Genomic DNA, 54,792 nt, shown 5'->3' with positions numbered 1-54,792 from the left:
ACACCGTCAAAGACTTGGAATCAAGCCAAGCCTTCCTCGTTCCATGAGGCTGCAAATAATATTCATGGACCAACCCACGAATCTCATCCCTTGTATAACCCTTCGTAATTGATGACATGGCTGGCTCTTTTAATCAAAAGACACGAATGACTCACAACCAGCCTGACGTAGAGGGAGCGCGGGAAAACGGTGCACAAATCCCCGAAATCATGTGCTTTGAAAAGCAGGCCGACTGGGGCGGACAGTGGAACAGCAGCTGGCGCACGGGCCTCGACGGCCACGGTGAACCCGTCCACTCCAGCATGTACCGGCACCTCTGGTCCAACGGCCCCAAGGAATGCCTGGAATTTTCCGACTACTCCTTTGACGAACACTTTGGCCGCCCCATCTCCTCCTTCCCGCCGCGTGAAGTCCTTTTTGACTACATCAAAGGACGCGTTGAGAAATCCGATGTCCGCAAGTACGTGCAGTTCAACACCGTGGCCCGCCACACGAGCTGGAACCCGGCCACGGAGGAGTTCACGCTCACCGTCGAGGACCTTGCCACGGGCGACACCACGAACCACATCTTTGACAAACTGGTGGTTTCCACCGGCCACTTCTCCATCCCGGCAGTCCCCGAGTTCGAGGGCATCAACACGTTCCCCGGCGAAGTCCTGCACGCCCATGACTTCCGTGGCGCCGAGCGTTTTTCAGGCAAGAACATGCTCATGATCGGCAGCAGTTACTCGGCCGAGGACATAGGCATGCAGGCTCACAAAATGGGTGCAGCCTCCGTCACGTTTAGCTATCGCAGCGCACCCATGGGCTTTGACTGGCCAGAGAACACGGTGGAACGTCCGCTGGTCACCCGCTTCGATGGCACTACGGCGCACTTCAGTGACGGCACCCAGGGCGACTTTGACGCCGTCGTGCTGTGCACCGGATACCAGCACAAGTACCCCTTCCTGCCCAGCGAACTGTCGCTGAAGTCCAAGAACGTGCTCTACCCGGGGAATCTATACAAGGGCATTGTGTGGCAGCAGAACACGAACCTGTTCTACCTTGGCGCCCAGGACCAGTACTACACGTTCAACATGTTTGACGCGCAGGCATGGTTTGCCCGTGATGTCATGACAGGGAAAATCGAGCTGCCACAGCTGGCTGATCGGGAGGCCGACGTCGCACTGTGGCTTGAGCGCCAGGCTGCGCTGCCCGACCACAACGCCGAGGCGGATTTCCAGTCCGACTACCTGCGCGAGCTCATTGCCGCCACCGACTATCCGCCGTTTGATCTGGACGCCGTTTCACAGCTGTTCAAGGACTGGATGCACCACAAGGAAACGGATATCCTCGGCTACCGCGACATGGCCCACCGCTCGGTTGTCACCGGCACCATGGCCAGCCGGCACCACACCCGCTGGATCAACGCCATGGACGACTCCCTGGGGCGCTACCTCAACGGCCCGTCACAGAATGTGGACACCGGCACCCTGGCCACACTGACCGGTCAGGACCGCGTCCATAGCAAGTAGATCCACCGCAAGCAGATTAATATTTACGTTCGACGGCGTGGGCCGGGCAGCTGCCCCGCCCCACGTTTCTGCGTTTCCGGGTTCAGTGGTAACTGGCTATTGACACCTGACAACTTCAGGCGCATTCTAAAAACATAACTTACGTTTTTAGATGGAGGAGTCATGGCAACCCATTCAATCCCCGCCCCGTCCACCGGTTGGAGCTCACATGCATTGGCGCGTGCGAAGGCGGATCCGGCCTACGGTGCCTTCGTGTTGTTGTGGCTTGGCTTCATCGCCATCCCGCTCATCATGGGCTTGGACAAGTTCTTCAATGTCCTCACCAACTGGGAAAACTACCTGGCCCCATGGATCGAGAACCTTTCCCCGTTCAGTGCACAAGGGACCATGATGGCCATTGGGGTCGTGGAGGTCATCGCCGCCATTGCCATGATCGTGCGACCCCGCTACGCGGCCTGGATAGTGTCCCTGTGGCTGGCTGGCATTGTCATCAACCTGCTCACGTACTCTGGCTTCTACGACGTGGCATTGCGTGACTTTGGTCTGATGGTGGCCGCCATTGCACTAGGGCTGCTTGCCCGCGGCTACACGACTTCAGGTTTTCGCAAGACCCACAAGTAACCGCTGAATCCTGCAACCTTACCCCACAGAAAACCGCCCGGCTTGAGAACCAAGCCGGGCGGTTTTCTTAGGCCCGTTGGGGCCGGTGAGCTCTGGCTAAATCAGCTGCCGACGCCTGCGTACGAGTGCAGGCCGGAGAAGTACATGTTCACAATGGTGAAGTTGAAGACCACGCACAGGTAGCCCACAATGGACAGCCAGGCGGCGCGGGTGCCGGTCCAGCCCTTTGTGGCGCGGGCATGCAGGTAGCCGGCGTAGACCACCCAGATGACGAACGTCCACACTTCCTTCGTATCCCAACCCCAGAAGCGGCCCCACGCCTTTTCCGCCCAGATGGCGCCAAACATGAGCGTCAGGGTCCAGCCGACAAAGGCGATGCCGTTGATGCGGTAGGACAGGTTTTCCAGGCTCAAAGCGTTCGGAACCAGCCGCATGACGAGCGCCTTGTCCTTCTTTCCGGACGCGATCGAGGCTTCACGGCGGGCCTGGAAAAGTTGCAGGACCGACATCGCGAACGTGAGCGTGAACAGCGCCGAGGACATGACGGCGATTGAAACGTGAATGATCAACCAGTAGCTTTGCAGCGCCGGAACCAAATGCCCCACAGGCGTCCAGAATGAGACTGAGGCGGCGACCACCATGACCAGCACCAGTCCGATGACAAAAGTACCCAGGAAACGCAGGTCACGGCGGGTCAGAACCAACAAGAACACTACGGCCACCACGAATGATCCAGTGGTGCAGAATTCATACATGTTGCCCCACGGCACGCGTCCTGCGGCCAAACCGCGGAACACCACGGCAAAGCCTTGGACGACGGCGGCCACAACAGTCAGTGCCACGGCCACCCTGGCCACAACGCGGCGTTCCGCACCGTAGCGCATCGAGTCCCCGGCGGTGATGCCGTCGGAACCGTCATGGGTTTTGCTGCTGGGACGTACCGCACGGTCAAGCGGGCCGGAGCCCAGCCCCTGTTCTGCGGCAAGACGAGAACCAATTCCGGCAAATTCAGCGACGCGGCTTTCGCTGTGGACACCCGCCGCTTCATCAGCCGAGTGGCCAGCCAGGCCCCTCTTGACTGCCTGGCTGAAGGTCACAAGATCCCAGGCGTAGGCGCAAAACGCCACTGCATAAGCCAATCCGGCTACCAGCATCAGCTGCTCGCTCAGTTGGGCAAAGTCCTCATTGATCTCTGGCATTAGTGGTCCTTACTTGCCGCGGCGACACTTTGGTCGGAGTCTATGGTTGTTGATTGTCCCTGCTCACCATTTTGCCCTGCAGTATCCATTGGCACCAGCCATTTGGTGTGCAGAGCCTTGTTGATGGCAGCATATTCGCCGGCCAGGCGGTGATCTTCACCGCGTGCCAGCAGGCCGAATTCGACCATGGTGCGCCCGTCCGGGTGGTTGCCCGTGCGGACCCACACCCTGCGTCGGTTCAGGAATAGGGAGCCCATGAGGCCGGCTAGTGCCAAAAGCGCGAACACCAGAACGTACACCTGACCTGGGTCGTGGCGGATGTCCAGCGCAGCAAATCGCTTGATGCCGTCGAAGCTGATGCTGCCGTTATTCCCGGGCAGCTTGTAACTCTGCTCGGGGGCCAGCACAATGCCGCCAGCTTCCAGTTTGCGGGAGTTGATTTCAGTCATCTTGGACGTGTCCAGGGTGTACACATTGCGCGGGACACCGCTGTCCAGACCCAAGTCGCCGGTGAAGGCGTTGAGGTTCAGCTGCGGGTTGAACGGATCAGGGTCGGAGCCAAAGGCCACGCCCTTCTTATCAATCAGTGCAGTGGGCAGGAAGAAGCCCACAAATCCCAGCTGTTTGGGCTTGGCGTCGGGTACTTTGATGACCATCAGCGACGTGTAGGCGCCGTCGGTGGGGATGGTGATGACCGGGCCTTGGAACGCGACCTTTCCTTCACCGTCCTTGACCGTGACGACGGGCGCGTAGCCGTTGCCCACAAGGTAGACGTTGGTGCCTCCGATTCCCACCGGGTCGTTGACCTTCAAAGTCTGGGTCTTTGCCTCCGCCCCTGGCCCGTCCTTGGTGGTCATGGTGGCGGTGAAGTCCAGTGGTTGCCCGTAGTGCGCCTGCGTGGAACGGTCGTACTTGACTACAAGCCTGTCCAGCTGCACCGAATACGGTGTCAGGTGGTTGCCGGTGAAATTGGCGCCGGGAGTGAAAGTGTCATAGCTGGCCAGCGTGTTGACGAAGGTTTCGCCTTCCACCAGCACGCGTTGGCCGCTGTAGCCAAAAAGTCCGCTGAAAGCGACGGCAGCCAGAACACCAATCAAGGCCGTGTGGAACAGGAGGTTGCCCACTTCCTTCATGAAGCCAATTTCAGCACCTACCGAAGGGCGGTCCGTGTCCAGGTCGCGGATGTCCACGCGGTAGCGGCGGGATTTCAAGATACCGGCGGCATCGCGGACGGCGGTTTCGGCATCAATGCCGCTGCCGGCGGGGATGGTGACGGTGCCATACTCGGCCAGCCGGGAAAGCCGCTTGGGAGTCCGGGGAGGCGCGGAGCGCATGGCTTTGGCATGGATCTTGGCCCGCGGCAGAACGCAGCCAATCAAGGAGATGAACAGGAGCAGGTAAATGGCCGCGAACCATGGGGAGGAATACACGTCAAAGAGTTTGAACCAGTCCATGATGGGCCCTGAGACAGGGTTGTCCTTCAAGTACTGGGTCACTTCCGACGGCGCGGAGGGACGCTGCGGGAACAGGGAACCGGGCACAGCTGCCACAGCAAGCAACAGCAGCAGAAACAAGGCAGTGCGCATGCTGGTCAGCTGGCGCCAGGCCCAGCGGAACATGCCCAGGATGCCCAGCTGCGGCAGGACCACCCCAGTGCCGCCGTCCTTGGGCTGCGCGCTCTTGAGCCCTGTGTCCACGGGTTCTTTCACCACTGTCTCTTTCATTAGATTGGCAATCTCACTTCATTGGCAAACCAAAACTGCAACTCGTTGATCCAGACACCCCACAGGCCCGACACCATCAGCAGGCCCAGCACCACCAGCATGCCGCCGCCAAAATATTGCAATCCGCGGCGGTGCTTGCGGAAGAACGCGAGGGCCCCCAACCCCCTGCGAGCACCCAAGGCGATCAGCAGGAACGGCAGTCCCAACCCCAGGCAATACACAAACGTCAAAAAAGCACCCTTGACGGCGTTGGGGCCATCAGAAAATGCCATGAGCTGCACAGCGCTAAAAGTGGGGCCAATGCATGGAGCCCAGCCCAGTCCAAAGGTTACGCCTAAAATGGGTGCACCCCAGAGCCCGGCTGGTGGTTTCGCATGGATCTTTGCTTCGCCCTGGAACCAGCTCATGCCGCCCAGGAACACCACGCCCATCAAAATAACCACTACGCCCAGCACCCGGGTGACCCATGCGGCGTCGGGCCCCATCAGCCAAGCACCCAGTTGGCCGAAGACGGCCCCGATCAGCATAAAAACCACCGAGAAGCCCAACACGAACAGCCCGATCCCGGCAAACATGCGCCCACGGCGTTGATCTTGCAGGTCGGCGCCGCTCAGTCCGCTCACATAGCCCAGGTATCCGGGCACCAGCGGCAGCACACACGGCGAGAGGAAGGAAACCAGTCCGGCCAGGAGCGCAACGGGCATGGCCAACAGCATTGAGCCGCTGAGGACAGTCTCGGCGAAAGGATTGTTCATGAAGGCAGGGCTGCTAGTTTTCCGCCAGTGCACCGGTGATCAGGGCCTTCAACGTGCCCTTTTCAGCGATGCCCAGGATGCGCGCCGAGACCCTGCCCTTTTTGTCCAGTACCAGCGTGGTGGGCACGGCCGCCGGCGGCACAAACTTGGTCAACGCCAGCAAAACACCGCCGTCCTTGTCCGCGATGCTGGGGTATTCCAGCCCGAAGTTTCGTTCAAAGGCTTCTGCCGTCGCTTGCTCGTCCCGGACATTCACACCCAGGAATTCGACGCCCTGAGCGGCAAAGTCCTTCGACAATGTCTGCAGGTCGGGAGCTTCGGACCGGCATGGGGCGCAGGCTGCATACCAAAAGTTCAGCACCGTGACGTGGCCGGGGAAGTCGGCGGCATCGATTTTCTTGCCGCCGAACAAAGCCGCAGTGAACTGCACAGGAGGTTTCCGCTCGGCCGCACCATATTCGGTCACGGAGCCATCCCCTGCAATGTAGTTCTTGTTATCCCCGGCATTTGCCTGCTCAGCGAGCGGGTCCGTGCCGGAGCAGGCTGCGAGTGCCACCGTCAGGGCAGCACCGCCAGCTGCCAGCAATGCCCTGCGGCTCATCGAGAGCGTCACGATGCTGCCTTTCATGTCTTGGAAGCCACCGGCGGACGCAGAAATGGCATTATCTTCTACGCTACGTCGAAAAGCTGATTGTCAGCTGTATGCCGCGTTCGCCTACGCCCCGGGGGTGGTCGACGCGCCGGGCAGCAATTCGGCCGCCGGTTCGCTGTACGCCACCTTGATCACGTCGTCGCCGTCGAACGTCAATGACGTCAGTGAGGCAAGCGTGCATTCGCGGTTGCGGGGGTCGTGCCACAGGCGCTTGCCTTCGGCGCTGCGGCGCGTGGACCAGATGGGCAGCTGGTGGCTGACCATGATGGCTTCGGCGCCGTCCCCGCCCAATTCGAACGCACGACGCCGGGCATCGCGTGCCGCTGCCATCATGCGTTCGGCTTGGGCCGAGTACGCCTCGCCCCAGGAAGGCCTAAACGGGTTCACGAAGTAGGGCCAGTGTTTGGGCTTGCGCAGTTCCGAGGGCTTCATGACAAGGCCTTCAAAATGGTTTTCAGCCTCGATAATGCGCGGATCCGTCACAATGTCCAGCCCCAATGCCTCGGCCGTAGGCCGGGCAGTTTCCTGCGCACGCGTCAGCGGCGAAGCGACCAGGTAGACCGGGGCGGAACCCTGCGCGGCGCGGGCCGCGAAGTGCTCAGCAACCATCACAGCCATGGCCCGTCCAAGCTCGGAGAGGTGGAACTCTGGGAGTCGGCCATAGAGCACGCCGTCGGGGTTGAATACTTCGCCGTGGCGCAAAAGGTGAACTGTTACTTGGGACATGCCTCCCAGTTTCTCAAAGTTCACCAGCAAGGGGTTAATCCGTTAGCGGAGAGTTTTTTCAGAACTCGGGAATATTACATGCAAACGTATGTTTATACCTACTGCGGGTGACGTGGAAACGACGCCCGCATTCAACAACCCCGGACTTTTCAAGGAGCACACCATGTCAGCAACAACCATCGAATCCACCGGACTAGCCCAGGGCACCTGGAACTTTGACCCCGCCCACTCAGAGGTTGGCTTCACGGTCCGGCATGCAGGCATCTCCAAGGTCCGTGGAAAATTCACCGATCTCGAAGCCACACTTGTACTGGGAGAAACTCTTGCCGGCTCCTCCGTTAGCGCCACTATCCAGGCGGCCAGCTTCAGCTCGGGCGATGCCAATCGCGACGCCCACGTCCGCAGCGCCGACTTCTTCGACGTCGAAACCTACCCGACGCTCACGTTCGCCTCCACGGCCGTTTCCGGCGGCGCAGACAGCTTTGAACTAACCGGCGAGCTCACCATCCGCGGCATCACCAAGACCGTCACCTTCAATGGAGAGTTCAACGGAGTGGCAGTGGACCCGTTCGGTGCCACCCGAGCCGGATTCGAAGCCACAACCGTCATCAGCCGCAAGGAATTTGGATTGACGTGGAATGCTGCGCTGGAAGCCGGTGGCGTGCTGGTTTCCGACAAAGTTGTCATCACCCTCGACGTCGCCTTTGTGAAGGACGCCTAAAGCCCGCCCAATGATGAATTGGCCTGTACTTGCCAGTATCCTTACCGGCCCACGATGCCGGTCCGCCCCTGCTGCGGACCGGCATCGTGAACACGTCTTTAGCCTCCTATGAAAGCGGCACCACCACGGCTAGGGTTCTAGCTATGAGCACACCGAACGAGTCAACAGGTCCCGAGCAACCAGGTTCGCAGCCATCTCCTGACGGTCATGGCTCCCAGCCCAATCCGAACGCCGCGACACCAGCACGGCCGAACCAACCCGGCGGCCAGGCACAGCCGCCTCCGGGGCACCAGCAGCAGCCCCCGCCCGGCTACCAGCAGCCTGGCTACCAGCAGCAACCCCCGTACCAACCCCCGCCCGGTTACCAACAGCAGCCTGGCTACCAGCAGCCTGGCCCGCCGCAGTATCAGCAGCCGAACAACAACTTTAAGTTTGAGATGCCCGCCGATGCACCGCAGTCCATGCGGGATGTGATGCCTGTGGGTGGTTTGTCCAGATTATTCAAAACCGATGGACTTCCACCGCTGCTGAAGATCTCCTACATCATCTGGCTGGTCACGGCCGGGCTCTCGCTTTTCTTTGCCCTGCTGACCTTCATTGCCTCGCTCATAGTGCTGGCTTTCCCCAATGTGCGCACAGACGGCATCCGCGGGATGGTGATGACCGTCATTTCCCTCGTGCTCATCGTCGCGATTGTCATTTGCGCCATGAAACTCAAGGAAGGCATGCAATGGGCCAGGTTGGCACTTTCAGCCATCGTTATTCTGGGCATCGTCTTGATGTTCTTCGGCGCCCCTGGTGGCGGACTGCTGGGCATCGTTGCGGCAGTGCTGATGTGGTTGCCTGAGTCGACAGCCTGGCTCAATGCCCAGTCGAGTCAACGCAAGTAGGCCGCAACAGCAATAGTTGTGCGGGGAGAGGTCGCGTAGGGTTAAGGTACTTACCCGCCGCGGCCTCTTTTTTCGTCTCTGGCCACCATCGGCACATTCTCTGGTCCGCAGCATTGGCCAGGACTTCGCACCATTGAAAGAGCAGCTGTCATGACAACCTCCGGTGAAGAACCTCAAGAGCGCCCTACTCCCCGCCCCGGCAGCTACGGTGAGATTGCCCCTGGCGTCCCCAAGTACGGGCAGTACGCACCCGCCGGTTGGGAACCGCCGAAGCAGGTGGGGGATGCGCAGAATGCCAGCACGCCGCAGTCGGCCCTTTCCTCCGCCACCGCCTATCCGGGATACCAGGGCCCGTTACAGGGCAAGCCCACCACTGCCGGTGCACACTTGGCTCCGCCCAAAACCGTCCTCGTGTCAATAAGGCTGATCCAGCTGGCCGGAGTGCTGCAGCTGCTGTCCACACTGGCCATAGCGTTGGTCTTGTTTGTTCCCTCGCTCCGAGACGTCGCGGTGAACACGTTGCGGGCAGCCACGGCCGGTGACCCCGCCATTGCCGCCCTGTACCAGGATCCAGCCATGATGAATGCCCTGCTCTACACCGCGTTCGTGCTGAGCGTGCTAGCCAGCGTGCTCTACCTATATCTAGCCAAGAAGATCCGCCGTGGGGCCAATTGGGCCCGAATCGCGTCCATGGTGCTGGCCTTGATCTCACTTTTGGCGCTGGGTCAGCCGAATGTCCTCGCCATCATTCAAATTGCCTTGGGCGTCGTCGCCGTAATCCTGTTGTTCCGCTCGCCGGGCAAGGAGTTTTTTGTGTCACGGAAGTCGCACCGGCCTTAGCCGCTGCGGCGGCTACGCTCCGGTGCGGCGCTGCGCTTCCATGGAGGAATGCTGGGATCTCTTGGCGTGATAAGCGAGAATCTGCAGCTCGGTGGCCATGTCGACCTTACGCAAATTCACATAGTCCGGAACGCTCAATGCGACCGGAGCAAAACTGAGAATACTGTGCACGCCCGCTGCAACGACCCTGTCGCACACTGATTGGACCACGGTTGCCGGCAGGGCCAGCACCACCATGTTGGCGCGTGTGTTCTTTAGCACGCTCTCCAAATTCATCACGTCGCTGACACGCAGCCAGCCAACTTCAATTCCCACGAGCATTTGGTCGGCATCCAACAAGGCCACAACGTCAAAGCCGCGTGATTCGAATCCGGCGTAGCGGGCGAGCGCACGGCCCAAGTTGCCGGCACCGACAATGGCCACGCGCCACTCGTGCGTCAAGCCGAGTGCCTGGGAGATTTGCCGACTCAAGTTGGCTACGTCGTAGCCGACACCGCGGGTTCCGTAGGAGCCAAGGTGGGAAAGGTCTTTGCGAACGTTGGCCGAGCCAACACCGGCGGACTCCGCCAACGCCTCCGAGGAAACGCTCTCGGTGCCACTGACCAGCAAGGCATCAAGCGTTCGCAAATACAATGTCAGCCGGGACACCGTGGCAGCCGGGAGCTCCCGGGCAGGCACAGGCGACTCTCCCTCCGGGATCTGCGCTGGGATCAAGACAACACTCCACATTCTCAAACTAAGGCTGCACGCCGTTGCTGAACGTGTCTCCACAAGGTCCGCACTCGCCTTCATCCACTGTAAGTCGTGCCCCGTCCATCACCAAAAGCCGCAGGCCACGGCCCCTGTGCTTGGAGCAGCCATGCCGGCTGTGGGCACGGTCGAACCATGGCTTTCCCTTGGGTTCAAGGCTCCCCTGCCAAGGCGCGGCTGAGGATGCTGCGCAGTCTGAGCGGGTCTATCTGCCAAAAGTCTCGCTGAATGCTATCCACCAGGACCACCGGGATTTCCTCGCCGTAGCGCGCCGTCAGCTCCGCGTCGTCGTCAATGTCAACTTCCTGCCACAGCAGTCCAAGACTGCCGGTCACGTCGGCAACAACGGAGCGGGCGTCCTCACACAGATGACATCCGCCCCTGGTGAGAAGCTCAACTACGGGAACAGGGCTGCCACTACTGGTGGCGTCATCGCTGTGGGCCGGGTCCCCGGCTGCTTGTGTCATGGCTACAACCTACCCAATACACAGCACCGGCCATGCCAGAGCGCCGCTCGCAGACACGAATGAAAGTTTCACCACAGTTAACCTGCGCTCAAGTGGCGTAGCGGGCACATGAGGGCAGCATTGACTAGACTCGTTCCATGCCCGACGTGAATACCAACAGTGCCGAGGCCGTCTCGACCACTGCGCTGCACCAGGGTGAGGCTGCTTTCTTCGATGTGGACAACACTTTGATGCAGGGCGCAAGCCTGTTCCATGTGGCCCGGAAAATGTACCAGAAGCGCGCATTCACCCTCAGCGATGCGGCCGGCTTCGCGTGGAAACAGGCGAAGTTCATCCTGCGCGGGGAAAACATGAGCGACGTTCATTCCATCCAGGACTCAGCACAGAAACTCGCCGCTGGCATCAGCGCGGACTTCATCCGCCAGCTGGGCGAAGAAGTCTACGACGAGATGATCGTTTCCAAGATTTGGCCTGGCACAAGGGCACTGACACAAGAACACCTGAAATCCGGCCGCCAAGTGTGGCTCGTGACAGCAACCCCGGTGGAGGTTGCCGGCGTCATTGCCCAGCGGCTGCACCTCACGGGTGCATTGGGTACTGTCGCAGAGATTGAAGACGGCATGTACACAGGCCGGCTGGTGGGTGAAATTCTGCACGGCCCCGCAAAGGGACGGGCAGTTCAAGAACTGGCCGAAAAAGAGGGCCTGGATCTTTCCCGCAGCTGGGCCTACAGCGATTCCTTCAATGACATCCCCCTGCTGACGGCCGTGGGCAACCCTGTGGCCATCAATCCAGATGCAAAACTTCGCAAGTACGCCCGCGACAACAACTGGCCCGTCTACGACTTCCGTTCAGGGCGCCGTGCCGCAACACTCGGCCTGCAGGCGGCCACGGGCGCGGGCGTGGTCTACGGGCTTTGGAAGGGCATCGCCATGGTGCGGCGCCGCTAAGGGACTTAAACAAAAAACACCCGTACACCACAAGGGTGGACGGGCGCTTTCGCGAAGAAGCTGCTTACTTCTTATTGCGACGCTGGTGACGCGTCTTGCGCAGCTGCTTGCGGTGCTTCTTCTTAGACATCCGCTTGCGGCGCTTTTTAACTACTGAACCCATGAAAGTTCCTCACAAACTGCATAGAACAACCTCGGATGAGGCCGTAAACGATTGGTCGACCGATCGCAGGAATCGGTCAAAGCCGAAAATGGATCTTTCCTAGGGTACCGCCTTTAACCTGCATGCGCCGAACTGGGCCCCTCGTGCGTCGCTGTGCTGTCCACCACGGCCGCACGCAGGTACGTTTCGACGGCGTTTGCGGGTACGCGATATGACCGGCCAAAACGGACGGCGGGCAGCTCACCGGCGTGCACCATCCGATAAACGGTCATTTTGGACAGGCGCATGAGTTCAGCGACTTCCTGAACTGTCAAGAATTTCACATTGGTAAAATCCTGCTCATGCGTCATGGCCATCCTCGGCATTCACTAGCCCATCAAAAAATCCATTGTCTCCGGCGCAGCCTCTTCTGCTCCCAGGTTCAACTCTAGGTGCAGAAGTGATTTCTGTGAAAGTTGTTTCTTCGGGTAGCACTGCTTTTCAGGCAGTGCTGCTGCGGCGAGTGTGCGAGGCCCCGGCCAGCTTGGCCAGCACGTCCGCCGTGACATCCCAGTCCATGCAGGCGTCGGTGACGCTCTGGCCGTAAACCAGCTCGGCTTCTCCGGAAGCCACCTGGTCAACGTCGAGTTTCTGCGCCCCACCCACCAGGAAGCTCTCCAGCATAACGCCGGCAATGGTGTGGGCCGATGCGTCGCCGGCCTCCAGCTGGGCACCCACTTCCAGCGCAACCTCAGCCTGGCGATGGTGGCTCTTGCCGGAGTTGGCATGGCTGGCATCAACGATCAGCCGCGGGTTGATGCCCGCCTGCCCCGCCTGGACTGATGCCTGTGCCACGTCCGCAGCATGGTAGTTGGGGCCCCTGCGCCCGCCGCGCAGGATCACGTGGGTGTCTTGGTTGCCTGCCGTGCTGACAAGGGAGGCCCGTCCGGCGCCGTCGATCCCCAGGAAAGACTGCGGGGCACTGGCAGCGTTGCATGCATCGAGGGCGATTTGCAGGTCCCCGTCGGTTCCGTTCTTGAAGCCGATGGGCATGGAGAGCCCTGAGGAGAGCTGGCGGTGGATCTGGCTCTCCGTGGTGCGGGCACCAATGGCACCCCAGGAAATCAAATCGGCGGTGTACTGCGGGCTGATCGGTTCAAGGAATTCAGTACCTGTGGGGAGCCCTAATCGGGCCACGTCGAGCAGGAACTTCCGCGCCATTTCCAGCCCCTTGGCCACGTCGTGGCTGCCATCAAGGCCGGGGTCGTTGATCAGGCCCTTCCAGCCCACCGTGGTTCGGGGCTTTTCGAAGTAGGCGCGTATCACGATCAGCAGGTCCTCTTCATGCTCCTTCGCGGCTCCAGCCAAGCGACGGGCGTACTCCAGCCCAGCCTCGGTGTCATGGATGGAGCACGGGCCCACCACCACCAGCAGCCTGTCATCCAGCCCGTCCATGATGGCCCGGACCTGGTCGCGGCCGCGTTCGACGACGTTGCTTGTGTAGGAGTCCAGCGGAAGTGTGGCGTCCAGCTCGGCAGGCGACGGCAGTTCGGTGAAGTGGCTGACACGCAGGTTAGTGGTGGATGCCGGAACCGCTGCTGTGCTTTCGGGGGCTGCTGCAATGCTCATGGAGTGGATTCCTTATATGGGGGCTGGCAGCGGGCCCCCTCTTCCGGAGCCCGCCTGAAAATGGCGACGGACAGGAAATAAATTTCCTGTCCTGTTGGCTCTGAAGGTCATTGGATGCGTGTCAGTTAGACGCGGGCCCCTCCAGAGCCAACGAAAAATACGCATACCAACGGTTTGTCATGTCCACACCATATGCCGGGCTCTGCCCATCCGCCAAATCGATTGTGATTCAGGACATGCTGGCACGCTGTCAGCACGGCGGGCCAGCTGGCCCATGGTTCGACTAACGCAGCGGATTAAAGTGGCGCATGATCTCAGGCGGCCTGTTCCCCGTCAGTTTAGCAGCCACCATTTTTCCTGTCAGCGGCCCCAGCGCAATCCCCCACATGCCATGCCCGCCCGCAACGTGGACGCGCGGGGACCGGGTAGCGCCCACAAGCGGAAACCCATCCGTGGTGCACGGCCTGGACCCCACCCATTCCTCCGCCCTGTCTTCCCAGTTGATCCCGGTGAACATGGGCGAGGCAGCCTTCACGATCGCCTGGATGCGCCGCGGGTCCAAGGGGGCGTCTGCATCCTTGAACTCCATCATGCCGGCGACCCGGAACCGGTCCCCCAGCGGCGTGCAGGCCACACGCTGGGCCGGGAAGTAGATCGGGCGGCTCGGCATCGCCTCAGGCACCACCGTGAAGCTGTAGCCGCGGCCTGCCTGGACCACGCGCTTGACGCCGAACTTACGCGCAAGCGTCCCCAGCCAGGCACCCGTGGCGAGAACGACGGCGTCGGCCTTCAACGAGCGCCCTTCCGAACCGATCACCTCCACGCTGCGACCGTCGTCACGGATGTCCAGCACGTTGAAGGCTGTCAGCAGCTCAGCACCCCGGGCCACCACGGTGTTGGCCAGGGAATCCATGAATGCAGGGGGGTTGATGTAGCGCTGGTCGCGGATCTCAACGCCGGCAACCACCCCGCGGCCCAGAGTTGGCTCGAGCGCGCGGATCTCCTCCGCGGACATGAGCGTGAAGTCCACGGTTCCTCCGGTCTCGCGGATGACGTGCAGTTCCTTCACCAAGGCATCGCGGTCCTTCAATGATGCGAAACCCGTCAGGAAAGGGTCCGCCGGGTGCGTGTTTTCGGCTACCGGCGGAGTTCCGTCCGCAAGTTCTGCAAACGCATCAATGCCGCTGCGTCCGATTTCAGCAAACACGGCCATGGCCGCCCGCCACTTCCCGGGTGTGCAGTTGCGGGCGAAGCCCAGCAGGAATCGCAGCAGTGCCGGATCGGTGGAAAAGGGGGTGTAGAGGGGTGAGTTCGGGTCCAGCATAGCCTTGAGACCGTACGTCAGCACGGATGGTTCGCTCAGCGGCAGCGTCAATGCCGGGGTGAGCCATCCAGCATTGCCCCACGACGAGCCGGAAGCAACGCCGCTGCGCTCCACCACGGTGACCTTGATGCCGTGTTCCTGCAAATACCAGGCAGTGGACAATCCGATGATTCCTGCACCAACAACAACTACATGTTCAGGCGCCGCTGCACTGGCCACGATCCACTCTCCTCGCGAGTTGGCCGGCTCCTTGATTGCCGACGCTAGTCCCAGCGTATCGGTGTTCGCACCGCGCCGGGGTCACAGTTTAGCCAGCTCGTTCCGTGCGCTGTCTCAGAGGAGCGCGGTGACGGTGAGATTTCTGTACGCTGCCAGCAATGGGGCCATCTGGCGCAGGCCCAAATACCCTCCTTCGAGGCAGGGACCGGTAGCGTCGCCGTCGTCGAGCCACCGGAAAATCTGCAGGCCGTTAATGCTCAGTGTGACCTGTGGGCCGTCCTTGCACACGTCCATACGGTAGAACCCGTCAGCATCTTCGGGGCTTGGCAGCGGGTCCGCTCCCTGCGCGACCATGTGGGCACCGGGGCTCTTGCGCAGGTTGCACGTGCGGAAGGCCCGCTCGGAGGCAAACTTGCGCCGCTGGTATGAAACGTGAAGCGTGTCAATGTCCGAGGAGTGGTATTGGGGATAAAATCCGGTGCGCGGAGCAAGCTCCGGAGAAAAGAGGTCCCGGCCAGCGCTGCCACGCGCCCCGAAGAACAGCATGGCAAGCCCTTGGCCCTCGAGTGGAAGATAGTCCCAGGAAATCCGGACTCGGTCCGGGAAGCTCACCGGGCACCACAGCACGAAATGCGCGTGCGGGCCCATCGCGTCAGGATCTGCGCTGCTGCCCAACACGGCACCGCCGTGACCGTCCGTGATGGTGACCGGCCCTTCACGAACCCAGCCCGCCAGGGACTCCACCGACATCGCGTTGCTATACAGCACCGGCTCGGGGCTGGCGTCGCCGCTCCTATCGACGCTCATGCCGAGACCGGCTTCTTGGGAGTCGGTGACTGGACGTTCATCGGTGCTTCCTTCGGGAGTTGAAACATGTGCTTCAGCAAATCTTATTCTTGCGGTGGACAGCCTGCCCAGCCGACCCTACGCCACTCCCGGTCCCTGCTGAGGCGTCATGACACAGCGGCCCCACGCAACCCACCGATGCAGAGGGGGAAAGGACGACGGCGCGCCCCCCACTTGTGCGGGGGACGCGCCGTCGTCCTTTCCGCTTAATGCGGATGGGCAAAAACTTTCTAGATCAGGCCCTGAGCCAGCATGGCGTCGGCAACCTTGACGAAGCCGGCAATGTTGGCGCCCACCACGTAGTTACCCGGGGAACCGTAGGTCTCTGCGGTCTCGGCACAGCGGTTGTGGATGCCGACCATGATGTTCGCCAGGCGTGCTTCGGTGTGCTCGAAGGTCCAGGCGTCGCGGCTGGCGTTCTGCTGCATTTCCAGCGCAGAGGTTGCCACCCCGCCGGCGTTGGCAGCCTTGCCCGGTGCGAACAGGATCCCAGCTTCCTGGAACACGGCGATGGCGCCGCTGGTGGAAGGCATGTTGGCGCCTTCGGCAACCGCAACCAGGCCGTTCTTGACCATGCCAGTGGCTGCTTCGGTGTTGATTTCATTCTGCGTGGCGCAGGGCAGTGCCACGGAAGCGTTGACGTCCCAGACGGAGCCGCCCTCGACGTAGCTGACGGAAGCGCCGCGTCGCACGGCGTACTCCTTCAGACGGCCACGCTCTTTTTCCTTGATCTGACGCAGCAACGACACATCAATGCCGTTTTCGTCGACAATGTAGCCGGAGGAATCCGAGCAGGCCACAACCTTGGCGCCGAACTGCTGGGCCTTGGCGATGGCAAAGGTCGCCACGTTGCCGGATCCTGAGACAACCACGCGCTGGCCGTCAAGTGAGGTCCCGCGGGTCTTGAGCATTTCCTGGGTGAACATGACGGTGCCAAAGCCGGTGGCTTCGGGACGCACCAGGGAACCGCCCCAACCAACACCCTTGCCGGTCAGAACGCCCGACTCGTAGCGGTTGGTGATGCGCTTGTACTGGCCAAAGAGGTAGCCGATTTCACGGCCGCCAACACCAATATCACCTGCAGGAACGTCAGTGTATTCGCCGATGTGGCGGTAGAGCTCGGTCATGAAGCTCTGGCAGAAACGCATGACTTCACGGTCGGACTTGCCGCGCGGGTCAAAGTCGGACCCGCCTTTGCCGCCGCCGATGGGCATGCCGGTCAGTGCGTTCTTGAAGATCTGCTCGAAACCAAGGAACTTCACAATGCCCAGGTACACCGAGGGGTGGAAGCGGAGGCCGCCCTTGTACGGGCCAAGTGCAGAGTTGAATTCAACGCGGAAACCGCGGTTGATCTGCACGTTGCCGGCGTCGTCCATCCACGGCACACGGAAAATGATCTGGCGCTCGGGTTCGCACAGGCGCTGCAGCACGTTGGCGTCAACAAATTCTGGATGTTTGTCCAAAACGGGGCCGAGGCTCTCGAAAACTTCCAAAACTGCCTGGTGGAATTCTTTTTCACCGGGGTTGCGGGCTAAAACCTGCTCCCGGATGGCTTCTAGCCTGGTATCCATGAGTCTCCTGAAAGGGGTGAGGCGCCGAAGGGCAGCGCATAAATAAGCTCTGCTGCAATCTTGCAGGCGAGTAGCCGCTGAGGCTAATTCTTCTCACAAAATGACATGATATGAAAGATCATGCATAAATATTCGACTCTGGTAGGTATTTTACGTAATCTTTAGTCTTTTCGACGCCTAAATGCGGGCAGGTTGGACAGCAGATCTGCCGCCTTGTTGGCAGCCCGGCCCACACTGCGGCTGATTTGCCCCGGCACTCCGCCTTCATGATCGTTCGACTGCACAACGATCGCCGGTGCACCTTTTAGCTGCACATCGCCTTTGGCTTCCTGCCCGTGGGCCTTGGAGGCAGGAACAACCACTGCTGTATCTTCTGATGACTTCGCGCCGCCACCTGGCGTTGACGCTTCAGCGGCTGCCAACGATGTGGGTTCAGGTTCGGGCTTTGCTGAAGTAGCCGATGCGGTCTGCGAGGCAGCAACGGTAACCGGAGCAGGTGCCTGAGCAGGCGCCGCAACTGGTCCTGGCGCTGGCGCCACTGCCGGTGCGTCTGCACTTGCGTCTGCCCCGACTGTTTCAGGGGTTGCACTCCTGCTGGAAGTTCCATTCATAGTGGCGCCGGTGGTTATCGCTGCGCTTGCTGGCTGTCGGCGAACTGGCGGCTGTGGTCTGGAGGCCACCCGGGCTTCCGCAAGCGCTGGCGCCGCCGTCTGGGCTGTTTCGGAGGGCTCCGGTGAAGTCATAGCAGCACCGGCGCCAAGGGAATCCAGCCACGCCGCAACCAGCGTGAGGGGTTCGGTGTTAATGCCGTAGAAGCGTTTCTGTCCTTGGGCGCGCATGGTGACAACTCCTGCTTCGCGCATTACGCGCAGGTGCTTGGACACGGTGGGCTGGGAAACGCCCAGCTCGTCCACCAGCTGGCCAACGGCCTTGCTCTCCTGCGCCAACGCTGCCAAGATGTCCCGGCGCGTGGTTTCGGCAATTACCGCAAAGACTTTTTCTGCAACCATTCCACTACCCTAACGACATATGCCTTGAACAGCATCCTGAAACCCAAGATCAGCCGGCCAGCGGGGTCAGTCAAACCATGGATCGAGGCCATACAAAGGAAAGACCGCCTTCCTTGTGGCCATGACGGTCCTGTCCAGCGCATCCGAGGGGTTGTAGCCCACTTCCCATGAGCGCCACCACGTGTCGGCGTCCTCGCCCATGAATTCCGGGGCGGTCATGCCATATTTCTGCGCAACATGTTCCCGCCATGGCTCCGGCACCGGCGTACGCAGCGGGACGGGCCGGCCTGCCACGATCGCCATCAGGTGGGACCACACCCGTGGAACAACGCTGAAGATGTTGTAGCCACCTCCACCGGTGGCAATCCAACGCCCTCCACACACTTCGTCTGCCAGCGCCGCAATGCTCAGCGCCGCTTCACGCTGGCCGTCAACACTCGTATTGAGGTGCGTCAGGGAGTCGTCGCGATGCGAGTCGCAGCCGTGCTGGCTGAGGATCACCTCGGGCTTGAACGCCCGCACCAACGGGGGCACCACCGCATGAAAGGCTCTGAGCCAACCAGCATCGGAGGTGCCGGCAGGCAGGGCGACGTTGACGGCGGAACCTTCTGCCAATGGTCCGCCAAGGTCGTTGGCAAACCCGGTTCCCGGGAAGAGTGACATGCCCGACTCATGCAGTGAGATGGTGAGCACGCGGGGGTCATCCCAAAAAATTCGCTCGGTGCCATCACCGTGGTGGGCGTCTATATCGATGTATACAACTTTGGACACGCCAGAGTCCAGCAGCTTGGTGATGGCCAAAGCAGTGTCGTTGTAGATGCAGAAACCACTGGCTTTTCCGGAGAAGGCGTGGTGCATGCCGCCACCAAAGTTCACTGCACGCGTCACAGTTCCATCAAGGACTGCTTGGGCTGCCAGTAGTGACCCCCCACCGAGCCTGGCGCTGGCTTCATGGATTCCGGCAAAAACTGGATCATCCTCAGTGCCAAGGCCACGTGCGGTGTCACTCAATGATGGGTCCTGCCCTACCCGGCGCACGGCGGCGATGTAGTCACGGTCGTGCACAGTGGCCAATTCGTCGTCGGAAGCCACATACGACTCAACAACCTGCACTTGGGGAAGTTCAAAGATTCCCAGCTCACGTGCCAAGGCAGCTGTGAGCTCCAATCGCTTGGGCGACATGGGATGATTTGGGCCGAAATTGTATGCAGACATGGCTGCATCGCAGACTATGCTTGTCGGGACGGCCGCTGGCCCTGAGCTGGCAAATGATGACATCCATCACAGGCTACCCAAGTCTGGCCGCAAATGCCGTATCCGCGGCTTTGCGAAGGTTCATTGCAGGAAGGGCAGTACGGCGTTGACAGCTAGTTCAATAGTTCCTCGGTGGCTGCCCCGCTGGCCGTTAAGAGTCGTCGTGAGCATCCGCGACTTTGTCGACAGGGTGGCAAACAGCTCCCCTGCACGGTTGGCGCTGATCGTCTTCGCGCTGGTCATTCTGGCCTTCACGTTGACCTTGTGCCTTCCGGCAGCAGCCCGGGATGGCCAAGCCACCGCCTTCCATGACGCACTTTTTACGGCAGCCTCGGCAGTCTGTGTGACAGGGCTGACCACCGTCTCCACCGCCTTGCATTGGTCATTTTTTGGCCAGCTGGTTATTTTGATTGGCATCTTTGTGGGTGGCTTGGGCATTCTGACCCTCGCCTCGCTGATGGCCCTCATGGTCAGCAAACGGCTCGGTGTGCGCGGCAAACTCATCGCCCAGGAAGCCATGAATGCCGGCCGCATGGGCGAGGTGGGCACCTTGCTGCGCATCGTCATCAGCACCTCGGTGGCCATTGAAATTGTGCTGGCCTTGGCGCTGGCGCCCCGATTCCTCATTCTGGGCGAGCCGCTCCCCCAAGCCATCTGGCACGCAACTTTCTACTCCATCTCCGCGTTTAACAACGCTGGCTTCACCCCTCACTCCGACGGCGTGGTCCCTTACGAAGCAGATCTGTGGATCCTGACCCCGCTCATGATTGGCGGCTTCATCGGCAGTCTGGGGTTTCCGGTGCTGATGGTGCTCTTGGCCACGGGCTTCCGCTTCAAGAAGTGGACGCTGCACGCCAAGCTCACCGTCCAGGTATCGCTGATGCTCCTGGTGGCCGGCACGGTGCTGTGGGGTGCCATGGAATGGACCAACCCGGCAACCATCGGCGGCATGAGTGTCGGGGACAAGCTCACGCACTCATTGTTTGCCTCCGTCATGACCCGTTCCTTGGGCTTTAACCTCGTGGATATGAATGCCATGCATTCCTCCACCATGCTGCTCACTGACGCCCTCATGTTTGTGGGCGGCGGCTCGGCCTCAACCGCCGGCGGCATCAAGGTGACCACCCTTGCCGTGATGTTTCTGGCCATTGTGGCCGAAGCCAGGGGTGACAATGATGTGAAAATCCATGGCCGCACCATCCCCCAGGGAACCATGCGCGTGGCCATTTCCGTCATTATGATGGGTGCCACGTTCGTCATGATCGCCTGTGGTCTGCTGCTGGCCATCTCAGGGGAAGCCCTGGATCGGGTGATTTTCGAGACTATTTCAGCCTTCGCCACGGTGGGCCTGAGCACGGGGCTCAGCGGTGAGCTCCCGCCGTCGGGCAAGTATGTCCTGAGCGCCATGATGTTCTTTGGCCGGGTTGGCTCCATTACGCTTGCCTCGGCGCTGGCGCTGCGCCAACGCCGCCAGCTGTACCACTACCCGGAAGAGAGGCCCATCATTGGCTGAGAAGATCAACTCCAGCAACCGTCCGCCGCACAACGCTCCAGTTTTGGTCGTTGGACTGGGCCGTTTTGGTGCCGCCACAGCCCACCAGCTGGTCAAGCAGGGCCGGGAAGTGCTGGCGATCGAGCGCGACCCCGCCCTGGTGCAAAAGTGGGCCGGCGTGCTGACCCACGTCGTGGAGGCCGACGCCACGAACATCGACGCACTGCGCCAGCTTGGGGCACAGGACTTCAGCTCCGCCGTCGTGGGTGTGGGAACGTCCATTGAATCCAGCGTGCTGATCACCGTGAACCTGGTGGATTTGGGCATTGCACACCTGTGGGTCAAGGCCATCACGCAGTCACACGGCAAGATCCTGACGCGCATTGGCGCCAACCACGTCATCTACCCCGAGGCAGACGCAGGCGTCCGTGCTGCGCACCTGGTGGGCGGGCGCATGCTTGACTTCATCGAGTTCGACGACGATTTTGCCATTGTGAAAATGTACCCGCCGAAGGAAACGCAGGGGTTCACGCTGGAGGAGTCCAAGGTCCGTTCCAAGTATGGCGTGACCATTGTCGGGGTGAAGTCCCCAGGTGAGGATTTCACCTATGCGCAGCCAAGCACGCGCGTATCCGGGCGCGACATGCTCATTGTCTCCGGGTACGTCGACCTGCTTGAACGCTTCGCCGCTCGCCCGTAAACTCACGTTTTCCGGATGGTCAGCGTCTACCGGGCAGGAGGTGTTTCCATGGTTAGGCACATGGTCTTTGACTCGCCATTGGGCTTGCTGACGGCGGTGGAGAACGGCTCAGGCCTACAAGCTGTATACATGGCCGAGCACAAGCGCCGCCCAGCTTGGGACACGTTCGGCGAGGCGGTGGAGGCGTCGGTTTCACCCGTCTTGGCACAGACTGCGGCAGAACTTGGTGAGTACTTTGCCGGCGACCGGCAGGAATTTTCCGTTCCGCTGGCCCCACGAGGCAGCCCGTTTCAGCAGTGTGTCTGGGCTGCGCTGCGCATCATTCCCTACGGCGAAGTCCGCAGCTACGGCGAACTGGCGGCCGCGCTGGGTGACCGTTCCATGGCGCAGGCCGTTGGATCGGCGAACGGCCGCAACCCGATCAGCATTGTTGTCCCCTGCCACCGGGTGCTCGGCTCCGACGGCTCACTGGTGGGTTATGCAGGCGGGCTTGAACGCAAACAGTTCCTGCTCGAGCTGGAGAACCCCGCCCGTTCCCACACGGAGACGCTGTTTTGAGTCTGGAGCCTTCCGGGCCGGGCCACAAGCAGGCAGCTCCCGGCGCTGCGGTGCCGCCTTTTGAGGTGCTGGTGACGCAGCACGGGCCCGCTGTGCTGCGGTTGTGCCGGGCCATGGTGGGCGTGCTCGATGCCGATGACGTATGGCAGGAAACATTTATGGCTGCCCTGCGCGCCTACCCCTCAAGTGGAAACGTCCGCAATTTCCAGGCCTGGCTTGTCACCATCGCCCGCAACAAAGCGGTGGACCACCACCGCAAGGCTGGACGGCTACCGCTCTTGTCGGATTCTTCGATGGAGTTCGGAGCTGGGGCTGCCCCGTTCCGTCCCGTGCCTGGTTCGTGCGGGAGCGACGACGTGCAGGGCGGAGGGGACGGCGTCGTACGTGCTGTGGAAGCTGGAGAGACGGCCGGTTTGGTATGGGCAGCGTTGGCGAAACTGCCACCCACGCAACGCGGGGCCGTGGTTTATCACCATCTAGCGGGGCTGAATTATGCAGATGTGTCTGCATTGCTCGGAAATTCCGAGGCTGCCGCACGACGGGCCGCAGCAGACGGCATGAAGGCGTTGCGCACCTTGTTGGTGCCGAGCGAAGGGATGGAACACGATGGATGAGCATGAATTACCCGCGGAACTTGCGCCCGTGGTGGCCGCAGATGCTGAGGCGTTGAACAGGCTCGGTGCGGCCTTCAGGAAACGAGCTTCATCCGAGGGGCTGGTGGATGTGGCGTATCGGGTGATCGACTCTCCCGTGGGGCGGCTGTTGCTGGCCGCGACCGAGGCGGGCCTGGTGCGGGTTGCGTTTGCCAGCGAAGGGCACGATGCCGTGCTTGAATCGTTGGCGGCCACCATCAGCCCACGCGTCCTTGCTGATCCGGCCCGTCTGGATGCGGCGGCTAAGGAGCTCGAGGAGTATTTTGACCGGCGGCGGCGCCACTTTGACCTTGCCCTGGACTTTCGGCTGGCGCACGGTTTCAGACGCGAGGTCCTCTCCCACCTGCAGGAGATCGGGTACGGCCGTACTGCCAGCTATGCGGCCGTGGCGGCGCTGACCTCAAGTCCCCGGGCTGTGCGGGCAGTGGGAACAGCGTGTGCCCGCAACCCGCTGCCGCTGGTGGTGCCGTGCCACCGGGTTGTCCGGTCGGACGGCGGACAGGGTGCCTACTTGGGCGGCATGGAGGCGAAATCACTGCTGCTGGCGCTCGAAGTGGCCTAGTTTTGGTTTCTTCGCGGATGCGGGGGCTGTTGTGGTGATCGGACGCTGCTATAGCGGCATCCGATCACCACAACAGCCCCTGCAGGCGTTTGGCGCCTACGCTCCGGAGAGTTCTGCGGTGATTTCGGCGGCGCGGGCGGCGGCGGACTCGGCTCCGGCCTTTACAATTGCCGGCAGTCCCTGGCGGTCAAACGTCGCAATGGCCTGTTCCGTGGTGCCCTTGGGACTCGTAACCGCGCGGCGCAGCTCGGTGGCGTTGGCGCCGGGTTCAGCCAGCATCATGCCGGCACCAGCCACGGTTTCACGGGCCAGCACCTGAGCAATTTCAGGGGCCAGGCCGAGCGACTCCCCTGCTGCAGCCATCGCTTCTGCCAGGTAGAACGCGTATGCAGGCCCTGAGCCGCTGATTGCGGAAACGGCATTCTGCTGCTCTTCCGGAACGTCAAGAACTACGCCGGAGCCATCGAAAATCGCATGGGCATCCGCCAAGTGATGCTCCTCGACATTCGATCCACCGGACAAGGCAACCACCCCACGGCCAACCTTCAACGGCGTGTTCGGCATTGACCGCACCACGGGCTGGCCGGGGCGCAATGCACCCTCAAGCTGCTCCAAGGAAACGGCGGCGGCGACGCTGATGACCACTGCGCTGGGATCAAGAGCGGCAGAAATTTCGCGGCACAGGTCAATAATGCCCACGGGCTTCACCCCCAGAATGACCACGCTGGCGCCTTGAACGGCTTCCGCATTGGCGCCGGATTCCTCATTGGAGGCCAGTGCCGTGACGCCGTGACGCTCCACCAGTTCATTGGCTCGCTCGGGGCGGCAAACCGTCACCGTCACTGACGTTGGCGACACCCCGGCGGCCAGCATGCCGCCCAGAATCGCCTCTCCCATGGACCCACAACCAAGAAATACAATCTTTTTCATCATGTCCCCATCATTCTTGGCAGTGACAGTGCACGCAAACTGGAAACGCTTTGGACGGACTCAAAACACCTGAAAACCGGTTAACGGCAAACGCACAGCTCGCGCCCCGGCTATTCTCAACCACGGGACGTAATCTTTTAACTACCTCATAAGGGTGCGAGTGATGATCGGACTGGCCTTGTCCTGAAGGCCAGTCAAATCGCCGAAGAACTCACCAGTGTTTCCCCCCATCCACTGGCGCAGACGCTTCGGCGATTTCACGTTAACGGCCCTTTTCCCCGAAGCTTCCCCGCAGCCGGGCCTTGTGGCGCCAGAGAAGTGTCTAGGAAAGTGTCTGGCCCAAGTGCACGCGGGCAAATTCCAGTGTTTCAGCCAACCACTCCTCGCGCTGCCCGGCCCCCTTGGCCTTGCGGGTGGAAACTTCTGCCACCACGGCGCCGTCGAACCCGTTGGCGGCAATGTGCGTGAGCACTTCCACGCACTCCTGCGTACCGTGGCCCGGGATCAGGTGCTGGTCCTTGGTGGAGGAGGTGCCATCGGTCAAGTGGATGTGCCGCAGCCGCTTCCCGAGTGCCTTCACCGCGTCAAGGCTCGAGGCGTCCGCCGTTGCCGCGTGCGAAAAGTCCCAAGTGACATCTTTGTAGTCCTGCGGTACCGGGTCCCAGTGCGGCAGGTAGGCCAGCGCTTCACGTCCGCGCACACGCCACGGGTACATGTTTTCAACGGCGATACGAATCCCGAACGCATCGGCAATGTCTCGCACACCGTGGGCAAACGTCTCGGCGTAGTCGTTCTGCCAGCGAAACGGCGGGTGCACCACCACCACGTCGGCCCCGACATCCACGGCCATCTGAGCCGAACGCTGGATCTTGTTCCAGGCACTTCCCCACACCTGCTGTGTCAGTAGAAGAGTGGGTGCGTGAATGGCCACAATGGGCTGCTCATAGCGTTCGGCCAGCCGATTCAATGCAGCCGCGTCCTGACTGTCGCCGTTGTGCGTCACCAGCACCTCAACGCCGTCGTAGCCCAGGTCGGCGGCAATGGCGAAGCCGTCATGAACCGACAGTGGATACACCGAGGCCGTGGAAAGTGCCACAGGGATGTGCGGCTTGGGTCCTGTGGCCGCCTCCACGGGCTGCTCGACCGGGTCATTGCTGGGTACGTGCGTCATCTATGCCTACTTCGTGTCCGAATTTCTCAGCTTACCAACGTGCGCAGGCGGATCCAGCGGACCATCGAAAACGAGTTGGTCGAGGCGCCGCAGAATCAGGCCTTCCCGCAGCGCCCAAGGGCTGATCTGCATGGTTGTCACATTGAACAGTTCAAGGGCGGTCTGAGCCACCAGAGCGCCGGCCAAAACCTGCGGAGCACGTGCCGCTGAGACGCCGGGCAGGTGCAAACGGTCGGCGGAGGACATCGCCGAGAGCCGCTGAGACCACAAGCCCAGGTCGCTAAGGTGCAGTTCCCTACGCACGTACGGCCCCATGGACGACGGCGCCGCCCCGGTGATGCGTGCCAGCGCCCGGAACGTCTTGGAAGAGCCCGTGACGATGTTGGGTGTACCGAGTGCCTGCGTGAGGGCGATAGGTTCCTGCAGGGTCGCTTTGATGTGCTTGCGCAAGCGTTTGATGCTCTTGGCTGTGGGAGGGTCTTCTGCGAGCCACTCGCGAGTCAGCCGGCCGGCACCCAAAGGCACCGAATGAGCCAGATCGGGCAGTTCGTTGGAGCCTTGGGATATTTCAAAGGAGCCACCGCCAATGTCCAGATTCAAGATGGTCCCTGCGCCCCAGCCATGCCAGCGGCGCACAGCGAAGAACGTCATGGCGGATTCTTCCTCACCGGTGAGCTCGGTCAGGCGGATGGTGGTTTCATGCTGGACACGGGCCAAAACAGCGGCACCATTGGTTGATTCCCGGATGGCCGAGGTGCAGAACGCCAAAAGGTCCTTAGCCTGGTGCTTGGCCGCAAATTCCCACGCTTCAAGGATGAATTCAATCAGCTCATGCTGCCCCTCATCGTTGATGTTGCCGTCCGCATCGAGGTGCTTCACCAGGCTCAGGGGTCGTTTGTGGGAGGCGAAAGGCACGGGGTTTGCTCCCGGACGCGCGTCAACAAGAAGCAAGTGGACTGTATTGGACCCGATGTCGAGTACGCCTAATCTCATAGCGCCATTATTCTCCATCCGCACCCTTCCATGTGAAAGGCCACTTGGTGGCGAAGCAACAAATGTGTTGCCCCGCCACCAAATGGCCTTTCACAGCTCGCCGGAACTAAGTTTCTCCTTCTTGGTCGGCGCCTTCTTCTTGGGCGCGGCTTTCTTCGCCGGTGCCTTCGCAGTGCGCTTGACAGGACCGCGCTCACGCTTGTCCGCCAGAAGTTCGACGGCGGTTTCCCGGGTCAGTTCCTCAACCTCGGTTCCGCGAGGCACGGTGATGTTCGTGATGCCGTCGGTGATGTACGGGCCGAAGCGGCCCTCCTTAACCACAATGTTCTTCCCCGAGACAGGGTCCTCGCCAAATTCAGCCAGCGGCGCCACGGCGGCACGGGCTCCGCGCTGCTTGGGTTGGGAGTAGATCTCCAGCGCCTGCTCAAGGGTGATGCTGAAGATTTCCTCTTCCGTCCCGATGGAACGCGAATCTGAGCCCTTCTTCAGGTACGGCCCAAAGCGGCCGTTCTGGACGGTGATCTCATTACCTTCGGCGTCCGCACCCAGGACGCGGGGCAGGCTCATGATGGCCAGCGCCTCGTCCAGCGTAATGGTGTCAACGCTCATGGTCTTGAACAGCGATCCTGTGCGCGGTTTGACCTTCACAGGCTTCTTCGGCGGCTTCGGCTTGCCGTTCTTGTAGTACTCCACCGGCTGGTTGGCGATGTCCTCTTCCGTCATCTCGGGGATGACTTCGGTGACGTACGGGCCGTAGCGGCCGTTCTTGGCCACTACGGTGTTCCCTGACACCGGATCGGCGCCCAGCACCCGTTCCTCGGGAGCGGCCGTTTCCATGAGTTCCTGCGCCTTGGCGGGCGTGAGCTCGTCGGGGGCCAGATCCTCAGGCACATTGGCGCGGGCGGCCTCAATGATTTCCCCGGTCTTGGGGTCGACCGTGGGGACGGTGCTTTCCAGATACGGACCAAACTTGCCCACGCGCAGTACCAGGGTGTCGGTGATGGGCATCGAGTTGATGTCTCGGGCGTCAATGTCGCCCAGGTTGTTCACAATGCTCTGGAGCCCGACGTCGTCCCCGTCACCAAAGTAGAAGTGCTTGAGCCAGTCAGAACCCTGCTCCTGACCGTTGGCGATGCGGTCCAGTCCGGTTTCCATGCCTGCGGTGAACTCGTAGTCCACGTAGTCGGTGAAGTGCACTTCCAGCAGGCGCACCACGGAGAACGCGATCCAGCTGGGCACCAGCGCGGAGCCCTGCTTGCGAACGTAGCCGCGGTCCATGATGGTGGAGAGCGTGGAGGCATAGGTGGAGGGGCGGCCGATGTCGCGCTCTTCCATTTCCTTCGTCAGCGACGCTTCGGTGAAGCGCGGCGGTGGGGAGGTGTCGTGGCCGTTAGCCTGGACATCGGCGGCCGTCAGCGCGTCGTTTTCCTTCACGTTGGGCAGGCGGCGGTCTGAATCGTCGGAGTCGTTGCGGGACTCGTCGCGGCCTTCCTCATAGGCAGCCAGGAAGCCGCGGAACGTGATGACCGTGCCGGAGGCCGAGAACTCGGCGTCCTTTCCGTCGGCAGCACCGCCGGATGCCTTGGCACCCAACTTGATGGTGGCCGTGGAACCCTTGGCGTCCGCCATCTGCGAGGCCACGGTGCGCTTCCAAATCAATTCGTACAGCTTGAACTCATCCCCGCGCAGGGCACTGGCCACCTGGGCCGGGGTGCGGAAGGAATCGCCGGCGGGACGGATGGCCTCGTGGGCTTCCTGCGCGTTGGAGCTCTTGTTGGCGTAAACACGCCGGGCAGCGGGCACGAACTCGGGGCCGTACAGCTCCGAGGCCTGCCGGCGGGCGGCGTTGACGGCCTCGTCACTGAGCGAGGATGAATCCGTACGCATATACGTGATGTAACCGTTTTCGTACAGGCGCTGGGCGGTTGACATCGTCGACTTGGAAGTGAAGCGCAGCTTGCGCCCGGCCTCCTGCTGCAGGGTCGACGTCGTAAACGGCGGGGCCGGACGGCGGGTGTAGGGCTTGTGCTCCACTGAGCGGACAGCAAACGGGACGTCCTGCAACGCCGTGGCGAGTGCCTTCGCGGCCACCTCATCCAAGTGCGTGACGTTCTTGCCCGTCAGTTCGCCCTTGTCGCTGAAGTCACGGCCGGAGGCCACGCGCAGACCGTCGACGGAGGCCAGCTTGGCGTTGAATTTCTCACCCGTTTCCGGGGTGAACGTGCCGGCCAGGTCCCAGTAGTTCGCGGATCGGAACGCCATGCGCTCACGCTCACGCTCCACCACCATGCGGGTCACTACGGATTGCACACGGCCGGCGGACAGCTTCGGGGCCACCTTGCGCCACAGCACCGGGGAAAGCTCGTAGCCGAACAAACGGTCAACGACGCGGCGGGTTTCCTGCGCATCCACCAGATCGGTGTCCAGTTCGCGCAGGTTTCCCATGGCGCGCTGCAGCGATTCCTTCGTGATTTCCGCAAACGTCATGCGGTGCACGGGCACCTTCGGCTTGAGTACCTCGAGCAGATGCCACGCGATGGCCTCGCCTTCGCGGTCCCCATCAGTTGCGAGGTAAAGCTCGTCGGCGTCCTTGAGCTGCGCCTTGAGCTCGGCTACCTTCTTTTTCTTGTCCGGGGAGATCACGTAATACGGCTTGAAATCGTGGTCAAGGTCGACGGCGAACTTGCCGATCGAGGTCTTCTTCAGCTCCGCTGGGAGCTCGGAAGGCTGCGGAAGGTCACGGATGTGGCCGATCGAAGCCTCGACGACGAAACCCTCGCCCAAGTACTTGGCGATGGTCTTGCTTTTGGCAGGGGACTCTACGATGACGAGCTTTTTGCCGGTCTTGGGCTTGCTGGCTGCTGCCTTGCTGGGCACGGTACTCCTACAGGGAATGAATGGGGGTCGAACGGCGTCCCCCAGAGCCTAGTTCACCATATTTTAACCGTGAACGCGTATTGCGCAGAAATCCGCGGGGAAAAATCAGGACCCGAACACGGCGTTTATTCGTTCTCGTCGTCAAAGGAAATGGCCTTGATGGTGGCCAGTGCGGAGAGCTCTTGCAGGAGCGTGCCACGTGGTGCAAGGCCCTCGATTTCCAACTCGACTTCAACAAGATTGGCTCCGTTGGGGCTGCTTTCCTCGTTCACGCCCCGGCCCAGCACGCCATTGCCTGAGTGGTCCAGGGGCTGGGTGGAAAAGCCCTGGATCTGAAAGCCAAGGCTCGTGCACCTCTGCAGGATTTCCCGCAACGCGCCTGTCCCGTCTTCGTAGGTCACCTGCAGGGCATGGTAGCGCCGGCCCGACATCCGCAGCCGGGCAATGATCCTGGCATACACCACAACCACCAGGAAATATGCGCCTGTGACAAACGCCGCAGGCAGCACCAGTCCCGCCCCGGCGGCCGATCCCACAGCGGCCGTGAGCCAGATCGAGGAAGCCGTGGTCAGCCCACGCACCTTGTTCCGGCGCACAAACACCAGGCCGGCACCGATGAAGCCTATGCCCGTCACAATCTGGGCGGCCACCCGGGAAGGATCCAGGACGACAAGATTCACATCCAGCACATCGGAAAAGCCGTATTTGCTGACCACCATGAACAGCGCCGCACCCAAACCGACCAGGGCGTGAGTGCGCATGCCAGCGGATTTGTTGTTGACCTGCCGTTCGAGCCCAATCAGGGTCGGAAGCACGACGGCGGCCAGCAGGCACAGCAAGATGGCCCACCACGGGGCGTTGCTTCCCAGGACCATGCGGCCTCCTCAGCGTTGCTCCCACGGTACCCGCACCACACAACCCCCACCACTCATTCGATTCCGCTGGCTGTCTTCAGGTTCAGGCAGGGAGCAGGAAGCCGTCCCTGACCAGATTGCACACCTCTTCGTAGAGGTTGGTGGAAAACTCGGCGTCGGGGCGTTCCAACAGGACTGCGAGCGCACCGATCAACTGCCCCACCGTGAGTTCACCGTCGCTGGCGGAGGCGAACCCGGCCAGTTCGGTGCTGAGCAGGTTTGTGCGGCGCAGCCCGGCGCCCTGCCGCAGCAGGATCACCCCCGGATGTTCGGCCCCCGGGCGCTGGTGGCGTTCCTCGGTAACGTCCTGCGCCACCACCAGGAGCTCATCCATGATGGATTCCCGCTCTTCGAGCCAGCTTTCACGGTCCAAAGTGGCTGCCAGGTGGGGCCCCACGGGTTGTTCGATGGGGTATAGGATTTCCTCGAAGCGGGGTTCCTGGGCCGTCTCCCCCGCGGCGGGGCGGCGCAGCAGGATGTAGCCAAATCCCACACCGGCCACGTTGCGGGAGTCGAAATCGAGCATGTAGTCCTCGTAGGCGGCAGCGTAGGCGTCCGAGTCCCGTCCCTGGGAGGCATCCTGCAGCCACGTTTCGGCGTAGCTGCCGGGGCTGACCTGCTCGCGCTGGATGAACCACGCCTGCGTCCCTTCGGCAACCCACTGCCGGGGGCGGGCCGACCACTCACCGGGCGCGCCGGCGTCGTGCTTGGCTGTCTGGATCTCCCAGTTCCCCAGCATTTGTCCGATACCGCCGGGAGCAAGGACGCTTGGCAGTTCGCGCACCAGACTCTCGACGATCGCGTCCCCTGCCAGCCCGCCGTCGCGGTAGGTGAACTGATCGGTGCTGTGCTCGCCGCGGTGCCGGGGCGTGATGACGAAGGGCGGGTTGGAGACGACCAGGTCAAAGCTCTCCCCGGCCACGGGTTCCAGTAGACTGCCCAGGCGCAGCGAGACGCGCGGGCTGGTGTTGCTGGTGTCGAAGTCGGCTGCGCCCAGGCCCAGTGCCGGGGCGTTCAGGACCAGGTTGAAGCGCGTGAACGCCAGGGCGCGCACGGAAATATCGGTGGCAACGACGGTTTTTGCGTGATGCAGCAGGTGGAAAAGTTGAATGCCGCAGCCCGTCCCCATGTCTAGGGCTCGGTCCACGGGGCGCCGGATGGTCCCTTGGGCCAGCGTCAGCGACGCCTGCCCGATGCCCAGCACGTGGTCGTGGCGCAGCACGCCGGGGCGCTGGTGGGCGCCGAGATCGCTGGCCACCCACAGGTTGGTGTCTTCCCCGCCTGCCCCATCAGCAGGCCAGCCGTAAGGGCGCAGGTCTACGGCGGCGCGCACCATCTCCGCAGTGGTGTTGTCGGGGCTGGGCGCCGCTTCAATGAGCCCCGCTGTCGTCAGCGCTTCAATGTCAAGGCTGGGCAGCGCCGTGGCCAGCTCCTTGGCGGGAACACTGTGCGCCAGCAGCCACAATCGCACGACGGCGGCCAGCGGCTCCGTGCGCCCGCGCAGCACCAGCACGGCCGGCACCGTTTGGTCCCGGCCCAGCGCCAGGTGGGCTTCCTCGCCGAGAATCCCCGCCACGCCGTCGACCGTGTAATCAAGGGCCAGCAGGTCTGTTGCCAGGGCGGACAGGAGGTCCGGGTTGTCGCTGCACGGGGCGTCGGGCACGGTGGAGAAATCAGTCATGCACCAAGCTTAACCAGTCCGGTGTGGCTCTAGATGACGGCCGGGGCGAGCTTGCCAGAAGTGTGCCGTGGCTATTGTTGTAGTTTTTCCCCGGCAACGGGTGGGTGAACTTCAGCGCGGACCAGGTTGCATCCACGCTCAGGCAGGTGCTTTCGACCAAACCGTGCGAGTACCCGATCCTTATGACTGCCGGAAGGGTAAGGTCGGTGCCGAGCTGCTTTGCTTTGGGCCAGGACACCCACAGCATCCCCGATGGCGCCAGGTGCGCCTTCAGGGCGGGAAAAGTCTCGCTCATCCCGGCTTGCGTGGTGGTGAATAGATGCAGGTAGCCGAACTTGCCGCTGACTTCCGATGCTATTTCCAGCGGCGGCAACTGCATAGCTCTATGGCAGACGGCGGGGCTGCCAGCAGGAATGCACGACTTCCCGACTTCACACCCATTTTCTGTGCGACCATGCGGTACGGACGCTGTGGGTTTCCTTGAGTAGGTTCTGTGGCGTTCACGACCGGTTCCTCTGCGCATGGATTCCCAGGTGGTGCGGATTGTGCATAATGCCCAGGATATTGCCGAGCGGGTCTGTGGCCAACAGTTTCGTGGACCACCTTGCTACCTCCGATACGTCGTTTGCAGAGAAGCTGACGGTAGCCATTCCACTAAACATGATTTCGGTCCTTTGCTCGCAGCGGTGGTTTGACGGGTGTCTTGACGAGTTGCCGGTTTGCCGCGTCGGTAACCACAAGCACGAGGCCCACGCCGCCGCCGCCACCGTCGCACTCGACCCCGCGCCATGGCGTGAGGCTGACCGCATCATTGCACTAATTGTTACCCAACTACCTGCTCAGCGGCCTGATGCTTTCGAACTGTCACGGGAGTGGAGTCACGTCGTGGATGAGGACGGGCGTGTGCGCATGCGAGTCACCGCGTCCATTGCATTGTCGATCGCGGAGCAACTCGCTGGCTGGGGCAGCGCAGTCGAGGTGCTGGAACCCGAGAACGTCAAAGCCCATCTCGCCCGCTTGGGCGCGGAACTCGTGAACCTGTACGCGCCGGCATCCTCGCAAATTCCAACGGCAGGCGGACAATGTCCACGGTAGGGTTGACCTATGGATACAGCGTCTGATCGAGATGATGGCGGAACGTCCAGCGGCCCGTTGATTCTGCACTTGGGGCATGAAGAACTCATCATTCGCCAGCGCTACGAAACGATCAGCATCGTGAACGATCTGTTGATCGGGTGTTGGTTTCTGGTGGGGAGTTTCTTCTTCTTTTCTCCGTCACTGACCAATGTCGGTACATGGCTGTTCGTGGTGGGCAGCATAGAAATGCTGATCCGGCCGGCCATCCGCTTTACGCGGAGGGTGCATTTGCGCCGTTACCATCCGGATCTCCCTGGAATTGGCGACGGCGGCCACGACTTTTAGCCTGAAGCTACGTCCGTGCCATGGAGGCGTCGGCATCGAGGTCGGTGGGGTTCTCGGCGTCGATGATCAGCCCGCACCGGTGTGACCTTGATCAGGTCCAGGTTGAGTTGGGGTACTGGCTCGCCCGTTCCCTACTCAACTTCGGTCCCGAACCACCAGCGATGGCCTTCTCGGTCGCGGACGCCGTATTCGCGACGCCCGTAGGGCTGGTCCTGTGGCATCTGCTCGATCATGGCCCCCGCAGCACGGGCACGTTCATAGTGTGTGTCGACATCCTCGACGAGGATGGCAAGCCCACCGAAGGCAAGTTGGTGCGAGCGGGGTGAGGACAAGTCATGCTCAGGGGTTTCCCGATGCAACCAAATTGGTCCTCCGTTCGCGTAGACCTCGCCGTGGACCACCTGGCCGTCGTCGCTGCGGTGGAGGGGGCCCGGTTCAAAGCCGAAGGCCTCGCCGAGGAAGCTCAGGGCAGCTTCTATGTCGGCATAAACCAAGATCGGCGTGATGTTTGGCGTGGTGGGCATTGTTCCATCTCCTTCGCACAACAATTCCAACTTTTTCGCGTCAGCGGACCAACCCTCGGAAGGTTTGCGAGGCTAGCGCCGAACCCGGGCCCAGTTGAAGAGTCCGTGCTTGGATCGCATCGGCCCACTCTACGCCGATAGGGCGCAGGATGCCTTTCCCCTGCACCATTCTGGGCGAACCCTGTCAGCCTGGTGCAAGCAGCGCGCGGACGGCGGCGAGCATGTTAACAGGGGCCAGCACCGAGACAAGGTCGCCCGCACACAACTCCACGGATCCCGCAGCCAGTAGAGCCTCTTCTCCACGCCGCACAGACAGCACGATGACGCCGTCGGGCAAGCCGCGCTCGGCCAGCGTATGTCCTGCCAACGGGGAGGACTGCGCCATCCTGATGTACGTGATCCCGGAGTCAGCGCTGACTTGCGCCACGATCCGCTCATCGGAACGCAGGGTCGCGTGGTAGGCACGCACCACATCGCCGATGGCGAGGATTCCGCTGACGCGATGCTCGTCGTCCAACACGGTCAGCCACCCGTGTCCCTCCGGCAAGGCGTCAATAGCCTCGCCCAGGTCGGCGCCGTCTGACACAGTCGGGGCTGCAGCATCAACGCACCGCTCAATAGTCGTGTCATCATCTGCGGTGAGCTTGCGCAACACGGCCATATAGACAGTGCCCTGAAAGCGGCCGTCGGTGTCGACGGCGGGCGCCCCTGGCACGAACGCAGTCTCCAACTGAGTGATGGCATTGGATACCGTCATGTCGGTGGTCAGAAGCACGCGGGGCTTGACGGCGGCCTCGGCTACCCCGACGCGACCCAGAAGCGGCAAGCCAATGTGCAGCCGCGCGGATTGCGCCTCGGTGCGGTCAAGCAACTGACTGCGATAGATGGTGGCATCCGTGCGGCGCACCATCAGGTAGGCGATGCCAACAGCCACCATAGCCGGCCCGAGGATCGTGAGGGTCCCGGTCATTTCCGCGACCATCAACATGACGGCCAGAGGTGCGCGGGCAATGGCACCAAAGCACGCCATCATTCCGACGATCACGAACGGGGCCGGGGAGAGCGGCACACCCATGCCCTGTCCCAGTGGCTCCACCAGCCGCCAGAGCGCAGAACCGGCGAAGCCGCCGATCACTATGCCGGGACCGAAAATTCCCCCTGATCCGCCTGTTCCAATTGACAGCGAGGTCGCGAGGATCTTCGCGAACGGCAGCACGAGCACGATCCATAGTGGCAGCGCCATCAGCGTTGAACGATCCAAGGCCTGCTGCACCCAGCCATAGCCGGTGCCCAGTACCTGTGGGACAGCCAGCGCCAACAGTCCGACGGCCAGTCCTCCGATCGCGGGACGCAACATTCTGGGCACTTGCAACCGCTTGCTCAATCCAGCAATCGAGTAATAGGACTTTGCGTACGCCAGACCCACGAGACCGGCAGCAACTCCGATCACCGCGAACCACAGCAGTTGGATCGGCTGATCAAAGCGGTAGTTAGAGGCGGTGTAGCCGAACAAGGGCGTGAAGCCCTGAAACAGTCCCCACACCGTGTAGCCGACACTTGACGAGATCAGGCCTGGAACGAGGGCCTTGACCTCGAAATCCTCGCGATATATGATTCCGGCGGCTAGTACCGCACCGCCCAACGGCGCACCGAAGATTGCCCCGATGCCGGAGCCGATTCCCATTGACACAGCGATGCGCCCATCTTCCGGTGACAGATTCAGGGTGCGGGCCAGCAATGATCCGAACCCGGCGGAGATCTGTGCCGTGGGGCCTTCACGGCCCCCTGATCCGCCCGACCCGATGGTGATGGCGGATGCAATCATCTTCACGATGACTGCGCGGGAACGGATCATGCGCGGGTTGCGGTGCACCGCGTCGATGGCGGCATTGGTCCCGTGGCCTTCTGCCTCGGGGGCAAAAATGTACACGATCGCGCCGGACAGCAACCCGCCCAAGCACACTATGATGGGGATCAACCACCATGTAGGGAAGTGCGGGGTACCCAAAAAACCGTCTTCGGCCGCAGGTTGTGGGACGAAATATCCACCGATCAAGCCCAAAAAAACGTGGCTTGCCAAGCGGAGCAGTGAGTAAAATGCAACGGCACCCAAGCCTGCGATGATGCCAATAAAGGTGCCCAGCACCAACCACTTCTGAAGGTACCCTGCATAGCTGACCCACCTGCCGAGGCCGGCGCCAACGCCACGCAATCGCACACGTATGCTCAAGTGTGGAGCGCTAACCGTCGTCATCGCTGTCGGTGCAGCCTAGTGCCCAGTAGTACGCTGGCACTCATTGCTAGGGCTCTTCGCATGCGATCTCCTTGGTATCAAGGATAGTCTCAATCGGCCTCTGTGCAGCCTTGGTACGGCGGGGTTTTAAACCCGGACTCCCTGCTGGCAGGGGTGATAGTGGCCGGTCAGTATCGGGTCACTGCCAGAAACGATGCTGGCACCAGCTCCGCTCCTTTCACGTTCTTGAGGAACTCCGGTTCGATCGGAAGGTCCGAGCGCAGCACGCTGATTTCTCCTGTTGACTCGAGGATCACGCAGGCAACTTCCGAGCGGCTGCGGATGCCGGCCAGACGCAGCCGGGCAGTGATCTCGGCCTCGGAGACATGGGTTCTTCGCAGATTCGCCGCAACGAATTCGCTCCCCGCCATGAGTAAGTATGCGCTGTTGTTGACCGCAGCATGGCCCTTGGGGAAGCGGCGCAACTGCCCGGTGAGTGCCTGCAGCACCAGCAGTGTGACAAGACCCAAGGCGCCAGCCACCAGTGTGGGGGTGTAGCCGAGGATTGCGCGTCCGACGACGGCCCCAAGCGCCACGGCCGCGGCCAGATCGAAACTGGTCAAGGTCGCCATCGTACGTTGTCCCATGAACCTGATCAGCAGCAGCACGAGTGCGTAGAGTGCAACTGCGGAGAGCACCACACGGGCCGCATCGCCCCAAGTCAATCCAAAATCATTCCACATGGTGATACCTTCCTCAGGAACCTGTTTCGCTTCCGTCAAGAGAGCGAATGTGGGCTGCATTGCCACTGATAGCAGGTTTGTATCGATCAAGGTCGGGGCCGTGAACCAAGTCCACGGCCACCTCAAGCAGTGACGCCAAGGCGTCGTTAGGCAGCCCAGCGGCATGAAGCGTAATGGCTTCGAAAACTCGCAACGCAGCGGATTCCGGAAACTTCTTGCGGGCTGCTGCAAAAACCTTACGTGATTTCTCGTACTCGCCCACGTTTCTGAGCGTCGATCCGTACTGAACGTAGCACCGGCGAAGCAGATCATCCGCCAACCCGGCTGCAAGGGCGCTCTCGTAGAATCCAAGTGCCGTTTCTTCCATACCTGCCGTGTCGTAAGCACCGCCGACTTCGTAAAGCACCCTGGCATTATCGAAATGGGACGCATGGATCAGCAGCAAAGCATCGATCGTGGGCCGCATATTGCCCCGGTCCCGGTCAGAGATGATACGGTCCAGCTCGTGGTCCAAAGTCATGATACCCATTCTCCCACGCAGGTTAAAGGGAGCGCAGTCAGGCGCTGCAGCCTTGAGGGCAGAGCAGCGTTTCCGGGGCGCTGGCGCAGTTGGCGCAGTAGAGGTTCAGGTTGCGACAGCTGAGGTTCGAGCAGTTTTCAAACTTGTTGCTGGGATTGTTGCAGCGGATGCAGTGGCCGATTTCTTTGGCTTCGTCGCTAAATTCCATGTGCATACGCTTGTCAAACACGTAAAGCGAGCCTTCCCACAGGCCCTTGTCCTTGAACGTTTCGCCATAGCGGACTATGCCGCCGTCCATCTGGTAAACCTCCTTGAAACCACGGTTGACCATAAGAGAGCTGAGGACTTCGCAGCGGATGCCGCCGGTGCAGTAGGTGACAACTGGTTTGTCTTTGAGGTCGTCATACTTGCCGGAGTCCAGTTCCTTGATGAAGTCATGGGTGGTGGCAACGTCCGGGACAATGGCGTCCTTGAACTTGCCAATCTGGGCTTCAAAGGCATTGCGGCCGTCAAAGAACACCACTTCTTCACCCTTGGAACCCTTTTCGGCGACGAGCTCGTGCAGTTCTTCGGGCTTGAGGTGCTTGCCGCCGCCCATCACGCCGTTCTCATCAATTTTGAGTTCTCCCGGGGCGCCAAAACTGACAATTTCCTCACGGGCTTTGACGCTCAGGCGCGGGAAGTCCTCGCCTGAGCCGTCGGACCACTTGATGTCAATGTTCTTGAAGCTCGGGTACTCGCGGGTGGATTTTAGATATTGTTTGAGGTCCTTGATGTCGCCGCCGACGGTCGCGTTGATACCGTCCTTGGAGATGAGGATGCGCCCCTTGAGGTTGAGCTTTTCGCACAGTGCGCGCTGCCAAAGCTTGATCGCTTCCGGATCGCTGAGAGGAGTAAAGCCGTAAAAGAGCACAATTTTGTTCAAAGCCACGTGTTAAAGCCTACGTTGTGCAAACAAATGCTTCAGCTTTTTGGTGCTCGCTCCCGCCATCCGGACATAGGCTGGAGACATGATGGTTGGTTCCACGGAGCTTGCAGCCCACGCAACAGCATGGTTCACGGGTTGGAGTGCGCTGCGGAGCTATCAAAGTCGCTCTGGACCCGACTTCTGTGCAGCCCTGCGCTTGGACAGCACCGGCGATTGGGAGTACTTCACCGCCGCACCGACACCGGCAGCATTCGCCACCGTTGCTGCGGAAGTGACGGAGTCCGCCCAACGAGCGCTGTGCGTCATCGGACCAGATATTCATGGCTACGTCGATTTGGCTCATCAGTCAGGAATGGGAATGGTTTCCAACTCCGAACATCTGATGGCTTGCGCTATGGAGACCCAAGACAACCAAGATCCATTCCTAGGCGACCCTGAATTGTCGCTGACGGTGCGAAAAATGGGAGGGAAACGAAGTGCATCCCCCTGCCATGCACGTTTCACTGTGGCCATCATCAGGGACCATGCGGTGCTGGCCAGTGGCAGCGTGGGCATCTATGGTGAATACGCCATCTTTGATGACTTGCAGACCCACGTGGACCACCGCCGTCGCGGCTTCGGCATGTTAATGATGAGGACGCTGACGGCTAGAGCACTTGACTACCCCATCACCACGGGTTTGCTGTTGGCCAGCACCAGCGGCCAGCGCTTGTATTCCAAACTTGGTTGGCGCAGCCTGAGCCCGGTCACGGTTCTGGTACCCAAGGAACGGCTCGCGGAGATGGCCAAGCTGTGATGGACACGGTGGCACAATGATGGGGTGTCACCCAATAATTCGCTGATCTCGTTGCTGGGCGGGGGAACAAACCCTCCGCAACTGCAACATGTCCACAACATTCCGGCCAGGCAGGCAGTCAATACACCTTGGCCGCAATGGGTGCACCCTGACATAGTGCGGGCGTACTCGTTTCTGGGGGTGGACCAGCCGTGGCGCCACCAGGTGGAAGGGGCCGAGGCCGCCCACCAGGGACGCCACACCATCATCGCCACCGGCACAGCCTCCGGCAAGTCATTGGCCTACCAATTGCCAGCCATTGATGCGGTGCACAGGGCGCAGCTAAAGGTGAATGAGAACCCCGGTCTGCTCGAAACCGAAGGTGCCGTTGCCCTATACCTTTCCCCCACCAAGGCACTGGCGGCAGACCAGCTGGCAGCACTGAACTCACTGCACCTGCCCACCTTGCGTGCAGCCACCTACGACGGCGACACGGCCCCGGGTGATCGACGCTGGCTTCGCGATCACAGCAATTTCATCCTGTGCAATCCCGATATGCTGCACTTTGGTGTGCTGCCCAACCATACGTGGTGGGCGCGTTTCTTCAGACGGCTGCAATACGTGATCATCGATGAAGCCCACAGCTATAGGGGCGTCTTTGGTTCACATGTGGCGGTACTGTTGCGCCGGTTACGGAGAATCTGCGCCCACTATGGTTCCACTCCCGTGTTTATTGGGGCGTCCGCCACTTCTGCGGACCCTGGTGAGTCTTTTGCCCGCCTGATTGGTGCGCCCGTCATTACCGTGACCGAGGACTGTTCCCCCCACGGGGCCACCACAGTCGCTTTATGGGAACCTGAGCTAACGGATTTTGCCGGCGAGAACGGAGCCAAAACCCGGCGAACGTCGATTGCCGAGACTTCTGATCTGCTGGCCAACCTTGTTTCTGCGCACGTGCGGACGATCGCCTTCATCAAGTCACGGCGCGGCGCCGAAACCATTGCTTCCGTGACGAAACGCCTGTTGGAAGAGGTCGATCCGAGCCTTCCGCCACGCGTGGCTGCCTACCGTTCGGGATACCTCCCAGAAGAACGCCGAGAACTGGAGGCAGCTCTCCGGGCAGGGAACCTGCTGGGGGTTTCCAGCACCTCCGCTTTGGAGCTGGGCATCGACATCTCCGGCTTGGATGCTGTTTTGGTAGCCGGCTGGCCAGGTACCAGAGCTTCTTTCTTCCAACAGATTGGCCGAGCCGGAAGGGCCGGCCAAGACGCGCTGGCCGCTTTCGTTGCCAGCGACGATCCTCTTGACACGTTCCTGGTACACCACCCTGAGGCCATTTTTGACAGGGCAATGGAAGCCACGGTGTTCGACCCCGCCAACCCCTATGTTTTGGGTCCGCATCTGTGTGCAGCAGCCGCCGAAATGCCCCTCACCTACCAGGACTTGGACATTTTTGACGCCAGCACACCAGCCCTGCTCGATCAGTTGGTGGCGCAGGGGTACCTGCGCAAGCGCCCGAGCGGCTGGTTCTGGACCCATCCGCAAAGCGCCGCAGCCATGGTGAACCTGCGTGAAGATGGTGGTGGGCCCATCAACATCATCGAGGCAGACACCGGAGCCCTGTTGGGGACCATGGGATCACCGCAGTCCCACTATCAGGCTCACACTGGTGCCGTGTACGTCCATCAGGGCACGAACTACATGGTGCTGGAACTCAATGAGGCCGAGCATTGTGCCTTGGTCCGCCGGGGCACCCCCGACTTTTACACCACTGCCCGCGACGTCACCCAGATCGAAGTCCTTGAGTCGACGAAGCATCAGCTCTGGGGACCGGTGGAAATGCATTTTGGTCCCGTCCAAGTGCGCACCCAAGTCGTGTCCTTTCAACGCAAGGCCGTGATGTCCAACGAAGTTCTCGGCGAAGAACCGTTGGAACTGGAGGCCCGTGACCTCTTCACTAAAGCAGTGTGGTTCACCCTCGACAACGCCACTTTGTTGGCCGGTGGACTCGTGGAACCACAATTCCCCGGTGCCCTGCATGCTGCCGAACACGCGGCCATCGGGTTGCTGCCCTTGGTGGCCTCCAGCGACAGGTGGGATGTTGGCGGTGTCTCCACGGCCATGCACGCCGACACCGGCCAGCCCACAATTTTCGTTTACGACGGCCATCCCGGCGGGGCCGGCTTTGCTGAGCGAGGCTTTGACATGGCCAGAATCTGGCTCAAGGCCACCATGGAAGCCATTCAGGCTTGTGAATGCCCGTCCGGCTGCCCCTCATGCGTGCAGTCCCCCAAATGCGGCAACAAAAACAACCCCCTCGACAAGGCGGGAGCAGTCCTGTTGCTGAAGGTCCTGCTCGACAACGCACCGCGTTGACATTCAGATGGCAAGTCCCGGCACCACCTGAAAGCCGCAGGCAAAGCCAACGGACGGTACGGGCAATTGCTGCTAACGCCAATCAGCGACACCGACACGCTGACCGGATGAACGGTATCTGGAGGAGGGCCTGCCCTCGCGCTGCCGTGTGCCGGCCACGGCAGCGAAGTACCAACAGAAACTCTCACTTGAACAGAGCGGTCCCCTGCCAGCATGCACTCCTGCAATGTTGCCCCGTTCCGTTCCGAGACTTCTGCGGCGAGCTGACAGGGCATTCCTTGACTCAATCCCCTGAAGGCGTCGGCGGCGGCAAGGGCTGCCAAGTCCGCAGCGGTCGCCGCCCGCGCGGCTGCAGCGGCCGCCTGGCCAAGTCCTAGCACCAGAGCCATGAGCAGCAGCACAGCCAGGGCCAGACCGGCAGCCAGCATGGTCCCCGCGCCCGACTCATCCGTGGACATGCAGCGCTCCCCTCCAACTCATCGCGCTGGCCGAGCACTGACCAGTTGCGAGCGGGCACTCGGGAGTCCGCGCCCATCGCCACAGCGACGACTTGCGTACGGCAAATCCTCGCAGCAACGGCATGACGCCGGAATCTGAATCCACTGCCGGCGGTCGGGTGTCCGCTGATTGAGCCTTCAGCGGCCGGCCGGTGGATTCAACCCGGGCACTGGCGTGTGCGGATTGCGTCCAAGGCACAAGCCCGGATAGCGCCCCACCCACCCTGCCTTGGACCGTGACGCTCGCATAACCGCCCGAACTTCCCAACGAAACGACGGCAGTTCCTCCGGCCACGGTTGCCACAAGTTCGAGCACCTGCGCCGACGAATCACCGCGCGCCAGCGCCCTTGCACCCGCTCTGGCCCCCTCCTCCAGCCGCAGCTGGAGCATGCCCGCAGCAACGCTGAGCATCAGCAATGCCACCAGCACCGTCACGGCAGGAAGTACCACTGCCAGTTCGGCGGTCACGGATCCTCGCACGGGCTCCACCCTGCGCAGGCCACAAGAATGGACATCAGTGAGCCTCTGTCTCTTCACAACCTTCAGCTCCTCCGCTGACTCAGGTGGCCGTCGCATGATCACTTGCCCCGATTCGCTGTACTAGCTAAAAGCTCAATGCCGTGCGTATGACATTGAGCAGAAAGCCGCGGACTTCATCGCTCTTGAGAATCACGACGAGCAGTCCGGCAAACCCCACGGCAGCCAACGTAGCGATGGCATATTCAGCAGTTGCCATGCCGTTTTCCATTCCGACCCTGGCCCGCTTCGCTAGTGACCGACGGCTGCCAGCTTGGGCTCCACTGCCATGGTTCCGCACGGGTGTGCTCCGGCTTGCTCCGGGGAAGATTTCCCGAATGTTGCCGGTGTCCGTGGCACAGTGCGTGCCGGTTTTGATTTCCTGTACAGCTTCACTGCTGTTCATTTCGACTCCTTGGTTCAGGGTCCTCCTGAGCCGGAAGACCCGCCAAGGACAGTTGCACAGTCCCCGGCATCGGTACCGCCCGGGCCCACATGCGGCCGTCGGTTCACACTGAACCGGCGTCCTTGCCCAAGCTGATGAATCAACTCTTGTCCTTGTCCAGCGCTGGCGAAAGACCACTTTGCTGATTCGTGGAAGAGCCTGCGGCCAGCCGTGCTTGTGGAGGAACCCATGCGGACCTAGAACTGCGGAATCATCGCCATCACCACCGGGACAACACCCAAAGCGATAAAAGCTGGCAAGGCACAAAGTCCCAAAGGCAGCACCAGCTTCACGCCCAGCGCAGCTGCACGCTTCTCTGCAAAGCGGCCAGCCAACCGCCGACACTGCTGTGCTTCGGCGTACAGCAGCGGGGCCACTGAGGCTCCTGTCAGCGCCCCGAAACTCAAGGCGTCGTGGATTTGGATCATGTCTGCGCGCAGCAGCTTGCCGTCCCAAGAGTCATCCCAGGACGCACCAATCTCCAGACCGGCCACCACCTGCAGCAAGCACCCGCGAACTCTTGGCTCGGCCACCCCTGCCACCACCCGCAGGGCACCTTGAACGGTGAGTCCTGATTCCAATGCAGTTCCCAATAGTTCAAGCAGCAGCGGGACTGAGGCAACTCCGCTTGACGGACTAGGCGTCGCTGCGCGGCCTGAGCCAATCGCGGACCCAGCTGCCGTTCGGCCCCCGGGATTCGTGCTACGACGCTGTGCGCACGCAACCAAGCCTCCACCGTCCATCCCGGCAGGTCCGCCCCACACGCTCAAAACCGCCAGAGCCGACAATACAAAGACCAACACTGCGGCCATGCTCACCACCCCCGGCCGGACGCGAAGGCTCTCTTCAGCTTGTTAGCCGCCGCACTTTGCCTCGGCGTGAGTTCCGGAGGACGGGCAGCACCAGTGATCATCCGCGCAGACCAGATCCTTCCAACCAGTGAAAACAGGACACCTGCGGCCAGCACCGCCCAGCCAAGCGGGCTGCCCAACAATGCACCGATTGGATCCACTCCCATGACGATGCCCAGCCCCAACCCAATAGACGGCAGCCAGCTCAATAGCCTTACTGTTGCGCGTGGTCCTGCGAGTGCAGTTTCTCGCAACGCAACAGCATCCTGTTCTGCTTCGATGGCCTGTGCAAGGCGGTCAAGGATTGCGGCGACGGGTGCCCCACTGCCCTCGCACACTTCAAAGCAGGCAGCCACGTCAAGCCACATTCTGTGCTGTTCCGCTGTCATGCCCGGCCCACGCCTGCGGATTCTTAGTCGTCCAGAGGGCACGGTTGCCATACCGCAGGAATTTCGTATGGCTGCTGCAGTGGGCATCCCCATCAATGTTGCCCGCTGCACCGCAAGCACCATCACAAGGACGGCATCGTCGGGCATGCCAACGGCACTCCCCTCCGCACGGAACGGTGGAACAGCAGGGCTAGCTGTGGGGCTCCGTGCCTGCTGCATCGCCAGCACCGGGGCCAAGGCTCCCCACACCATGGGCCCCGACCGGCCCGCAGCCAACAGCGACGCCAGCTGCCGAACCAGCCGGGGAAGCGATTCGGCTGCGTTCAGTCCGGTACGGCCGGTTGCTTTGCGAGCACTCCCATCTCCGCCATGATGGGGAACACGCCAAGTTGAGCCTCCAAGGACAGCAAGGAAGCATGCTGCCGCGGCCAGTGCGAAGACCAATAGTGAGCTCATGTCGGCACACCGAAGTGCTGGGCTGCATCGGGAACGAGCGGAACGTCGTCGTGCGTCAAACTCAACTTTTCAGCCAGTGCCAGCCAAGCGGGGCCCTGCACCAATTCGGTGGCACCCTCCGGCGTTGTGTGGCGGGAAAGCGCCGTCACCACTTTCATCCGGCTCTCACGTAGATCGACCATGGCAATCTCAGCGACAACGCGACCACCGTTTGTGCGCGTCAGGTGGATGACCACGTCCAGTGCGCTGGCAGCCTGCAGAAAAACTGCCTCAGGGCTCAGTCCGGCGAGCGCACCCAGAGCTGCCAGACGCGCTGGCACGTCGCCGGCACTGTTGGCATGGATGGTTCCCCCACCTCCGCTATGGCCGGTGTTCATCGCCATGAGCAGTTCACGCACTTCTCTGCCGCGGCATTCGCCAACAATCAACCGACCTGGATTCATGCGCAATGCTTGGCGCACCAGTTCCGCCAAATCCAAGGCCCCGGCCCCTTCGGCGTTTTCATGGCGGGCCGCAAGTGTCACCACATGCGGGTGCTCCGGCTCCAGCTCAGCCGCGTCTTCTATGAGCACCAACCGTTCTGCGGCCGGGCACAATCCCAGGAGGGTTGAAAGCAGCGTTGTCTTCCCAGCCCCAGTTGCGCCGCTAATCAGAAAGTTCAGCCTACGCTCAACGATGGCGGCCATCACCTGTCCCATCAAAGGTTCCACGCTGCCTGCTTCGACCAGCTGGGCGAGTGTGAGCACAGTTCGGCGCTTAATCCTGATGGACAACAGCGTTCCGGCGGTCGAAATGGGCGGCAGCACGGCATGAACTCTGTACCCGGCGGAAATTCTCACATCCACGCACGGGCTGCTCTCATCCAGCCTGCGTCCGCTGCTTGCCACGAGCCTCACTGCAAGGGCACGGAGTTCACTCTCATTGGAAAATCCCACAGGCACCCGTTCCGGTCCGGCCCCACGGTCCTGCCACACCGAATCAGGTGCATTGACGAAAATATCTGTGACGGCTGGATCATTCACCAGACCTTGGAGGGGGCCAAGCCCGTTGAGTTCAGCTGCGATCCGTTCCATGGCCACGAGCGAGCCAGCCGCCCCCAGCAACCGTCCACTTTCCCGAACAGCGGCTGCGACCTGTAACTCCGTCACCGGACCAGGCTGCGCCAAAACGTTGCGCCGGACAGCCTCGAGCAACTGTAAATCGATTGCCCCGTCCCAAGGACTGCGCACGCCGCCGTTGGGCAGCGGCATGCTCATGGGAGCCTCCGCTCCGTGGTCCGCCCATCATTTGTGGACTCCCCAGCCATCCATTCCAAGACACTGGAGACAAGCCTTCGCACTGCCCGGCGCCGCAGAAGCTCGGGCAGACGCTGGGCTTCCAACGCCTCGGCCACCCCACGCAGCGCAGGAACCCAACCCACCAGAGGCAGCCCAACGGCAGCAGCCACCATGGCCGCATCAAGCCCCTCAGCCAGTGGTCCACGCACGACCGCGGCAGCGGGCATGGGCGCCATGGTCGCCAGCATGTGCAAGGTTGCTGCTGCAGCCCGAATACGGCCCGGAACCACCACGGCCAAGCCGTTGCATTGCGGGGTAAGCTCCGCAAACGCTTCAGTGTTGCGGCCCAAGTCAACCACCACAAGGCCATACGCCCCACGGGCAGCCCGCATGACTTCCCCCGCAGCAGAGCGTGCCCCGGATCCTGGCCCGGCGCGAGCATTCCTGTCCTTCCACAGCTGCGCCGTTCGCAGCACCTCCGGTGACCCGGTGGATACCGCGGCCCAGGGCTCTGCGGGTGGCATGGGCCCGGCGGATTCCTGCTGAAAACCGCTACCCCAGGAAAGCAGGGACAGGTTACCCAGCTGCGGCAGGGATATGGCGAGATGCTCCGGGTTGATCGCCCCGGATGCCTGCAAAAGCTCCTGCCAGCGCAGGCCAGGCACGTCAACGGCCGCCAATGCGGTGCACAATCCACCTCCCCAAGGGTCGCCGTCGACGAGCAGCGTCCGGGTGCCAGCCGCCGCAGCCCCTGCCGCAATCAAGATGGAAAGCGTGGATGCCCCAGCCCCGCCACAGCCACCTGCAACACCCAACACTCCCGCCCCAGCGACGGGATTGCGCAAGAAACTCAAGTAGTTGGCCAACCACGGTGCTGAATCAGGCAAAATGGCCACCCTGTCAGCGCCCATCCGCTCAGCCTGCTGCCACATCTGCGCCGCGTCCGCGCAGAAGCCCACTACTGCTGTGGGCCCGCGCCATCCCGCAAGTCCTGCATCAATGGCTGCACCGGAGAGTATCTCCGCGTCGAAAAGCACAGCAGCAACGTCATCCCACCTACCCGCCACCTGTTCAAGGCTTTGCCCGACCAACAGTTCAACAGCCGCAGCTGCGCTGACCTTTCCAACAGCCCCCTGCAGCTCTGCGGACGCCGAGAGCAGCACAACCGTGGTGTCTCGGTGCGGCAGCCACGGCGCCACTGCCGGGCCGGGCGAAGGAATCTGGCTGCTTCTCATGGCACAACTGTGCTCTTGCCTTCGCAGCAACTCCATCGTGCATAGCCCGAAAGTGGAGAAGTTGGACGTTGGGGAAGGCTGTGGAGGAATAGGCAGGCATTCATCGGGCCCACAGTGGAGAATAGAAACTATGTACGCATTGTTGGCCAAGGGCTCCGCTGCTTCCACCGCCGTGATCCAGCTCAGGCACGACGACGGCACACCAGCATCAGATATCCGAACAGTCACCCATGCCGCCTTGGAATCAGCCGTACGTGAGACTGAGGCCGCCCACCATCCTCGCTGGGTGTGGGACAGGGCTGCCAGCTGGTACCCGGAGTTGCTGGCCACCAATGTGCGGGTGGAAAAATGCCATGACTTGGCTTTGTGCCAAAGCATTCTGCTGCACTCCGAATTTGCCGCAGCCAGCGCTTACCGCGAACATGCCACAGCCTTGCCACGCGAGGCCGATCCGGCCCGCCAAACCTCCATCTGGGGTGCAGCCGGTGCCGGTCAGGAAAGCCTGTTCGACGCCCCGGCCACCGTCGCCGCCCCGCAGGCTTGGGATCTCGACACCGTGGCTCGGGAACTGGGCGCCCAAAAAGCTGCCGTTGCTTCCTCCACCCACCCTGGCAGGCTCACACTTTTGCTCATTGCCGAATCTGCAGGTGCTTTAGTGGCTGCGGAGATGCAATATGAAGGCATCCCTTGGAGGGAAGACCTGCACAGGAGGCTGCTCAATGACCTGCTTGGCCCGGAACCCGTCAACCATGCCCACCCGGAAAAGATGGAGATGCTGGCGGCACAGTTGCGCACCGCCTTGAACGCGCCATCATTGAATCCGGACTCTCCGCAAGATCTGATCCGGGCGCTGCACAAGGCTGGGATCGGTGCGAAATCGACCAGGAGCTGGGAACTGATGGAGTTCAAGCACCCTGCCATCGAACCCCTGCTGGCGTACCGAAAACTCAGCCGACTTTTCACCACCAACGGCTGGAATTGGCTTCGCCAGTGGGTGCGGGAGGGTCGTTTTCATTCCGAGTACGTGGTGGGTGGAGTGGTGTCGGGGCGGTGGGCTTCCCGCGGGGGCGGAGCTATGCAGATTCCAGCACAGATAAGGGGCGCAGCCGTCGCGGATCCTGGATTCACCTTGATTGTGGCCGATGCAGCCCAACTCGAGCCCCGAGTCCTGGCTGCACTGGCCCAAGACACGGCCATGGCCGCAGCAGGCCAAGACCCGAGCGGTGCGAACGCGGACCTCTACGCCGGCATTGCAGCCCAAGGCTTTGGCGGTGACCGCAGCATGGCCAAAATTGCGCTGCTGGGCGCCATTTATGGCTCCACCACTGGAGAATCAGGCAGGCTGGTGCCGCAACTTGCCCGCATGTACCCCCTGGCATTGGACTATGTGGAACAAGCCGCCCGGGCAGGTGAACGCGGCCAGTGTGTGAGCACCTTTCTCGGGCGCAGCACCCCTCCCACCACTCAGGAGTGGCACGATGGCCAGCGCAGCTCCTCTGCCGAGGAACAACGCCGAGCAGAATCCGCTGCCCGCTCCCGGGGCCGCTTCACCCGCAACTTCGTGGTCCAGGGAACAGCCGCTGAATGGGCCCTTTGTTGGCTGGCTGAATTACGACGTCGGCTCCGGGCCTTGGCGGCCAGCTCGCCTGAGGTTGGGGGCGTGCAGGTGGACGGCACCCCTCAGCTGGTGTTCTTCCTACACGACGAAGTCATGGTCCACTGCCCCACTCCTCTGGTAGAGGAAGTCACTCGGTTGGTACACGAATCCTCACAGGCAGCCACGGAATTGATCTTTGGCAGGATCCCGCTGGAATTTCCTGTCAATGTCAGTGTTGTGCAATGCTATGCCGACGCAAAATAAGGGTTTTTCGTTGCCCCGCCCGGTTGGGTTCTGTGCCAGCTAGATGGGTGCAGGGATTTCCCGGTTCTCATCCCACGGCACTGCCCACTGCAAATCGTTAAAAACGTAGTTCAGTATCCCAGCAGTGAAGCCCCACACCACCACACCATTGACCACAAATGCCGGCCCTTTGTAGTTGTGGCCTTCACGTGCCAGAACAGCAGTGAAACGGTTTTCAGGATCCAGCAGGTCCCTTACTGGCACTCTGAAAACCTGAGCCGACTCGCCATAGTCGACGACGTCGACGGGGCTTTGCCTGGACCACCAACCGAGCACAGGAGTGACCAAAAAATTACTGATCGGCAGGGGCACATCAGGCAGCAGACCCAGGACGTCAACCCCCAACGGGTCCAGTCCGGTTTCCTCCTGCGCTTCCCGCAAGGCTGCAGCCATGATCGAGGCATCATCAGGCTCCACTCCCCCACCCGGAAAGGCAACCTGCCCGGGGTGGTCCGTGAGAGTTGTAGCGCGCTCAATGAGCAAGATGTCCAGATCAGCCGACACCAACGGCTTGGCCGAAGCGGCTGGCACGTCGTCCAGTGCCCCAAACAACATCAGCACGGCCGCTTTGCGGGTTGTTGCACCATCCACCGGGGGCTGCCAATCGGAGGGGCGCCCCAGCCGTTCGGTGCCAGGGAGTGCCGCACCCAAGGCAGCCTTTTCTGCCAAGGCCACCAGATCTGTGTAGGCGCTCACAGCTTGACGTTCTTGACGTTCTTGGCTTCTAATTCAGCGGATCGGACCGCCCGTTGGGACTCCTGACGGTACTGGGCCGCATTGCCCACGTCAGCGAGCATGCGTGCCAGCAGTTCCTCCTGCCCGGGTGCCAGCTCGTACTTGAGCAGCTTCGCAGCCTTCAACGGATCCACTTCACCGTCCCCGTACGACGGGCAAAGGTGTGCAATGGGGCAGGCACCGCACGCGGGCTTGCGGGCATGACAGATCCGACGTCCATGGAAAACAACGCGGTGTGAAACCATCGTCCAGTCTTTGCGTTCAAACAAAGCCGCGACATCCGCCTCAATCTTCACCGGATCCGTGGACTCGGTCCAGCCAAAACGGCGCGCAAGGCGAATGAAGTGCGTGTCCACGGTGATGCCTGGTACCCCGAAGGCATTGCCCAGCACCACGTTGGCAGTCTTTCGCCCAACTCCGGGCAGCGTGACGAGAGCATCGAGGGAACCTGGCACCACGCCGTCATGCTCATCAACCAGGCGCGTGGCCAGGGCCAACAAATTTGCGGCCTTGGCCCGGTAAAACCCGGTGGATTTGACCAGTACTTCAAGTTCAATCTGCCGAGCCTGGGACATCGCCAGCGCTGTGGGAAACCTGGCGAAAAGTCCGGGAGTGACCGCATTGACGCGAATGTCGGTGGTTTGCGCCGAAAGCACCGTGGCAACCAGCAGCTCGAACGGGTTCCGGAAATCAAGTTCGGCGTGAGCATAAGGGTACAGCCGCGCCAACTCACGATTAATTTTCCGGGCTCGGCGCTTGCGTCCCAGCGCCGTTTCCCCGGCAACAACAACCATGGGCTACTGGCTGTCCGAAGCGCGCTCTATCCCCACCAGATCAAGCAGAACACCTGTCTTGCCGTGGCTGTCCTGCACGATGAAACTGTTTCCGCGGTCCTCAAGGGCCAAGATCCATGTTCCGGGAACCAGCTTGAAGAGGAATTTGCGGGTCTTCTCGTCAATCACGTTTTGTGGACGGTCAACGGCAAACCAGAACGGTTCAACGCTGATGGGTGCAGCCGTGGACCTCGGGTTGACGGTGGCTCCGATGCTTTCCTTCGTCGCTCCTGCCACCTGCGGATTCAGCGTGGTGGCGGCTGCACTGCCCTGCTTCGTGCCGCTTTGGTTCGAGGTGCCCTGTTTCGTGCCGCTTTGCTGTGACCCGCTCTGGCGAGGGCCGCTACCGGTTGCGGCGCCAGCGGGAGTCGATTCGACGGCAGGCTTGTTAGCGTCAGGAGTCTTTGCCGGATCCTGCTTGGCGGCCGACTTCGCTGTGGAAGCGCTTTCGGTTCCAGCCGGTGTGCTTGCTGCGGACTTGGTTGCGGCGGACGCAACTGGCACTGCTGCGGCAACCGACTGTGCTGCTGCGCTGCTCGTTGCCCCGGCTCCGGTTCCGGTTCCGGTTCCGGTTGAGAATGCTGCAGGTTGGTCTGCCCCCGTGCTGGAACCCGCAGCAGCGGCTGGTTTGGCCGCGGTGGATTGGGCCGCGCCGCTCTGGGACTGGCTGGTTTCCTTCGCCGGAGTGAAGATCCGGCCAGCGGATGCATGGCTGGAGGCCTGCGCACCTGCCCAGCCACCAGCACCCTGCACGCCGGACGCCCCTTGGTTGCCCGTCCCCTGCGTGCCCTGGCCGGTGCCAGCTTGTGCACCCTGTTGGGTGCCGCCCTGGCCTAAGCGGGCTCCGGCGGCGTCCGCGGGCTTGGTTGCAGATGGCCGCTTGAGTGCAGGAACGGCATCCCGCGCTGCCACGTGGGCAGGAATTTCGGCGCGGCCAACAAAGTCGGAGGCCAACATGGGGATCCACTGTGCGCAAGCCGTGCCGGCCAGCAGCAGCAACGAACCAATGAGGCCTACAAGATACGAGACGCCGAAGTTGGTGACGGTGCCGGTGAAGAAGAAGAAGGTCGCAAAGGCGGCAACCACCGATGCAAACTGGTCAATGGAGAGCGAGCCAAAACGAACCTTGCTCTCCGGGCTCAACCGGCGGGCCAGGAAAAGCCCGCCCACAGCCAGCGGCAAAAGAACCCCGATGCCAATGTAAAAGAGTCCACCGGTGTTCCACAGGTTGAAGCTGCCCGCAATGGTGGAAACGATCGGCACCAGTGAAGCAATGAATATGATCAATACCGATACCAGGACCCACACGTCCCTAATGGTCAGCGGTCCGGCTGCTGCATGGCTGGGCCCTGCACCTGCGATGCTGGTGGCGCTCTGTGCAGAAGGCGTGTGTTGCTCTGTCATGGTCCTACTCCTCAAACTCACGATTGTCTCCCAGCCTAGTTAACGGAGACTGGCAACACTAGCCAGCCACAGCTTAATCGACGCAAAATGCGATAAATGGGGGCGCTGCCACGAGGCTGCTCATCCTCGGCTCAGCGTCAGCGTCATGCATTTGGGCGCAGATATGACCCCATTGACCCCACGAGGCTGTGACGACAGACACGTTTTAAGATCAGAAGCGCTACAGTTAAAGTAGGAACAATACGTTGTCCGAGCAACCATCCCGCGCACTGCCGCCACTCCTTTTTGCTGGAGTTGTAGTGCACTGCCACCGGTGGGAACCTGCAGGGCATCAGCTGAGTAGGAATGAAGGGATATTAGATGTCTGAGGTCACAACCGCAGCGGCAGGCCAAGCCGGAGATGCATTGGAGAATCTGCTCAAGGAGAACCGAAAGTTTGCTCCCAGCGCGGAATTTGCCGCCAACGCGATTGTTCACGGCGATGAGTACGCAAAGGCCGACGCCGACCGTCCCGCCTTCTGGGGCGAGCAGTCCCGCGAACTCCTCTCTTGGAGCAAACCGTTCACCAAGACCCTTGACTGGAGCAACCCTCCTTTTGCCACGTGGTTTGAGGACGGCGAAATCAACGCCGCCTATAACGCCCTTGACCGCCACGTTGAGGCCGGCAACGGAGACCGCGTAGCCATCTACTTCGAGGGCGAGCCCGGGGACACCCGCACCTACACCTATGCGCAGCTCACGGAAGAGGTCAAGAAGGCCACGAACGCCTTCGAATCCCTCGGTGTAATCAAGGGCGACCGCGTCGCCGTCTACCTGCCCATGATCCCAGAAGCCGTCATCACACTGCTCGCCTGCGCCCGCATTGGCGCCATCCACTCAGTGGTCTTTGGCGGCTACTCGGCCGACGCCCTGCGTTCACGCATTGACGACGCGGAAGCCAAACTGGTGGTCACCGCCGACGGCACGTTCCGCCGCGGCAAGCCCAGCCCGCTCAAGCCCGCCGTGGACGAAGCACTCAGTGCGCCGGGGCACTCGGTGCAGAACGTGGTGGTGGTTAAGCGCAACGGCGAGGACGTCAACTGGGTTGAGGGCCGCGACGTCTGGTGGGATGACAGCGTTGGCACCGCCTCCACCGAGCACACGGCAGTGGGCCACCCCGCCGAGCACCCGCTGTTCATCCTGTACACCTCCGGCACCACAGGCAAGCCCAAGGGCATCCTGCACACCACCGGTGGCTATCTCACCCAGACCGCGTACACGCACCGCGCCGTCTTTGACCTGCACCCCGAAACGGATGTTTTCTGGTGCACGGCCGACGTCGGATGGGTCACCGGCCACTCCTACGTCACCTATGCACCGCTCATCAATGGCGCCACCCAGGTCATGTATGAGGGCACCCCGGATTCCCCGCACCAGGGACGCTTCTGGGAGATCGTGGAAAAGTACAAGGTTTCCATCCTCTACACGGCCCCCACGGCCATTCGCACGTTCATGAAGTGGGGCGAGGACATCCCCGCCAAGTACGACCTCTCCTCCATCCGCCTGCTCGGTTCAGTGGGCGAGCCCATCAACCCGGAAGCGTGGATGTGGTACCGCCGCGTCATTGGCGCTGACAAGGCACCCGTGGTGGACACCTGGTGGCAGACGGAAACCGGCGCCATCATGATCGCCCCGCTCCCCGGTGTGACCGCGGCAAAGCCCGGCTCCGCTCAGGTTCCGCTACCCGGCATCGCCGTGGACGTCGTTGACGAACTCGGCGCATCGGTGCCCAACGGCCACGGCGGCTACCTGGTGATCCGCGAACCTTGGCCGGCCATGCTGCGTGGCATCTGGGGTGACAACGAGCGCTACCAGGACACCTACTGGTCCCGCTTTGACGGCATGTACTTTGCCGGCGACGGCGCCAAGTGGGATGAGGACGGCGATGTGTGGCTGCTGGGCCGCGTCGATGACGTCATGAACGTCTCGGGTCACCGCCTTTCCACCACGGAGATTGAATCCGCCCTTGTCAGCCACCCCTCGGTGGCCGAGGCTGCCGTGGTTGGCGCTGCCGACGAGACCACGGGCCAGTCCGTTGTGGCCTTTGTGATCCTGCGCGGCTCCGCCGTGGAAGACGCCGACATTGTCACAACGCTGCGCAACCACGTTGGCCACGAAATTGGGCCGATCGCCAAGCCCAGGACCATCCTGGTGGTTCCGGAACTCCCCAAGACCCGCTCCGGGAAGATCATGCGCCGCCTACTCAAGGACGTGGCCGAAGGCCGCACCGTGGGGGATGCCTCGACGTTGGCGGACAACACCGTAATGAACCAGATTGCGGAGTCCCTGCGCAAGTAGTTCAGGACCGCACAAAGCGCAGCGTGGGGGGGGCCCCCCCCCGGGGGGAGGCGCCCCGCG

Annotated in this window: 53 protein-coding genes and 1 pseudogene; 17 read left to right on the top strand and 37 right to left on the bottom strand. The window is 61.7% G+C overall.

Going from position 1 to position 54,792, the window contains the following annotated elements; translation table 11 throughout:
• Window positions 1-146: 146 nt before the first annotated feature.
• Both JMA46_RS11370 and JMA46_RS11365 read left to right on the top strand, forming a co-directional pair.
• The gene (locus JMA46_RS11370) at window positions 147-1,514 is read left to right on the top strand and encodes an NAD(P)/FAD-dependent oxidoreductase (protein ID WP_247647247.1); all 1,368 of its coding nucleotides are present in this window, start codon (window positions 147-149) and stop codon (window positions 1,512-1,514) included.
• 162 nt (window positions 1,515-1,676) lie between these two features.
• The gene (locus JMA46_RS11365) at window positions 1,677-2,135 is read left to right on the top strand and encodes a hypothetical protein (RefSeq protein WP_247647246.1); all 459 of its coding nucleotides are present in this window, start codon (window positions 1,677-1,679) and stop codon (window positions 2,133-2,135) included.
• A gap of 101 nt (window positions 2,136-2,236) precedes the next feature.
• Here the strand turns inward: JMA46_RS11365 and ccsB are convergent, their stop codons facing one another.
• From ccsB to JMA46_RS11340, 5 genes are all read right to left on the bottom strand, one after another.
• On the bottom strand, window positions 2,237-3,334 hold the full coding sequence (gene ccsB, locus JMA46_RS11360) for a c-type cytochrome biogenesis protein CcsB (protein WP_207345446.1): 1,098 nt from the start codon (window positions 3,332-3,334) through the stop codon (window positions 2,237-2,239).
• Window positions 3,334-4,953 (bottom strand): cytochrome c biogenesis protein ResB, encoded by a 1,620-nt coding sequence (locus JMA46_RS11355; protein WP_247647251.1) that lies wholly within the window; start codon window positions 4,951-4,953, stop codon window positions 3,334-3,336. The genes ccsB and JMA46_RS11355 overlap by 1 nt, the downstream gene beginning before the upstream one ends.
• A 104-nt stretch (window positions 4,954-5,057) precedes the next feature.
• Window positions 5,058-5,813, bottom strand: coding sequence for a cytochrome c biogenesis CcdA family protein (locus JMA46_RS11350; RefSeq protein ID WP_207345444.1), 756 nt, complete (start codon window positions 5,811-5,813; stop codon window positions 5,058-5,060).
• A gap of 13 nt (window positions 5,814-5,826) precedes the next feature.
• On the bottom strand, window positions 5,827-6,441 hold the full coding sequence (locus JMA46_RS11345; RefSeq protein ID WP_207345443.1) for a TlpA disulfide reductase family protein: 615 nt from the start codon (window positions 6,439-6,441) through the stop codon (window positions 5,827-5,829).
• A gap of 87 nt (window positions 6,442-6,528) precedes the next feature.
• Window positions 6,529-7,191, bottom strand: coding sequence for a histidine phosphatase family protein (locus JMA46_RS11340; RefSeq protein ID WP_207345442.1), 663 nt, complete (start codon window positions 7,189-7,191; stop codon window positions 6,529-6,531).
• Window positions 7,192-7,354: 163 nt separating this feature from the next.
• Between JMA46_RS11340 and JMA46_RS11335 the strand changes: the two genes are divergently transcribed.
• The 3 genes from JMA46_RS11335 (at window position 7,355) to JMA46_RS11325 (ending at window position 9,642) form a co-directional block, all read left to right on the top strand.
• Complete coding sequence (locus JMA46_RS11335; protein WP_207345441.1) at window positions 7,355-7,912, top strand: YceI family protein; 558 nt, start codon at window positions 7,355-7,357, stop codon at window positions 7,910-7,912.
• Between the two features lie 143 nt (window positions 7,913-8,055).
• Entirely contained in the window at window positions 8,056-8,802 is a 747-nt protein-coding gene (locus JMA46_RS11330) for a hypothetical protein (protein WP_207345440.1), read from the top strand.
• A gap of 150 nt (window positions 8,803-8,952) precedes the next feature.
• A complete protein-coding gene (locus JMA46_RS11325; protein ID WP_207345439.1) occupies window positions 8,953-9,642 on the top strand; it encodes a hypothetical protein in 690 nt (229 codons plus the stop codon).
• 12 nt (window positions 9,643-9,654) lie between these two features.
• Here the strand turns inward: JMA46_RS11325 and JMA46_RS11320 are convergent, their stop codons facing one another.
• Together JMA46_RS11320 and JMA46_RS11315 are read right to left on the bottom strand one after the other, a co-directional pair.
• Window positions 9,655-10,371 carry a redox-sensing transcriptional repressor Rex gene (locus tag JMA46_RS11320; protein ID WP_207345438.1) on the bottom strand — a complete coding sequence of 239 codons (717 nt, stop codon included), beginning with the start codon at window positions 10,369-10,371 and terminating at the stop codon, window positions 9,655-9,657.
• 173 nt (window positions 10,372-10,544) lie between these two features.
• Window positions 10,545-10,859, bottom strand: a complete 315-nt coding sequence (locus tag JMA46_RS11315; RefSeq protein ID WP_207345437.1) for a glutaredoxin family protein — start codon at window positions 10,857-10,859, stop codon at window positions 10,545-10,547.
• A gap of 137 nt (window positions 10,860-10,996) precedes the next feature.
• Here JMA46_RS11315 and JMA46_RS11310 point away from each other — a divergent pair, with 137 nt between their 5' ends.
• Window positions 10,997-11,809, top strand: coding sequence for an HAD-IB family hydrolase (locus JMA46_RS11310; protein WP_207345436.1), 813 nt, complete (start codon window positions 10,997-10,999; stop codon window positions 11,807-11,809).
• A gap of 64 nt (window positions 11,810-11,873) precedes the next feature.
• On the opposite strand, the gene JMA46_RS11305 is transcribed toward JMA46_RS11310, so the two are convergent.
• From JMA46_RS11305 to JMA46_RS11270, 8 genes are all read right to left on the bottom strand, one after another.
• Window positions 11,874-11,972 (bottom strand): AURKAIP1/COX24 domain-containing protein, encoded by a 99-nt coding sequence (locus tag JMA46_RS11305; RefSeq protein ID WP_074712200.1) that lies wholly within the window; start codon window positions 11,970-11,972, stop codon window positions 11,874-11,876.
• A 113-nt stretch (window positions 11,973-12,085) separates the two neighbouring features.
• Window positions 12,086-12,322: a helix-turn-helix domain-containing protein gene (locus JMA46_RS11300; protein WP_207345435.1), complete on the bottom strand. Its 237-nt coding sequence runs from the start codon at window positions 12,320-12,322 to the stop codon at window positions 12,086-12,088.
• A 130-nt stretch (window positions 12,323-12,452) separates the two neighbouring features.
• Window positions 12,453-13,580 (bottom strand): 3-deoxy-7-phosphoheptulonate synthase, encoded by a 1,128-nt coding sequence (locus JMA46_RS11295; RefSeq protein WP_207345434.1) that lies wholly within the window; start codon window positions 13,578-13,580, stop codon window positions 12,453-12,455.
• A gap of 283 nt (window positions 13,581-13,863) precedes the next feature.
• Window positions 13,864-15,123, bottom strand: coding sequence for an FAD-dependent oxidoreductase (locus JMA46_RS11290; RefSeq protein WP_207345433.1), 1,260 nt, complete (start codon window positions 15,121-15,123; stop codon window positions 13,864-13,866).
• A gap of 114 nt (window positions 15,124-15,237) precedes the next feature.
• Window positions 15,238-15,930 carry a DUF1961 family protein gene (locus JMA46_RS11285; RefSeq protein WP_207345432.1) on the bottom strand — a complete coding sequence of 231 codons (693 nt, stop codon included), beginning with the start codon at window positions 15,928-15,930 and terminating at the stop codon, window positions 15,238-15,240.
• A 269-nt stretch (window positions 15,931-16,199) separates the two neighbouring features.
• Window positions 16,200-17,540 carry an NADP-specific glutamate dehydrogenase gene (gene gdhA / locus JMA46_RS11280; protein ID WP_207345431.1) on the bottom strand — a complete coding sequence of 447 codons (1,341 nt, stop codon included), beginning with the start codon at window positions 17,538-17,540 and terminating at the stop codon, window positions 16,200-16,202.
• A gap of 161 nt (window positions 17,541-17,701) precedes the next feature.
• Complete coding sequence (locus JMA46_RS11275; RefSeq protein WP_207345430.1) at window positions 17,702-18,550, bottom strand: metalloregulator ArsR/SmtB family transcription factor; 849 nt, start codon at window positions 18,548-18,550, stop codon at window positions 17,702-17,704.
• Between the two features lie 66 nt (window positions 18,551-18,616).
• On the bottom strand, window positions 18,617-19,765 hold the full coding sequence (locus tag JMA46_RS11270; protein ID WP_207345429.1) for an acetoin utilization protein AcuC: 1,149 nt from the start codon (window positions 19,763-19,765) through the stop codon (window positions 18,617-18,619).
• A gap of 160 nt (window positions 19,766-19,925) precedes the next feature.
• On the opposite strand from JMA46_RS11270, the gene JMA46_RS11265 reads away from it, so the two are divergent.
• From JMA46_RS11265 to JMA46_RS11245, 5 genes are read left to right on the top strand one after another with little or no spacing between them, the layout of a single operon-like run.
• Window positions 19,926-21,317 (top strand): potassium transporter TrkG, encoded by a 1,392-nt coding sequence (locus JMA46_RS11265; RefSeq protein ID WP_348770131.1) that lies wholly within the window; start codon window positions 19,926-19,928, stop codon window positions 21,315-21,317.
• Window positions 21,310-21,996 (top strand): TrkA family potassium uptake protein, encoded by a 687-nt coding sequence (locus JMA46_RS11260; RefSeq protein ID WP_207345428.1) that lies wholly within the window; start codon window positions 21,310-21,312, stop codon window positions 21,994-21,996. The genes JMA46_RS11265 and JMA46_RS11260 overlap by 8 nt, the downstream gene beginning before the upstream one ends.
• Before the next feature lie 48 nt (window positions 21,997-22,044).
• Complete coding sequence (locus JMA46_RS11255; RefSeq protein ID WP_207345427.1) at window positions 22,045-22,554, top strand: methylated-DNA--[protein]-cysteine S-methyltransferase; 510 nt, start codon at window positions 22,045-22,047, stop codon at window positions 22,552-22,554.
• The gene (locus JMA46_RS11250) at window positions 22,551-23,168 is read left to right on the top strand and encodes an RNA polymerase sigma factor (protein ID WP_247647245.1); all 618 of its coding nucleotides are present in this window, start codon (window positions 22,551-22,553) and stop codon (window positions 23,166-23,168) included. The genes JMA46_RS11255 and JMA46_RS11250 overlap by 4 nt, the downstream gene beginning before the upstream one ends.
• Window positions 23,161-23,769: a methylated-DNA--[protein]-cysteine S-methyltransferase gene (locus tag JMA46_RS11245; protein WP_207345426.1), complete on the top strand. Its 609-nt coding sequence runs from the start codon at window positions 23,161-23,163 to the stop codon at window positions 23,767-23,769. Before JMA46_RS11250 ends, JMA46_RS11245 begins: the two co-directional genes overlap by 8 nt.
• 96 nt (window positions 23,770-23,865) lie before the next feature.
• Here JMA46_RS11245 and proC read toward each other — a convergent pair whose 3' ends face one another.
• The 7 genes from proC to JMA46_RS11210 form a co-directional block, all read right to left on the bottom strand.
• Entirely contained in the window at window positions 23,866-24,702 is an 837-nt protein-coding gene (proC, locus tag JMA46_RS11240; protein ID WP_207345425.1) for a pyrroline-5-carboxylate reductase, read from the bottom strand.
• Window positions 24,703-25,021: 319 nt separating this feature from the next.
• Entirely contained in the window at window positions 25,022-25,870 is an 849-nt protein-coding gene (locus JMA46_RS11235) for a sugar phosphate isomerase/epimerase (RefSeq protein ID WP_207345424.1), read from the bottom strand.
• A 6-nt stretch (window positions 25,871-25,876) separates the two neighbouring features.
• Window positions 25,877-26,863, bottom strand: a complete 987-nt coding sequence (locus JMA46_RS11230; RefSeq protein ID WP_207345423.1) for a Ppx/GppA family phosphatase — start codon at window positions 26,861-26,863, stop codon at window positions 25,877-25,879.
• Window positions 26,864-26,953: 90 nt separating this feature from the next.
• On the bottom strand, window positions 26,954-29,740 hold the full coding sequence (topA, locus tag JMA46_RS11225) for a type I DNA topoisomerase (RefSeq protein ID WP_207345422.1): 2,787 nt from the start codon (window positions 29,738-29,740) through the stop codon (window positions 26,954-26,956).
• A gap of 125 nt (window positions 29,741-29,865) precedes the next feature.
• Window positions 29,866-30,615 (bottom strand): MgtC/SapB family protein, encoded by a 750-nt coding sequence (locus JMA46_RS11220; protein ID WP_207345421.1) that lies wholly within the window; start codon window positions 30,613-30,615, stop codon window positions 29,866-29,868.
• A gap of 82 nt (window positions 30,616-30,697) precedes the next feature.
• Window positions 30,698-32,335, bottom strand: a complete 1,638-nt coding sequence (locus JMA46_RS11215) for a methyltransferase (protein WP_207345420.1) — start codon at window positions 32,333-32,335, stop codon at window positions 30,698-30,700.
• Complete coding sequence (locus tag JMA46_RS11210; protein WP_207345419.1) at window positions 32,328-32,714, bottom strand: hypothetical protein; 387 nt, start codon at window positions 32,712-32,714, stop codon at window positions 32,328-32,330. Before JMA46_RS11210 ends, JMA46_RS11215 begins: the two co-directional genes overlap by 8 nt.
• Before the next feature lie 215 nt (window positions 32,715-32,929).
• Here JMA46_RS11210 and JMA46_RS11205 point away from each other — a divergent pair, with 215 nt between their 5' ends.
• Together JMA46_RS11205 and JMA46_RS11200 are read left to right on the top strand one after the other, a co-directional pair.
• The gene (locus tag JMA46_RS11205; RefSeq protein WP_207345418.1) at window positions 32,930-33,430 is read left to right on the top strand and encodes a WYL domain-containing protein; all 501 of its coding nucleotides are present in this window, start codon (window positions 32,930-32,932) and stop codon (window positions 33,428-33,430) included.
• A gap of 9 nt (window positions 33,431-33,439) precedes the next feature.
• The gene (locus JMA46_RS11200; RefSeq protein WP_207345417.1) at window positions 33,440-33,757 is read left to right on the top strand and encodes a YrhK family protein; all 318 of its coding nucleotides are present in this window, start codon (window positions 33,440-33,442) and stop codon (window positions 33,755-33,757) included.
• A 131-nt stretch (window positions 33,758-33,888) separates the two neighbouring features.
• Here the strand turns inward: JMA46_RS11200 and JMA46_RS11195 are convergent, their stop codons facing one another.
• The 5 genes from JMA46_RS11195 to JMA46_RS11175 all read right to left on the bottom strand — a co-directional run bounded on the left by JMA46_RS11195 (window position 33,889) and on the right by JMA46_RS11175 (window position 38,708).
• Window positions 33,889-34,281, bottom strand: a complete 393-nt coding sequence (locus tag JMA46_RS11195) for a VOC family protein (protein ID WP_207345416.1) — start codon at window positions 34,279-34,281, stop codon at window positions 33,889-33,891.
• Between the two features lie 184 nt (window positions 34,282-34,465).
• Entirely contained in the window at window positions 34,466-36,511 is a 2,046-nt protein-coding gene (locus tag JMA46_RS11190) for a chloride channel protein (RefSeq protein WP_207345415.1), read from the bottom strand.
• Window positions 36,512-36,702: 191 nt separating this feature from the next.
• On the bottom strand, window positions 36,703-37,257 hold the full coding sequence (locus tag JMA46_RS11185; protein ID WP_207345414.1) for a YetF domain-containing protein: 555 nt from the start codon (window positions 37,255-37,257) through the stop codon (window positions 36,703-36,705).
• A gap of 13 nt (window positions 37,258-37,270) precedes the next feature.
• On the bottom strand, window positions 37,271-37,777 hold the full coding sequence (locus tag JMA46_RS11180) for a tetratricopeptide repeat protein (RefSeq protein WP_207345413.1): 507 nt from the start codon (window positions 37,775-37,777) through the stop codon (window positions 37,271-37,273).
• 37 nt (window positions 37,778-37,814) lie between these two features.
• Window positions 37,815-38,708 carry a rhodanese-related sulfurtransferase gene (locus tag JMA46_RS11175; RefSeq protein WP_207345412.1) on the bottom strand — a complete coding sequence of 298 codons (894 nt, stop codon included), beginning with the start codon at window positions 38,706-38,708 and terminating at the stop codon, window positions 37,815-37,817.
• A gap of 79 nt (window positions 38,709-38,787) precedes the next feature.
• Between JMA46_RS11175 and JMA46_RS11170 the strand changes: the two genes are divergently transcribed.
• Window positions 38,788-39,501, top strand: a complete 714-nt coding sequence (locus tag JMA46_RS11170) for a GNAT family N-acetyltransferase (RefSeq protein WP_207345411.1) — start codon at window positions 38,788-38,790, stop codon at window positions 39,499-39,501.
• Window positions 39,502-39,525: 24 nt separating this feature from the next.
• On the top strand, window positions 39,526-41,856 hold the full coding sequence (locus tag JMA46_RS11165; protein ID WP_207345410.1) for a DEAD/DEAH box helicase: 2,331 nt from the start codon (window positions 39,526-39,528) through the stop codon (window positions 41,854-41,856).
• A gap of 137 nt (window positions 41,857-41,993) precedes the next feature.
• Here the strand turns inward: JMA46_RS11165 and JMA46_RS17475 are convergent.
• The 7 genes and pseudogenes from JMA46_RS17475 to ssd form a co-directional block, all read right to left on the bottom strand.
• Window positions 41,994-42,314 (bottom strand): annotated as a pseudogene (locus tag JMA46_RS17475) (Rv3654c family TadE-like protein); the annotation flags it as partial.
• On the bottom strand, window positions 42,301-42,822 hold the full coding sequence (locus tag JMA46_RS17230; RefSeq protein ID WP_247647244.1) for a TadE family type IV pilus minor pilin: 522 nt from the start codon (window positions 42,820-42,822) through the stop codon (window positions 42,301-42,303). The pseudogene JMA46_RS17475 and the gene JMA46_RS17230, both read right to left, overlap by 14 nt.
• Window positions 42,823-42,958: 136 nt before the next feature.
• Entirely contained in the window at window positions 42,959-43,276 is a 318-nt protein-coding gene (locus tag JMA46_RS11150; protein WP_207345409.1) for a DUF4244 domain-containing protein, read from the bottom strand.
• A 236-nt stretch (window positions 43,277-43,512) separates the two neighbouring features.
• Window positions 43,513-44,127, bottom strand: coding sequence for a type II secretion system F family protein (locus JMA46_RS11145; protein ID WP_207345408.1), 615 nt, complete (start codon window positions 44,125-44,127; stop codon window positions 43,513-43,515).
• A gap of 2 nt (window positions 44,128-44,129) precedes the next feature.
• Window positions 44,130-45,011 (bottom strand): hypothetical protein, encoded by an 882-nt coding sequence (locus JMA46_RS11140; protein WP_207345407.1) that lies wholly within the window; start codon window positions 45,009-45,011, stop codon window positions 44,130-44,132.
• Window positions 45,008-46,261: a TadA family conjugal transfer-associated ATPase gene (locus JMA46_RS11135; protein WP_207345449.1), complete on the bottom strand. Its 1,254-nt coding sequence runs from the start codon at window positions 46,259-46,261 to the stop codon at window positions 45,008-45,010. Before JMA46_RS11135 ends, JMA46_RS11140 begins: the two co-directional genes overlap by 4 nt.
• Window positions 46,262-46,263: 2 nt before the next feature.
• Window positions 46,264-47,523 carry a septum site-determining protein Ssd gene (gene ssd, locus JMA46_RS11130; protein ID WP_207345406.1) on the bottom strand — a complete coding sequence of 420 codons (1,260 nt, stop codon included), beginning with the start codon at window positions 47,521-47,523 and terminating at the stop codon, window positions 46,264-46,266.
• A 130-nt stretch (window positions 47,524-47,653) separates the two neighbouring features.
• Here ssd and JMA46_RS11125 point away from each other — a divergent pair, with 130 nt between their 5' ends.
• Window positions 47,654-49,384, top strand: a complete 1,731-nt coding sequence (locus JMA46_RS11125) for a bifunctional 3'-5' exonuclease/DNA polymerase (RefSeq protein ID WP_207345405.1) — start codon at window positions 47,654-47,656, stop codon at window positions 49,382-49,384.
• Window positions 49,385-49,423: 39 nt separating this feature from the next.
• Here the strand turns inward: JMA46_RS11125 and JMA46_RS11120 are convergent, their stop codons facing one another.
• The 3 genes from JMA46_RS11120 to JMA46_RS11110 all read right to left on the bottom strand — a co-directional run bounded on the left by JMA46_RS11120 (window position 49,424) and on the right by JMA46_RS11110 (window position 52,395).
• Window positions 49,424-50,044, bottom strand: a complete 621-nt coding sequence (locus JMA46_RS11120; RefSeq protein ID WP_247647248.1) for a CoA pyrophosphatase — start codon at window positions 50,042-50,044, stop codon at window positions 49,424-49,426.
• A gap of 71 nt (window positions 50,045-50,115) precedes the next feature.
• Window positions 50,116-50,952, bottom strand: coding sequence for an endonuclease III (gene nth / locus JMA46_RS11115; RefSeq protein WP_207345404.1), 837 nt, complete (start codon window positions 50,950-50,952; stop codon window positions 50,116-50,118).
• Window positions 50,953-50,955: 3 nt separating this feature from the next.
• On the bottom strand, window positions 50,956-52,395 hold the full coding sequence (locus tag JMA46_RS11110) for a hypothetical protein (protein WP_207345403.1): 1,440 nt from the start codon (window positions 52,393-52,395) through the stop codon (window positions 50,956-50,958).
• Between the two features lie 360 nt (window positions 52,396-52,755).
• On the opposite strand from JMA46_RS11110, the gene acs reads away from it, so the two are divergent.
• On the top strand, window positions 52,756-54,732 hold the full coding sequence (gene acs, locus JMA46_RS11105; RefSeq protein ID WP_207345402.1) for an acetate--CoA ligase: 1,977 nt from the start codon (window positions 52,756-52,758) through the stop codon (window positions 54,730-54,732).
• The last annotated feature ends 60 nt before the right edge of the window (window positions 54,733-54,792 follow it).

The organism is Arthrobacter sp. E3 (assembly GCF_017353415.1).
Lineage (GTDB): Bacteria > Actinomycetota > Actinomycetes > Actinomycetales > Micrococcaceae > Specibacter.
Note: the sequence above shows the minus strand (reverse complement) of the source record. Positions and strands in the feature narration are given on the sequence as shown.

Excerpts from the sequence above, each read along its gene's own strand:
- JMA46_RS11355 (WP_247647251.1), bottom strand. The coding sequence starts at position 4,953 with ATGTTCCGCTGGGCCTGGCGCCAGCTGACCAGCATGCGCACTGCCTTG.
- JMA46_RS11125 (WP_207345405.1), top strand. The coding sequence starts at position 47,654 with ATGTACGCATTGTTGGCCAAGGGCTCCGCTGCTTCCACCGCCGTGATC.
- JMA46_RS11300 (WP_207345435.1), bottom strand. The coding sequence starts at position 12,322 with ATGACGCATGAGCAGGATTTTACCAATGTGAAATTCTTGACAGTTCAG.
- JMA46_RS11295 (WP_207345434.1), bottom strand. The coding sequence starts at position 13,580 with ATGAGCATTGCAGCAGCCCCCGAAAGCACAGCAGCGGTTCCGGCATCC.
- acs (WP_207345402.1), top strand. The coding sequence starts at position 52,756 with ATGTCTGAGGTCACAACCGCAGCGGCAGGCCAAGCCGGAGATGCATTG.
- JMA46_RS11235 (WP_207345424.1), bottom strand. The coding sequence starts at position 25,870 with ATGACGCACGTACCCAGCAATGACCCGGTCGAGCAGCCCGTGGAGGCG.
- JMA46_RS11365 (WP_247647246.1), top strand. The coding sequence starts at position 1,677 with ATGGCAACCCATTCAATCCCCGCCCCGTCCACCGGTTGGAGCTCACAT.
- JMA46_RS11315 (WP_207345437.1), bottom strand. The coding sequence starts at position 10,859 with ATGACACAAGCAGCCGGGGACCCGGCCCACAGCGATGACGCCACCAGT.
- ccsB (WP_207345446.1), bottom strand. The coding sequence starts at position 3,334 with ATGCCAGAGATCAATGAGGACTTTGCCCAACTGAGCGAGCAGCTGATG.
- JMA46_RS11215 (WP_207345420.1), bottom strand. The coding sequence starts at position 32,335 with ATGACTGATTTCTCCACCGTGCCCGACGCCCCGTGCAGCGACAACCCG.
- JMA46_RS11255 (WP_207345427.1), top strand. The coding sequence starts at position 22,045 with ATGGTTAGGCACATGGTCTTTGACTCGCCATTGGGCTTGCTGACGGCG.
- JMA46_RS11245 (WP_207345426.1), top strand. The coding sequence starts at position 23,161 with ATGGATGAGCATGAATTACCCGCGGAACTTGCGCCCGTGGTGGCCGCA.
- JMA46_RS11170 (WP_207345411.1), top strand. The coding sequence starts at position 38,788 with ATGATGGTTGGTTCCACGGAGCTTGCAGCCCACGCAACAGCATGGTTC.
- JMA46_RS11310 (WP_207345436.1), top strand. The coding sequence starts at position 10,997 with ATGCCCGACGTGAATACCAACAGTGCCGAGGCCGTCTCGACCACTGCG.
- JMA46_RS11110 (WP_207345403.1), bottom strand. The coding sequence starts at position 52,395 with ATGACAGAGCAACACACGCCTTCTGCACAGAGCGCCACCAGCATCGCA.
- JMA46_RS11150 (WP_207345409.1), bottom strand. The coding sequence starts at position 43,276 with ATGAACAGCAGTGAAGCTGTACAGGAAATCAAAACCGGCACGCACTGT.
- JMA46_RS11270 (WP_207345429.1), bottom strand. The coding sequence starts at position 19,765 with ATGTCTGCATACAATTTCGGCCCAAATCATCCCATGTCGCCCAAGCGA.
- JMA46_RS11345 (WP_207345443.1), bottom strand. The coding sequence starts at position 6,441 with ATGAAAGGCAGCATCGTGACGCTCTCGATGAGCCGCAGGGCATTGCTG.
- JMA46_RS11340 (WP_207345442.1), bottom strand. The coding sequence starts at position 7,191 with ATGTCCCAAGTAACAGTTCACCTTTTGCGCCACGGCGAAGTATTCAAC.
- JMA46_RS11320 (WP_207345438.1), bottom strand. The coding sequence starts at position 10,371 with ATGTGGAGTGTTGTCTTGATCCCAGCGCAGATCCCGGAGGGAGAGTCG.
- JMA46_RS11230 (WP_207345423.1), bottom strand. The coding sequence starts at position 26,863 with ATGAGATTAGGCGTACTCGACATCGGGTCCAATACAGTCCACTTGCTT.
- JMA46_RS11330 (WP_207345440.1), top strand. The coding sequence starts at position 8,056 with ATGAGCACACCGAACGAGTCAACAGGTCCCGAGCAACCAGGTTCGCAG.
- gdhA (WP_207345431.1), bottom strand. The coding sequence starts at position 17,540 with ATGGATACCAGGCTAGAAGCCATCCGGGAGCAGGTTTTAGCCCGCAAC.
- JMA46_RS11220 (WP_207345421.1), bottom strand. The coding sequence starts at position 30,615 with ATGGTCCTGGGAAGCAACGCCCCGTGGTGGGCCATCTTGCTGTGCCTG.
- ssd (WP_207345406.1), bottom strand. The coding sequence starts at position 47,523 with ATGAGAAGCAGCCAGATTCCTTCGCCCGGCCCGGCAGTGGCGCCGTGG.
- JMA46_RS11305 (WP_074712200.1), bottom strand. The coding sequence starts at position 11,972 with ATGGGTTCAGTAGTTAAAAAGCGCCGCAAGCGGATGTCTAAGAAGAAG.
- nth (WP_207345404.1), bottom strand. The coding sequence starts at position 50,952 with ATGGTTGTTGTTGCCGGGGAAACGGCGCTGGGACGCAAGCGCCGAGCC.
- JMA46_RS11350 (WP_207345444.1), bottom strand. The coding sequence starts at position 5,813 with ATGAACAATCCTTTCGCCGAGACTGTCCTCAGCGGCTCAATGCTGTTG.
- JMA46_RS11195 (WP_207345416.1), bottom strand. The coding sequence starts at position 34,281 with ATGCCCACCACGCCAAACATCACGCCGATCTTGGTTTATGCCGACATA.
- JMA46_RS11370 (WP_247647247.1), top strand. The coding sequence starts at position 147 with ATGACTCACAACCAGCCTGACGTAGAGGGAGCGCGGGAAAACGGTGCA.
- proC (WP_207345425.1), bottom strand. The coding sequence starts at position 24,702 with ATGATGAAAAAGATTGTATTTCTTGGTTGTGGGTCCATGGGAGAGGCG.
- JMA46_RS11275 (WP_207345430.1), bottom strand. The coding sequence starts at position 18,550 with ATGGTTGCAGAAAAAGTCTTTGCGGTAATTGCCGAAACCACGCGCCGG.
- JMA46_RS11210 (WP_207345419.1), bottom strand. The coding sequence starts at position 32,714 with ATGCAGTTGCCGCCGCTGGAAATAGCATCGGAAGTCAGCGGCAAGTTC.
- JMA46_RS11145 (WP_207345408.1), bottom strand. The coding sequence starts at position 44,127 with ATGGCCGCAGTGTTGGTCTTTGTATTGTCGGCTCTGGCGGTTTTGAGC.
- JMA46_RS11180 (WP_207345413.1), bottom strand. The coding sequence starts at position 37,777 with ATGACTTTGGACCACGAGCTGGACCGTATCATCTCTGACCGGGACCGG.
- JMA46_RS11335 (WP_207345441.1), top strand. The coding sequence starts at position 7,355 with ATGTCAGCAACAACCATCGAATCCACCGGACTAGCCCAGGGCACCTGG.
- JMA46_RS11325 (WP_207345439.1), top strand. The coding sequence starts at position 8,953 with ATGACAACCTCCGGTGAAGAACCTCAAGAGCGCCCTACTCCCCGCCCC.
- JMA46_RS11285 (WP_207345432.1), bottom strand. The coding sequence starts at position 15,930 with ATGAGCGTCGATAGGAGCGGCGACGCCAGCCCCGAGCCGGTGCTGTAT.
- JMA46_RS11200 (WP_207345417.1), top strand. The coding sequence starts at position 33,440 with ATGGATACAGCGTCTGATCGAGATGATGGCGGAACGTCCAGCGGCCCG.
- JMA46_RS11185 (WP_207345414.1), bottom strand. The coding sequence starts at position 37,257 with ATGTGGAATGATTTTGGATTGACTTGGGGCGATGCGGCCCGTGTGGTG.
- JMA46_RS11135 (WP_207345449.1), bottom strand. The coding sequence starts at position 46,261 with ATGCCGCTGCCCAACGGCGGCGTGCGCAGTCCTTGGGACGGGGCAATC.
- JMA46_RS11140 (WP_207345407.1), bottom strand. The coding sequence starts at position 45,011 with ATGAGCTCACTATTGGTCTTCGCACTGGCCGCGGCAGCATGCTTCCTT.